This window comes from Mesorhizobium sp. BAC0120, assembly GCF_033542235.1.
In the GTDB taxonomy this organism is placed as follows: domain Bacteria; phylum Pseudomonadota; class Alphaproteobacteria; order Rhizobiales; family Rhizobiaceae; genus JAWRCU01.
In genome coordinates this window covers 57,672-115,342 of record NZ_JAWRCU010000014.1, presented here as the reverse complement: position 1 = coordinate 115,342, position 57,671 = coordinate 57,672, and the positions used below count along the sequence as shown (strand labels likewise).

Genomic DNA, 57,671 nt, shown 5'->3' with positions numbered 1-57,671 from the left:
TCGGCCTCCTCCGTGAAGTCCACAATCGTTGAACCGGCCGCGACCCGGAACAGCCCTTCCTTCGGCTGGCTGACCACGGCCTCCGCCGTCACCCGCACCTGGCCGACCACGGCGCCGAGAGCATTCGCCACTCCGGCGTGCTCGGGAACGATGCAGCGGTTGCCGACGAGCTCCGGCAGGCCAACATAATGCAGCGACGCCGAGGCGCCGAGCCCGATCACCGGCCGGTCAAGCGCCACGGTCAGCCGGGCGATGCCGGGATGCGCATCGACCGCGCGCTGGACGAGCGCATGCGCGACCGTCGCCGCGCCATCGAGCCCGTCCTCCGCAAAGGCGGTCTCGAGGATCACCTCGGCCGATTGCCGGGTGAGCGCCGCCAGCACCCTCTCCGCGAGCGCCTCCGGCGAGGCCGCCAGCACCTGGCCGCGGCCGTCGCGCTTTCGCGCGAAAAGCTCCGCGCCGAGCCGCGCGGCACCCGCGTTCCAGTTCGATTGCCGGCCGAGCACATGTGCGGCGTCAGACGGCGTGAAGCCGGAAACATGGACCAGCCCGCGCGAGACGAGGCGGGAGAGCGTCGCATTCTGCGCCGTTGAAGCCAGAATCTTGTCCAAAGGCTGCGGCAGCTCGTCGATCAGGAGATAGAGCCGCTCTTCGGCCGCGCTCAGCCCCGCGGCAAGCCGTTCCGGCACGCCGGTGCGGAAGGCGAAGCGGCCGTCCGTGCGGCTGGGATTGGGCGCACGCGCCTGCCGCTCCAGCTCGCCGAGCACGATCGCCTCATGCGCGACCGCCGCAAGCGACAAGGGCACGAGGCGGCGCGGTCCAAGCAGGATCCGAGGTATCAGCCCGCCATCTTCCAGCGCCACTTCGGAATCGCCGCCAAGCCCGAAGGTCCGCATCGCCACCGCCTCCACCATGGTGCGGAAGCCACCGACGGTCGCGCCTTCCGGATCGAGACGCGGGCGGCCGCGGTCGAGCACGGCAACGTCGGTGGTGGTGCCGCCGATGTCGGAGACGACGGCATCGTCGAGCCCGGTCATGTGGCGGGCGCCGACCAGGCTGGCGGCCGGCCCGGAAAGGATCGTCTCGATCGGCCGCTGGCGCGCGAATTCGGCCGAGACAAGGGCGCCGTCGCCGCGCACCACCATCAGCGGGGCGGAGATGCCGCGCTTTTCCAGGAAGCCTTCGGTCGCGGCGATCAGCCGGTCGATCATCGAGATCAGCCGCGCATTGAGCAGCGTGGTGAGCGCCCGGCGCGGGCCGCCGAGCTTGGCGGAGATTTCGTGGCTCGCCGTCACCGGCAGGCCGGTGCGGTCCCGGATCAAGTCGCGGGCGGCGATTTCGTGAGCCGGGTTGCGGACCGCGAAATAGGCGCAGACCGCGAAGCCGGAAACAGTGCCGGCAAGCCCGGGCAGCGCGGTCTCCAGCGCAGAGAGGTCGAGCGGCGCGGCGTTGCCATGGACGTCATGGCCGCCGCCGCAGAAGACGACGGGGTCGTGACCGAGCGCGGATTTGAGCCCGTCGCGATTGAGATCGGCCTCGCCAAAGCCGATCATGACGAGCGCCACGCGGCCGCCCTGCCCCTCGACAAGCGCGTTGGTGGCGAGCGTCGTCGACATGGAGACGAGCTTCACCGCCGTGGGCTCGACCGCCGCCTTCGTGAGCACCGCGTCGACCGCCCCGGAAATGCCGATGGCGAGGTCGTGGCGGGTGGTGAGCGACTTGGCCTTTGCGACCACGCCCGCTGCCTCCGACCAGAGCACGGCATCGGTATAGGTGCCGCCGGTATCGATGCCCAGGAAGAGAGGCCGCTCGGCGAGCACGCTGGAGTCTTTCCCGGATCGGACACTGGTCATGGCGTTCATTGCAGGTGAGGTCGCAAGAGCGTGGACGGAGCTTTCGTTCGTGCCCCTTATCCTATCCCGCCGAGGCATGAAAGGAGAGGCGGGTGGGCCAGGGGCGCTTAGTCCTTCTCCACGTTCACGGGGAGAAGGTGCCCGCAGGGCGGATGAGGGGCGGCGCCGGCTTTGCCGGAGTTGGCTCTGCGCGTCACCCTGCCTCAACAGCGGGACGATCGCATATGGAAGGCGCAACGCTGTTGCTCCCTCCCCCTTGTGGGGAGGGATTCAGGGTGGGGGTGCCTCGCGATTACCCTGCGAGGTTAGCTCAGGCAGACGGCACCTCCGGCCTGGCTTGGCGCGCGTCGGACCCCCACCCTGTATCCGACCCTGTATCCCTCCCCACAAGGGGGAGGGAGTCGTCGGCGTCGCGCCTTACAGATGCCTATCGCCCTGCCACGACCAGGCGGAGGGAAAAAGAGGTGCGTACCCGTCAGGGCACCAGATTGATTTCTTCGGTCTCGCCGCCCTGGCAGGTGTAGCAGCAATCGTCGCAGGTCTCCTCCCCGTCCGGCCCGACGCCCCAAAAGGTCGACTGGTCACCGGAGATCCAGGCGCCGTAGCAGATCGATTCCCCGTCCTGGCAAGAGAGCGACATGGTCTTGGTCTCGCCATCGTCGAGCATATAGACCTCATCCGACCCCGGCCAGACATGGTTGCGGCTCTGACTAAAGAGCTGCACTTCGACTGCGTTCGGATGGTGGTTGTTCATCACGAAAGTGACGTCGCCGGCAAAGGCGGGCGCCGCCAAGACAAGCGCGATGAGCGCCGGCGCGGCGCGCCGGACAATTTGATGGAAAGACATTTGTTGAAATCCCCCGAATGACGCGACGGAATCGCCGCGCCGCCGACATTGCATGAGGCTGCATGAATGCAAAGTCGGGTGGAGAGTTATTTTCGCATAGTGACGGCGTCCCATCCGGCCGGCTTTGCTGTCAGTTGCGCAGGGGGCGGCCTACTTTTCCGCTCTCGCCGCCGCTGAAACGCCACGGCGTTTCAGCGGAAAAAATAAACTCTCCCCGACATCTCTTCTTACGGCACCAGATCGATCTCCTCGGTCTTGCCGCCCTGGCAGACGTAGCAGCAATTGTCGCAGTGCCGCACTTTGCCGGGCCCGACGCCCCAGAAGGTAGTCCGGTCCCCCTGCAGCCAGGCGCCGTAGCAGATCGTCTCGCCCGTCTCGCAGGCCAGCGTCATCGTCCTCGTCTCGCCGTCCTCGAGCAGGAAGACGTCGCTCGGTCCCGGCCAAAGCGACTCGCGGTTCTGGCTGTAGAGCTGCACCTCGACAGGCTTGGGGTGCTGGTTGTTCATGACGAAGGTGAGCTCCTCGGCAAGAACAGGCGCCGAGAGCGCAACAAGGGCAAGGAGCGCGGCCGCGCCGCGCCGGGCGAGAAGGACGGCCATGTCGTTCCCCCAAAAGATTGCGGCGTGCTCCGCCGCAAAGTGAGATTGGCACGGCGCGGGGTGGAAGCACAGGGGGATTTGCGGAGGTTCGCACAACGTTGGTGTCCCCTCGCTCGCGTGACAAGGTTATCGCATTTGGGCGATGAGATGGAAAAGAACGGGGTGATGGGTTCGAGAGCGGAAATACGCCTTTCTTCAGACTCTACTAATATTAGAGATATCCTGGTGAATTCACCATATGATTTCTCTTATAATGCTTTTTAAATTTGCCTGCTCCAATATTGCGGCAGTTATGAATGGCCGAAGCGGAGGGGCTAATGAAACAACCCATTTTAGTCAAATTCACTGGCGCGATGGCTGAGGAACATCGCGTACCTGCCTATGAGGCCGCGGAAAGCCTACGTGGCATATCGCTGGCGGTTATGATTTCATCATACTATTTAGTGGAAGGTCGGGTTCGACATCGCAAATTTGAAAGCAGGAAATTCGAGCTAAATCTGGTTGCTCAGCGACCTGGTAGCTTTGAAAGCGTTCTTGAACTTGCTTCAGACCCGACGTTAATTTCGATCGCTCTTGGTCTATCAACGTCTATTGGAGGTACTTTTATTTATGAATTTATAAAGAGTATAATAAATCGCAGCATAGGTGGCAGCGGTGAAGCATCTATAGAAGCGCTTGAAGCTGAAGACAGATTGAAAACAGGGGATTTGACCGCGCTCGTTGAAGCAATAGAGCCCGCGATGAGGGGCGCCCACAAGTCAATAGGATACGGTGCCAGCAACATATTTATCATCACTGGAGATCACAACAATATAAATCTTAACGAAAGAACAAAAGATTATGTTCACACCTCAAAATTATCCAAATCTATTCAAATAAAGAGATTTAGTGTCGCTAGCTTTAACGCAAATTCTGGATACGGTAGAGCTTACGATTTTGAAGAACGACGCACGATCCCATTTGAAATTAGTTCAAGTATTGATCGAAAATCCCTTAGCGCATTATTGAAAAGCTTCGACTCCTATGCGCGTAGACGACGCTTCGGCGATGACTTGGCCTCGTCAGTCGCGCTCAAATATCAACCAGTACTCTCAGCTGATGGCAGGGTAAAGAAGTTAAGTATAATTGCGGCTCGTGACGAAATAAACGGCTTTTGATATTTGTATCAACAAACCGCGATTCACTACTTCAAAACCTGTCAACTGGGTCATCGCAAACTGGGGGCTTGGGGCTCGCGATCTCAGCTGAGTTGTGATTGGCGCGGCGATGCTTAGCCCTCATGGTGAGCCCTGTCGAACCACGAGGGCGCTTGGCACCGTCCCCCTCTCCGTCGCGCTTCGCGCGCCACCTCTCCCCCACTTTCATGGGGGAGAGGAATCCAAGCTGGAGGAGCGCCTCCGCCTCAATCACCCATCTTCAGCGCTTCGATGAACGCCTCCTGCGGGATTTCGACCTTGCCGAACTGGCGCATGCGCTTCTTGCCTTCCTTCTGCTTCTCCAGAAGCTTGCGCTTGCGGGTAACGTCGCCGCCGTAGCACTTGGCCGTCACGTCCTTGCGCAGCGCCGAGATCGTCTCGCGGGCGATGATACGACCGCCGATGGCGGCCTGGATCGGGATCTTGAACATGTGCTGCGGGATCAGATCCTTGAGCTTCTCGCACATGGCGCGGCCGCGCTTTTCGGCCGCCGAGCGGTGGACGAGCATGGAGAGAGCGTCGACCGGCTCGTCATTGACCAGGATCGACATCTTCACGAGGTCACCCTCGCGATAGTCGGTCAGGTGATAGTCGAAGGAGGCATAGCCCTTGGAGATCGACTTCAGCCGGTCGTAAAAATCGAACACCACTTCGTTGAGCGGCAGGTCGTAGGCGAGCATGGCGCGTTTGCCGACATAAGAGAGGTCGGCCTGGATGCCGCGGCGGTCCTGGCAAAGCTTCAATATGCCACCGAGATAATCGTCGGGCGTGAGGATGGTGGCGCGAATCCACGGCTCCTCGATATGGTCGATGCGCACCGGATCCGGCATGTCGGCCGGGTTGTGCAGCTCCTTCACCGTGCCGTCGGTCAAGTGCAAGCGGTAGACGACGCTGGGTGCGGTGGCGATGAGGTCGAGGTCGAACTCGCGGGTGAGCCGCTCCTGGATGATCTCGAGATGCAGCAGGCCGAGGAAGCCGCAGCGGAAGCCGAAGCCGAGCGCGGCTGATGTCTCCATCTCGTAGGAGAAGCTGGCGTCGTTGAGGCGCAGCTTGCCGACCGCGGCGCGCAGCGCCTCGAAATCCGCGGCATCGACCGGGAAAAGGCCACAGAACACGACCGGCTGCGCAGGCTTGAAGCCCGGCAGAGCGTTCGCGGTGGGGCGCCGGTCCTCGGTGATGGTGTCGCCGACGCGGGTGTCGGCCACCTCCTTGATGGACGCCGTGATGAAGCCGAACTCGCCGGGGCCGAGCTCGTCGACCTGCACCATCTTGGGCGTGAAGACGCCGGTGCGCTCGACCGGATATTTGGCGCCGGTGCCCATCATGCGGATCTGCTGGCCCTTCTTCAGCACGCCGTCGATGACGCGCACCAGCACGATGACGCCGAGATAGGCGTCGTACCAGCTGTCGACCAGCATGGCCTTGAGCGGGGCCGAGGCGTCGCCCTCGCGGGGCGGCGGCAGGCGATGCACGATCGCTTCCAGCACGTCCTCGATGCCGAGGCCGGTCTTGGCCGAGATGAGCACGGCGTCGGAGGCGTCGAGCCCGATCACCTCCTCGACCTGCTCCTTGACGCGGTCGGGCTCGGCGGCCGGCAGGTCGATCTTGTTCAGCACCACGACGATCTCGTGGTTGTTGTCGATCGCCTGGTAAACATTTGCGAGCGTCTGCGCCTCGACGCCCTGAGAGGCGTCGACCACGAGCAGCGAGCCTTCGCAGGCGGCGAGCGAACGCGAGACCTCGTAGCCGAAGTCGACATGGCCGGGCGTGTCGATGAGGTTCAGCACATAGTCCTCACCGTTCCTGGCACGGTACTGCAGGCGCACCGTCTGCGCCTTGATGGTGATGCCGCGCTCGCGCTCGATCTCCATATTGTCGAGCACCTGCTCCTTCATCTCGCGCGCCTCGAGGCCGCCCGTCATCTGGATGAGGCGGTCGGCAAGCGTCGACTTGCCGTGGTCGATATGCGCAACGATGGCGAAGTTGCGGATATGGGAAATGGGGGTGGTCATGGTGCGCGGCGTTTAGCAGAATGGGGGAATAAGGGAATAGGGCAGTCGACTACTGGAGTGGAGTGCACCCCTGTCGTGAGACAGGCAATAGGGCAATAAGGCAATAGGGCAATAGGGAATTGCTGGCGGCCGCCAGTGAAACAGCGAGCAGAAGCCGAGGCAGGTTGTCCGCAAGCTCTCGAGCGAGTGATGCCCTATTGCCTTATTGCCTTATTGCCTTATTGCCCTTGCTCCCCCCGCTCCGCGCATTGGCAGCGCCGACGCGGAAGAAAATCGACCGAGATGCCCCAACGTCATTGATTTCGATCAATTTACAATGCCGTCCTGTTCCAAAATGATGCAATCGACAACGGCCGAGAGGTTGGGGACGGTCGTCAATGGACGAACCTGCGGCTCTGATCGACGAGATATACGAGGCATCGTTCGTACCGGAACGATGGCCGGAGCTTCTCGATAAGTTTGCAAGGCTCGTCGATGCCTTGGGCGGTTACATTTTCACCGTCAGCCGTGGGGCCTCCGCGTGGACCGCGTCGGACAGCATGGCGCCGCATCTCAAGGCTTTCATGGAGGACGGCTGGGTACCGATCAACACGCGTGCCCCGCGTGCGGAAGCTCTGGGACATCCCGGCTTCATAAGCGATCTCGACGTCTACACGCTCGAAGAACTCGAAACAGAGCCGATTTATCGGGACTTCCTGCGCCCACGCGGCCTTGGCTGGGCATGCGGCACGCATATCCGCCTCCCGACGCAGGACGTTCTTTCCATCAATGTCGAGCGCCGCCTGGGACGCGGACCATTCGAACGCGAATGCGTACAGCTGCTCGACGGATTCAGGCCGCATCTGGCTCGCGCGGTCATGGTCGGGGCGCGGCTGGGGCTGGCGCAGGCTTGCGCCGTCGCCGACACGCTGGAAGCGCTCGGCCTGCCTGCCGTACTGCTCGGGGCGCACGGCCAGGCGCTGGCGCTGAACAAGCTGGTCCAGAGCATGATCCCCGATGTGGTTCAGGACCGCACGAACCGCCTGACGCTCGTCGAGCCCGCCGCCGACAAGTTGTTACAGACTTCCTTATCGGCCCTGGAGTTAGGGCAGCTGCACAGGGCCGCCATCCAGTCGATCCTGCTCAAGGGCGACCACAAGAATCCGCCTGCGATCGCGCATCTCGTTCCCATCACCGGCAGTGCGCGCGACATCTTCGCCCTCGTGCACAGCGCGCTCATCATCACGCCTGTAGCCAAGGCAGCGATGCCGGCCGGCGATGTGCTGCAGGCGCTGTTCGACCTGACACCGGCCGAACAACGTGTGTTCACCGGCATCGCGGCAGGCAGGACGTTGCGCCAGATAGCCGAGACGGGGGGCACCTCCTACGATACCGTGCGGGTGCAGCTGAAAAGCATCTTCGCCAAGGCGGGAGTAAGCCGCCAGGCCGAGCTCGTGGCACTTTCCGCCAGGCTCGGCTCGCTTGCCCGGTAACGCAAAACCAGCGAATGCGTCCGCTGCGCGACATCCCAGAAGATAAATCTGTGAACCCATTCGCACCGGCATTCTGAATAACCCAATCGGGGGATGCGCAGGTCAAAAGATCAGGCTTTTTCAAGAAGTGCTCCATGGCGGGCCTGGTTCTTATGCCTCCGTGGGACCTCGGGGAGGCATGACGGCAGCGACCGCATCATCGATGCGCAACGGCGGGGGCTTGCTATCAGGCGTGTCGACTACGGCCGCAAGGGGCATGGCGGCGCGGTTTGCTCCGGGACCGCGCCGCTTCCCTTCCCGAAAGCCCTTTTCTCTCGCACGATCCTCATCAGCTTTCGGGATCACGCCTTACGCGGCCACGAAATCGTAGAGCAGCTTGAGATTGAGCGCGGCGATGACCACGGCGATGACGCCGGCGATGATCGTCAGCCAGAGCGGCGAGGCCAGCGCGCCCATCTTCTTGCGGTCGGCGGTGAAGATCACGAGCGGGAAGACCGCAAAGGACAATTGCAGCGACAGTACGACCTGGGTGAGCACGAGAAGATGCGCCGTGCCGCTGTCGCCATACCAGATCGTTACGATCGCCGCGGGCACGATAGCGATCGCTCGGGTGATCAGGCGGCGCAGCCAGGGCCGCAACTTGATCTTGAGGAAGCCCTCCATGACGATCTGGCCGGCAAGGGTCGCCGTCACTGTCGAGTTGATCCCGCAGCAGAGCAGGGCAATACCGAACAAAGCAGGCGCGATGGCAAGGCCGAGCAGCGGCGACAATAGCGCATGCGCCTGCCCGAGCTCGGCGATGTCGTTCATGCCGGCTTTGTGGAATGTCGCGGCGGCCAGAATCAGGATCGAGGCGTTGATCAACAGTGCAAAGGTCAGCGCCACGGTGGAGTCGATCGTCGCGAATTTCAGCGCCTCGCGCTTCTCCGGCAGGGTGTCGCCATAGGCGCGGGTCTGCACGATCCCGGAATGAAGGTAGAGGTTGTGCGGCATCACGGTGGCGCCGAGGATGCCGAGCGCGAGGTAGAGCATCTCGGGATTGCTCACGATCTCGGTGGTCGGCGCAAACCCGCGGATCACCTCGCCCCAATTGGGATCGGCAAGCGCGATCTGGACCCCGAAGCACACCGCGATCACGGCGAGTAGCGCGATGATGAGCGCCTCGACCCAGCGGAAGCCGAGCTTTTGCAAATAGAGAATGAGGAAGACGTCGAGCGCGGTGACCACAACGCCGATCTCGAGCGGTATGCCGAAGATCAGGTTGAGGCCGATCGCCGTGCCGATTACCTCGGCGATGTCGGTCGCGATGATGGCCACCTCCGCGAGCAGCCAGAGCATATACGCAACCGGCCTCGGGAAGGCGTCGCGGCAGGCCTGAGCAAGATCCCGGCCGGAGCCGATGGCGAGCCGCGCGCAAAGCGACTGCAGCACGACCGCCATGATGTTGGAGACGAGGGCTACGACAAGCAGCGTGTAGCCGAATTTAGAGCCCCCGGCGAGCGAGGTCGCCCAATTGCCGGGGTCCATATAGCCGACCGCAACGAGATAGCCGGGCCCGAGGAAGGCGGCCGCACGGCGCCAGGCGCTGCCCGAGCGGCGCACCGCGATCGTGCGATGGACATCGGCAAGGGACGGATCGCCCCGGTCGCGGCTCCATCCCGCCGCCTGGTCTTCTACAAACATGGTTTCGACAGATTTCGCAGTTGCAACTCATTTGCAATAATGGGCGCGTCTGGCATGTTGTCAAGGGGCCGGTTACGGCCAATTGTCCGAATTCTTTCTTTGGATCGGCGAAAGGTCTGCGTCGCCCAGTCTCGTCGCAGCGCTATTGCTTGTGCGGCGGCAGGCGACCGGACCGCGAGAGATTGCAGCTCTACGGACGGGATCACGCTGCGAAAACAAAGGGCTAGTCTAAGTCTAATCGTAGTGCAGGTCGACGGCCTTGCCGCCGAAGACGCGGTAGACATAGGCCGATGTCAGGATGATCACCGGCAAGACGAAGAGCGCGCCGACCAGGATGAAGCCGAGGCTTTCTGGTGCGCTCGCGGCCTCCCAGATCGTCAGTTGCTCCGGCACCACGTAGGGATAGAAGGAATAGGCCAGGCCGGCGAAGCCGAGCGCGAAGATCAGCGCGAGCGTCAGGAATGGAAGCAGCGCATGGCGGTCCTTCTCCTTCGGCAGATGGAAGGTCTGTCGCCAGAGCCACAGAAACAGGACGCCGGAAAGGATGGGCAGCGGCGAGAGATAGACGAAGGTGGGGAAGACGAACCATTTCTCGAAAATGCGCGGGCTGGCGAGCGGCGTCGCGATCGAGATCTCGGCCATGCCGATGACGGTGAACACCAGCGCCCATCTCAGCCAGTGCACGGCTTTCTTCTGCAGTTCGCCCTCGGTCTTATAGATCAGCCAGGCTGCGCCCATCGCCGCATAGGCCGCCGCCAGGCTGACCGCCACCAGCGCGCCGAAGGCGATCGCGCCGAAGGACAGGTCGAGGCCAAGCACATAGACGCCGAGCATGTAGCCCTGGGCGAGCGAGGCTATGATCGAGCCGGCGAAAAACAGGCGATTCCAGCGGGCCTTATGGGCGGTGGGCACCTTGGCGCGGAAGTCGAATGCAACGCCGCGCAGGATGAGGCCGATGAGCAGCAGCGCGACCGGGAGGTAGAGTTCGGTGAGGATGATCCCATGCGCGTGCGGGAAAGCGACAAGCAACAGTCCCACCGCCAGAACCAACCAGGTTTCGTTGGCGTCCCAGAACGGACCGATGGCCGCGATCATCACATCTTTCTCGTGATCGTCGGCGGCGGCAAACAGGATGCCGATGCCGAGGTCGAAGCCATCGAGCACGACATAGATCAGGATCGCCAGGCCCATCAGGCCGGCGAAAATCAATGGGAGAAGGGTCGGCCAGTCGAGGGTCATGACTGCAGCTCACCAATCCGGCCGAAGAGGTAATCTTGAAGGGTCGGCGTTCTACGGCGCCCCCCTCTGTCCTGCCGGACATCTCCCCCACAAGGGGGGAGATTGGCTGGCATCAATGGTTTCGCCAATCGCCAACGCTGGCGATTGCAGAAACCAAAACGGCAGTCCGATCTCCCCCCTTGTGGGGGAGATGTCCGGCAGGACAGAGGGGGGCGCGAAGGGGCGCGACCTAAGTCAAGCATGACTATCTTTTTAAGCATGCTACTCCCCTGCCTGCACGGGCTGGGACAGCGAGCGGTCCAGCACTGCCGGTAGAGGCGAGTTGTCGCCTTCCTTGGCTGCCTTCAGCGAGAGACGGACCAGCACCGCAAGATAGGCTGTCATCAGCAGGACGTAGAGCACGAGGTAAACGGCAAGTGTGAGGGCGACATGGCCGCCTGGCACGGGCCCCAGCGCTTCGGCGGTGCGCAATATGCCGCTGACCAGCCAGGGCTGGCGGCCGATTTCGGTCGTGTACCAGCCGGCGAGCGAAGCGACCCAGCCGGAGATCGCCATGGGCACCAACAACAGGGCGATCGGCTTCGGCAGCACGCCTCTGCGCCAGACGTACCAGGCAGCGCCCCACGACAGGGCGAGCATCGCGAGCCCAGTGCCGACCATGATGCGAAAGCCCCAGAAGACGGGGAGGACCGGAGGGTGGTTGCCGGCAAAGTCGTTGAGGCCGGGCACGACCCCGTCGAGGCTGTGCCTCAGGATCAGGCTCGCAGCGCCGGGTATGGTCACCTCGTACAGATTTTCGCGCTTCTCCGCGTCGGGAATGGCGAAAAGCACCAGCGGCACGTTGGCCCGCGTCTCCCAGTTCGCCTCCATGGCCGCCACCTTTTGCGGCTGGTGCTCGAGCGTGTTCAGCCCGTGCTGGTCGCCTGCGAAGATCTGGATGGGGATCAGCACGGCCGCAGCGAATACGCCGGTGCGCAGCGCCACCCACATGGAATCGGAGCGGTCGCCGACGAGATAGCGCAGCGCCGAAAGGCCGGCGATCAGGAAGGAGACCGTCAGCCCCGAGGCAAGCAGCATGTGCACCAGGCGATAGGGGAAGGACGGGTTGAAGATCACCGCCCACCAGGAAACCACGTGAGCGACGCCGTCGCGCATCTCGTGACCGGTCGGGGTCTGCATCCAGGAGTTCAGCGCCAGGATCCAGAAGGCCGAGAGCGTGGTACCAAACGCGACGAGGAAAGTGGCGAAGGTGTGCACGCTGTTCGAAACCCGACGGAAGCCGAACAGCATGATGCCGAGGAAGACGGCTTCCAGGAAGAAGGCGGTGAGCACCTCATAGGCAAGCAGCGGACCGGCGATGTTGCCGACCCTCTGCATGAAGCCCGGCCAGTTGGTGCCGAACTGGAAACTCATGGTGACGCCGGAGACGACCCCAAGCGCGAAGGAGAGCGCAAATACTTTCACCCAGGTGAAGTATGCGCGCATCCAGGCGGTATCGCCGGTCGCGGAATACCGAAATTTGAAGAACAGCAGAACCCAACCAAGTGCAATGGTGATCAGCGGAAATAATATATGAAAGGATATATTAGCAGCGAACTGGACGCGCGACAGAATAAGTGGGTCCACAATGGGCGCTCCGGCTTCTTCTCGGACAAGAAGAAGTTAGAACGGACTACGTGGTCGGTCAAAGCGGCGTCATGGCGCGCGGGACATGTTGCCGCGGGATGCGGGTGCTGGAAGTTTACTTTTTCCGCAGAAGCTCGTGGCGCCTTTGGAGCCGGCGCAAGCGCGGAGCTAGCTGCACACGAACCGGACACGGCCGGCGGCACCTGTCTCGTTTCGGCAGGAGATCGGCTTGTCGGGATCGGACTGCTTGAATGGCGGGTTTTCGGTGAGGCTCATCGAAGGGATGGTGACGCTCGACTGGCGCTGGACAACGCGGCGCGGCGCCGTGCTCGCGGCCATCGGTGAAGCCGGCTCCGGGTCGAGCGTCTGGGAGGGCACGATGCGGGCCGCCTGCTCGTCGCCACCGAAGCCCATGCCGCCGAAGCCAAGAATGCGGCCAAAGGAAGGCTTCCTCATGACAATGGAGCCGTCGGAAGTCTTGGTGCAGCCGGAGGTGCCGATGAGCGCCGCTACGCTCAACGCGGTCACCGAAATACCTGCCATCCTCTTCATTCCGCTCAATTTTCCCCTCTCGCCAACAGCGAAGCAGCGTTCCAGCCCATGCCGCTCCCGGCGCGGACTACAGCGCTTTTCGACAGGCGATTCCAATTGGACCGAAATGTGGCGAGAGGGCCTGCCCGCCATTCACTCTATATGACGCAGCATTAACGGCGGCGCCTGTTGCCGTGAACATCCGGCCTCAGTCGCGGCAAAGTCCGGCCGGACATAAAGCGCATCGACCCCACCTCTTCGGCCAACGCCATGTTGCCAAACCGGCTTCAGCCACCCCAAAACCACAGCGGCCCGTCAGGCCGCAAATAAGCAGTCGATGACTGTTTCTTCCCACAACTCAGATCTGCGATGGGCTAAGCTGGAGTCCGCAAGAAATTCGGCGACTGTGGTGAGTTGGCCACAACCTCGGCGCGCTCACCACCGGACGAAGACCCTGCCCCCAAACGCCCCCGCGAGCGTAAGCATCGCGATCGCCAGCGTGTACCAGGTCACCACGAACAGCGGCGAATCGTCCGTGCAATGGGCGGCGTAGAGAGTGGCGGCGATGCCGCCGGCCGCCAGGCCGGCGACCGCGCCGGCCAGCGCGGGCCGGGTCGGCGCGGCGTTGCGCAACGCCAGGATGAAAAGCGCGAGCGGCCCGATGCCCATCAAGGGGATCAAGCTCAGGCAGTACCGGTTGTTCGTGCCGACGAGGCGAATGGCCCAGTCGGCAGAAGGAATGACGGCGAGCTCGAGCGCGACCGCCGCAACCAGAAGCAGCGGCGCCGCGGCAAGCGGCACGAGCCTGCCGCGACCGCTCGCTTCGGGGCGAGAGAGCGCGACGAGCGCGGCAAGTGCCGTCAGCGCAAGCAGCCCCGTCACCACGAACTTGAACGGGAAACGCATGGTTTGCGCAGCCGTGGCGATATCCGGCCGCGGCCCGATGAAGCCGAAGAAGATCGCAGCGGCAATGATGACCGCCAGCGCCAGGGCGAGAGACCAGGCGCGGCCAAACGAGGGTCCCTGTCGGCGTGCATCGGCCGCGAGCAGCTTGATCAGATCACCGGTTTCCATTTTCGCCCCGTCCGAACTTCCTGGCGATCGCGGTCAGCCCGCGATGCAGCGCAACCCTGACCGCCGCCTCGCTCATGCCGAGGCTCGCCGCCGTCTCGCCGATCGACCGGCCCTCGACGGAAATCGCCGACACGACCGAGCGCTGGCCGGGTGCAAGCGCGGCAAGCGCCTTGCTGATCTCGCGGCTGCTCGGACGATCCTCTTGCGGCGCCGCAACCGTCTCGGCGATCTCGTCGAGATCCACCTCGACGCGGCTACCGCGGCGGCGGAAAGCGTCGATCAGCTTGTAGCGGGCGATCGCATAGAGCCAAGGACCGACAGGCGCATCGGTCCGCCAGGTGTGGCGCTTCACATGGATCGCAAGCAGCGTCTCCTGCACGACGTCCTCCGGATCGAGGCCGCCCTGCCCGACCCTGCGCCGGACAAAGGAGCGGACCAGCGCGGCAGCGCCGGTCAGAAACGCCGAATAGGCCTTCTCGTCGCCGAGGAGCGCTGCCCTGAGTAAGCGGGCAAGCTCGGCGTCGTCCATGCCCTCCACTGCTCTCGTCCTTCGATGTTGTTCGACTGCAACTGCCGTCTTGTTACGCCGCTCCGGAAAAATTGTCGAAGCCCTGCAGCACAGTGCAGGCAATCGTTACGGCATCCTTGCCAGTGCCGGAAGCATGTCGGCGCGCTGAGACCATTGACCTGGTCAGCCGTTTGCCCGAAAGCTGCGACGACGCGCCGAAAGTGGCCGTTGCTTTTTGGAGGCAATCCTTGAGCCTGTTCGGCCTTGTCCAGCTCGGCATCTCGACCATCATCTTCCTGCTGGCAGCGAGCGTCGCCAAGGGCTGGGCTCTCGAGCCGACGATCGGCAAGCTCGTGCTGACCCTTGCGCTCTATTCGGCCGGCAATCTGATCATGCTGAGGCTGGTGCGCGAATTCGGCATGGCCTCGGCCTTCAGCCTGTCTGCAGTGATCCAGCTCGTGGCGGTGAACGTGATCGCGCTCGCCTGGTTCGGCGAGCGGCTCTCAATCATGCAGAGCAGCGGCGTCCTGCTTGCCATCTTCGCCGTCGGGCTGATCACGCTCGGACCGTATCTGGGGAAGTAGCGCTCCACCACGCGACGCGTGGTGGAGCAGGGCATTAGGGCAATAAGGCAATAGGGCAATAGGTGAGCGAGTTGGCGGCTGCGGATACCGTCGGCTCAAGCCATCGCCTAGTCCTGCTGCCTTATTGCCCTATTGCCCTATTGCCTTATTGCCCTCATTCCCTTCGGCTTCGGCCCGCCATAGGCCCAGTCGAGCAGCTCAACCGTGTGCACGATCGGCATGCCGGCATGGTCTGCGATCTGGGTGATGCAGCCAATATTGCCGGTCGCCACCACATCCGCCTTGGTCGCGGCGATGTTCTTCGCCTTGCGGTCGCGCAGCCTGGTCGCGATTTCGGAGTGCAGGATGTTGTAGGTGCCGGCCGACCCGCAGCAGAGATGCCCCTCGCGCGGCTCGCGCAGCTCGAAGCCGGCCTTGGCAAGCAGTTCCTTTGGCTGGCGCGTCACCTTCTGGCCATGCTGCATGGAGCAGGCGGAGTGATAGGCGACAGCGAGGCCGGGCCTTTCGGCCGGCTCCGGCAGCTCGAGGGTCGCAAGATATTCGGTCACGTCCTTGGCCAGCTCTGAGATTCGCGCGGCCTTTTCGGCATAGACGGGGTCAAGGCGCAGCATGAAGCCGTAGTCCTTGATCGTGGTGCCGCAGCCGGACGCGGTGATGACGATCGCGTCGAGGCCGCCGGCCTCGATCTCGCGCGTCCAGACGTCGACATTGCTGCGTGCCGATTCCAAGGCCGCCTCCTCGCGGCCCATGTGATGCACCAGCGAGCCGCAGCAGGTCTCGCCCCTGGGCACGACGACCTCGACGCCGAGCCTTGTCAGAAGCCTGATCGTCGCTTCGTTGATGGCGGGATCGAGCACCGACTGCGCGCAGCCCGTGAGGATCGCGACACGACCGCGCCGGGTTCCCGCGGCGGCATGGACGGCCGGGAGCGAGGACGGCGATTTCGGCGGCAGGCTCTTGGGGGCCAGAGCCAGCATGGCGGCGAAGGGCCTCAGCGGGCCCGCCTTCGCGAACAAGCCGGCGAATGGGCGGCCGAAGCTCGCCAGCGAAAGAGCAGCCCGGAAGCGGCCCGGGTTCGGCAGCACCCAGGCGAGCAGGGCCCGCGTGAGACGGTTTATCGCCGGGCGGCGGTAGGTCTTCTCGATATGGGCGCGCGCATGATCGACCAGATGCATATAGTTCACGCCCGACGGGCAGGTCGTCATGCAGGCGAGGCAGGAGAGGCAGCGGTCGATGTGCGTGACGATCTCCTCGTCCGCGGGCCGGCCGTTCTCCAGCATGTCCTTGATGAGATAGATGCGGCCGCGCGGACTGTCGAGTTCGTTGCCGAGCGTCACATAGGTCGGGCAGGTTGCCGTGCAGAAGCCGCAATGCACGCATTTGCGCAGGATCTTCTCGGATTCCGCGACATGCGGATCGGCAAGCTGGGAGGGAGAAAAGGTGGTTTGCATCAGGTCATCCGCCCCGGGTTGAGGATGCCTTTGGGATCGAACTGCTCCTTGAGCCGCGCGGAGAGGGCGGCGAGCGCGGGCGGCTGCGGCTCGAAGACGGGCAGTGCGGCGCGAACATCCGGTGCGGCGCGCACCAGCAGGGCGTGGCCGCCGCCATGAACGCGGACGAGCCGGCGCACGGTGTCGGCCTCGGCATCGGCATCCATCTTCAGCCAGACGAGCCCGCCCTGCCAGTCGTAAAAGGCTTCGCAGGCCGCCTCCATGCGTAGCGCATAGACCATTTTGTGGCCTTCGGAGGGCTGCATGGAGACGCGCCAGACCGACGTGTTCGTGCCATCGGCGAAGGGGATCGCGTCGCGCAGGTCGCGCCAGATAGCGCGCGAGACTTCGCGGTCGATCTCTTCAATCGGCCCCGCCGCACCGAGCAGCTGTCGAAGATGCGCAACCCGAGCCATGACCGAGGGACCGAACCCCTCGACGCGCAGCAGCGTCGCCGCCTCATTGCCGAGCACGCCGCCGGCAAGACGCGCGGCGATCATGTAGGGCAGATGCGCTGCGCCGGAGACTTCGGCGCTCGAACCCATGGCCAGTGCCATGGCGCGCACCGCGTCCTCGTCGGTGAGGCCGCGCACCGCGACGGTGGTCTCGGTCTCGGCGGCCGGCAGCACCTTGAAGGTGAGGTCGCTGACCACGGCGAGCGTGCCCCAGGAGCCGGCGAGCCCCTTGGAGAGGTCGTAGCCGGTGACGTTCTTCACCACGCGTCCGCCCGACTTGAAGGCCTCGCCGCGGCCGGAGACGGCATGCACGCCCAGAATATGGTCGCGCGCGGCGCCGGCCTTGATGCGTCGGGGGCCGGAGAGATTGGCGGCAAGCACGCCGCCGATCGTGCCGGTCTTGCCCTCTCGGCCGTGCTCGGAGCCGAGCAGCGGGCCGAAGTCGATCGGCTCGAAGGCAAGCTCCTGGTTCTTGTCGGCGAGCATCGCCTCGATCTCGGCAAGCGGCGTGCCGGCCCTCGCCGAAAGCACCAGCTCCTCCGGCTCGTAGAGCGTCACGCCGGTCAATCGCGACAGGTCGAGCGTATGCGCGGCCTGCACCGGCCGGCCGATCGCCCGCTTCGAGCCGCGGCCGAGGATCTCGAACGGCTGTTCCTCGGCGGCCGCCCATTCGACGGCGGAGAGAAGTTCGGCTGATGTGGAGGGGGTGAAGGTGGTCAATTTAGCCACCCTGTCCTGACTGACTCGACTGAAGCGTAGCGCCCTATGTTGCCCCCCTCTGTCCTGCCGGACATCTCCCCCACAAGGGGGGAGATTGGCTGTCTTAGATGATTTCGCCAATTTGCCTGGCTCGCGATTGGCGAAGCCAAAGCGGCCGTCCGATCTCCCCCCTTGCGGGGGAGATGTCCGGCAGGACAGAGGGGGGCGCGAACGAACGCCGACGTAACAAACATTATCACTTCAAAGCCCCTCAAAACCTCGGCAGATCCGGAAACGCCAGCTGTCCCCGATGCACATGCATGCGGCCGAGCTCCGCGCAGCGGCGCAGCTGCGGGAACACCTTGCCCGGGTTGAGCAGATGGTTCGGGTCGAAGGCGCATTTGACGCGCATCTGCTGGTCGAGGTCGGCCTCGTTGAACATTTCGCCCATCAGGTCGCGCTTCTCGACGCCGACCCCATGCTCACCGGTAAGCACGCCGCCGACCTCGACGCAGAGCCGCAGGATGTCGGCACCGAATTTTTCGGCGCGCTCCAGCTCGCCTTCCTTGTTGGCGTCGTAGAGGATCAGCGGGTGCAAATTGCCGTCGCCGGCGTGGAAGACATTGGCGACTGCAAGGCCGTATTTCTCGGAAAGCTGACGCATGCCCTGGAGCACGCGCGGCAGCTCCTTGCGCGGGATCGTACCATCCATGCAGTAATAGTCGGGCGAGATGCGACCGACCGCAGGAAAGGCCGCCTTGCGGCCTGCCCAGAAGGTGAGCCGCTCCTGCTCAGACTGAGAGATGCGACAGGTGGTCGAGCCGTTCTTCAGCGCGATGGCCTCGACGAGACCGATCAGATGGTCGACTTCCGTCGCCGGACCGTCGAGCTCGACGATCAGCAGCGCCTCGCAGTCGAGCGGATACCCGGCATGCACAAAATCCTCGGCGGCACGGATCGCCGGGCCGTCCATCATCTCCATGCCGCCCGGGATGATGCCGGCACCGATGATTTCCGCGACGCACTGGCCGGCCTGCTCGCTCGACGGGAAGCCGATCAGGAGCGCCCGCGCAGTCTCCGGCTTCTTGAGGATGCGTACGGTGACCTCGGTGACGACGCCGAGCAGGCCCTCCGAGCCGGTCATCAACCCGAGCAGGTCGTAACCCGGGCTGTCCAGGTGCTTGCCGCCAAGACGCATGACGGAGCCGTCCATCAGCACCATCTCGACGCCGAGCACATTATTGGCTGTAAGGCCGTATTTCAGGCAATGCACGCCGCCGGAATTCTCCGCCACATTGCCGCCGATCGAGCAGGCGATCTGCGAGGACGGGTCGGGCGCATAATAGAAGCCATCCGCCTCGACGGCCTGGGTTATCCCAAGATTGGTGACGCCGGGTTGCGCGACCACGCAGCGGTTCGGGAAGTCGACCTCCAGAATGTGGTTGAAGCGGCTCATGACAAGCAGCACCGCATCCTGGAGTGGCAGCGCGCCGCCGGAAAGAGACGTGCCGGAGCCGCGAGGCACGACGCGGATGCCCTGCTCACTGCAATATTTCAGGATACGCGAGACCTGTGCCACCGTCTCCGGCAGCACGACGACCAGCGGCAGCTGCCGATAGGCAGTGAGGCCGTCGGTCTCGAAGGCGCGCATCGCGGTGACGGCGTCGACGACGCCCTCGCCGGGCACGATGGTGCGCATATGGGCTACGATTTCCGCTCGCCGCGAGAGCGTGGCGGCATCGGGTGCCGGCATCAGCAGTCCGGTCATTTTGGCCTCCCTGCCGGTATTAGTGGTAAAAAAGCTTTACCAGTCAATGCCAACTTGTGCGCGCCAGAGCAAGATGAATCGAATGAAAGCCATTTCTCCTGCCCCGGCCCTTGAAGATCATGCAGCCTCTGCTGCACTGACCTTCGGTTCGAGACCATGCTCCAGTCTGCGGGCGTGCTATTTTGCACCATCGTCCCCATGCGAGCGGCGGATGCGGCGGACGAGCCACCAGACCGCGAGCACGACGAAGGGAACGGCAGCAGCGGTGACGGTCTCCGGTTTCACATATTGTTCGACGAAGCCGGAGCCCTTCGCCAGATATCCGATCAGGCCGACCACATAATAGGAGACGGCGGCGACCGAGAGGCCCTCGACAGTCTGCTGGAGCCGAAGCTGGAGGCGGGCGCGATTGTTCATGGAGGCGAGCAGGTCGCGGTTCTGATGCTCCACCTCGACATCGATCCAGGTGCGCAGAAGGTTTGTGGTCCGTGTCAGCTTGCGCGACAGGTTCTCCTGCCGCTCTTCGACCGAGCGGCAGGTGCGCATTGCCGGCGCCAGCCGCTTGCCGAGGAAGTCGGCCCAGGTCTCGTAGCCAGGAACCACGGCCTCAGCCAGCGCCTTCAGCCGCTCGCCGACGATGCCGTCATAGGCGCGGCTTGCGCCGAAGCGATAGAGGCTGGCTGCGGCCTCCGCCTCGAGCTCGGCCGCCAGCTCCGTCAGCTCGGCGAGCAATGCCTTGCTGTCGCGGCGCTCGCTGGCGCGCATCTCGCCGGTAATCTGCGCGAGCCTTTCCTCCATGCGGGCTACCCGGATGGAGAGCGACTGTGCGAGTGGCAGGCCGAGCATGGCGAGCGTCCGGTAGGTCTCGATCTCGATCAGGCGCTGCGACAGCGCGCCGGTACGCGAGGGCGACATGCCCTTGTCGAGCACCAGGATGCGTGTCATCCCGTCGCCATTCTGTCGGAAGTCGGTCACGACGGCGGCCTGGCCGCTTTCGACCACGGAATAGCAGAGGCTCGCCGCGTCGAAGGAGTCGATCAGCTTCTCGTTGGCCGGCGTCCAGGCGCGGATCTCCACCCTGATGCCTGAAATCACCGTTCCCGGCGGACTGAAGCCGTTGCCGAAGGGGGAATCGTCCGGCAACCGGCCGGGCTTCTCGGCAAGCGGGCCCTCCCAAAGATAGGTCGAGAACTCGGTGTGCCGCTCCCAGTGGAGCGTGCCCTTGCCCCATTTCATCGCGTAGTGGCGGGCCTGCCGGTCCGGCGCGGCAGCGCCCAGCCGCCGCGCCAGTTCTGCAAGCACGGCATGATCGACCGAGCTGTCGGCGGTCATGAAGGAGAGCTGGATGAGGACGCGCGGCTTCTCGACAAGCGGATGCGGCCGGGCATGCACCTCGCCGATGGCGCCAGGCCGACCTTCATGAGAAGGAAAGCCCAGCACAGTTCCGGCAGGAACGACGCTGAATCTCGTCTTGGGCGGTTCGATCGACAAATGTCTCTCCATACCTGCCGAGTTCCGCGTTCTATCATCCCCCTTCCGTGAAGTAACGTGCGCAACGGTGTCGCGGCTGTCGTTTGGGAGTCGGACGGTATCGGCATCGAACTTCTTCCATCCGGAAGCAACTGGATAATTTGTTTGACCACTTTGGCGCGTTGGTCCTAGTTTAGAGACAGCGGGAACGCGCGGAGACCGAATGGGCGAGATCTTTTCGCGGATAGAGCATGTGCGCACTGCCGACGAAGTGGTGCAACAGGTCGAGAGCCTGATCCTGGAAGGTGTGCTGAGCTCCGGCGACCGGCTGCCCGGCGAGCGCGAGCTTGCGCGCCAGTTCGAGGTGTCGCGGCCGATCCTGCGCGATGCGCTGAAGGCGCTCGAGCAGCGCGGCCTGCTGGTCACCCGCCATGGCGGTGGCACCTATGTCGCCGATGTCACCGGCGAGATCTTCGCCAGGCCGGTGATGGACCTCATCGCCAGCCACCGCAAGGCCACGGCCGACTATCTGGAATATCGCCGCGCGATGGAGAGCATCGCCGCCGAGTTCGCGGCGAGGCGCGCGACCGCGGACGACCGGGCGCTGCTTCACCGCATCATGGCACGGATGGAAGCCGCCCACGTCAAAGGCGATCTGGTCGAGGATGCGGCGATCGACGTCGAGTTCCATACCGCGATTGGAGAATGCGCGCACAATATCGTGCTTCTGCACACCCTGCGTTCCTGCTATCGGCTGCTCTCGGACGGTGTCTTCCACAATCGGCTGATGATCTTCACCTTGCCCGGCGCCCGCGACGAACTGCTCGCCCAGCACAGGGCGATCCACGACGCCGTGGTGAACGGGGACCCGGAAGCAGCACGCAGCGCCGCGGCAAGGCATATCGACTATGTCGAGCGCGCGATGGTCGAAGCAGATCGTTTCGACGACTGGCGGCGGGTGTCGCGGTTGAGGCTCAGCCAGAGGTCGGTGGGTGGAAGAAGGGTTACGGGCGATGCGGCCGAGTAGCGATTGCTCGATAGAGGCTGGCGTTCTGTCGCGCCCCCCTCTGTCCTGCCGGACATCTCCCCCGCAAGGGGGGAGATTGGCTGTCATGAAGGATTTCGCCAGTCTCAAAGGCTGGCGACTAGCGAAACCAATGCGGCCGTCCAATCTCCCCCCTTGCGGGGGAGATGTCCGGCAGGACAGAGGGGGGCAACGTAGAGCACAAACCTCCACCACGATTCGGAACGGAAGGCACGCATGAACGATGGCTCCTCTGCCCCCCGTGTCGGACTTTTCGTCACCTGCCTGGTCGACCTGTTCCGGCCGACGGTCGGCTTCGCGGCGGTCAAGCTGATCGAGGAGACCGGCTGCACGGTGGAAGTGCCGATGGCGCAGACCTGCTGTGGGCAGCCGGCCTATAATTCGGGCGATCGCGCGGACACGCGCGCCATCGCCGAGAACACGATCGAGGCCTTCGAAGGATACGACTATGTCGTCGCGCCGTCTGGCTCCTGCGCAAGCATGTTGAAGAAGCACTATCCCGGACTGTTCAAGGGCGATCCCACATGGGAGCCGCGTGCGGCGGCCTTTTCGGAGAAAGTGCACGAGCTTGTCAGCTTTCTGGTCGACGTGCGCGGCGCGACTCGCGTCTCGGCGAAGCTCGAGGACACGGTCACCTACCACGATTCCTGCTCGGGCCTGCGCGAGCTCGACATAAAGGCGCAGCCGCGCCGGTTGATCAACTCGATCGAAGGCGTGCAACTCGTCGAAATGCGCGATCCGGATGTCTGCTGCGGCTTTGGGGGTACGTTCTGCGTGAAATACCCGGATATCTCCAACGCAATCGTGGAGAAGAAGACCGAGAATATCGAGGCGTCTGGCGCCAGGACGTTGCTTGCCGGCGATCTCGGCTGTCTGATGAACATGGCAGGCAAGCTGAGGCGCCAAGGCTCCAAGGTCGAGGTGCGCCACGTCGCCGAAGTCCTCGCCGGGATGACCGACACGCCGCCGATCGCAGGGAGGGGCTGATGCAGATCACCTCTCCCGCCTTCAAGCAGAACGCCCGTGAGGCACTGCACGACGCGCAGCTGCAAAAGGCGCTCGGCAATGTCCGCTCGGGCTTCATCGAAAAGCGTCAAAAGGCCGCCGATGCGCTGCCCGAATTCGAAAGCCTGCGTGACAGCGCGCGCGACATCAAGGATCACGCGCTCAAGCATCTCGACCTCTACCTCGAAGCCTACGAGTCGAAGGTGACCGAATCCGGCGGGCGCGTGCACTGGGCCGAGACGGCCGAAGACGCGCGCAACATCGTGCTCGAGATCTGCCGCAGCGCGGATGCCCGGTCTGTGACCAAGGGCAAGTCGATGATCACCGAGGAAATCGGGCTCAACGAGTTCCTCAAGGTGAAAGGCATCCACCCGGTCGAAACGGATCTCGGCGAATACATTATCCAGCTCCGGAACGAGCACCCGAGCCACATCATCGCGCCGGCGGTTCACCTCAACAAGGACCAGGTCGAAGCCGACTTTCGCCGCGTGCACACCGACTTCCCCGCCTCGCGCGACCTCACCGAGCCGGAGGCGCTGCTCGGCGAGGCGCGCGCCGTGCTGCGCAAGGAATATTTCGCGGCAGATGTCGGCATCACCGGCGCCAATTTCCTGGTGGCCGAGACCGGCACCTCGATGATCGTCACCAACGAGGGCAATGGCGACCTCACGCAGATCTTGCCGCGCATCCACATCGTCGTCGCTTCGATCGAGAAGATCGTGCCGACGCTGGAGGACGCTGCGCAGATTCTGCGCGTACTCGCCCGCTCGGCGACCGGGCAGGAAATGAGCGTCTACACGACGCTGTCGACCGGCCCTCGCCGGCCGGGCGACCCCGACGGGCCGGATGAATATCACGTCATCCTGCTGGATAACGGCCGTTCGTCGATGCTCGGCACCGAGTTCCAGGACATGCTGCGCTGCATTCGCTGCGGCGCCTGCATGAACCACTGCCCGATCTATCACGCGATCGGTGGTCACGCTTATGGCTGGGTCTATCCCGGCCCGATGGGCGCGGTGCTGACGCCATCCCTGATCGGCGTCGACAAGGCCGGGCATCTGCCCAATGCTTCCACCTTCTGCGGGCGTTGCGAGAGCGTGTGCCCGATGCGGATCCCATTGCCGAAGATGATGCGGCACTGGCGCGAGCGCGAATTCGAGCGCGCGCTGAACCCTGCGACACAGCGCTACGGGCTGAAGTTCTGGGCCTTTTTCGCGAAACGCCCGGAGCTCTACCGCGCGGCAACCTCGCTCGCGATCCCGCTGCTTCGCATGATTAGCCCGCGCAGTGGCCGTTTCTCTTCGCTGCCGCTCGCCGGCGGCTGGACCAAATATCGCGACTTCCCGGCGCCGGAGCAGCGCACATTCATGCAGCAGGCGCGCGAGAGAGGTCTGACAAAGGAGCGTAATGTACAGGGATGAGCGCGCGCGAGGCGATTCTCAAGAAGGTGCGAGGCGCGCTGAATGCGAGCGCGGGTGACGCCGAACGGGCGGCTGCGGTCGGCGAGCGCCTCGCCAAGGCACCGAAGGGCATCATCCCTGCACGCGGGCAGTTGCCCCGGGCCGGGCGCATCGAGCTGTTCTGCACGATGGCGAAAAAGCTTTCGGCGACCGTCGAACGGGTGGACGGCAAGGATGCCGTACCCAAGGCGGTCGCTGCGTATCTGAGGCAGCGCAACCTGCCCGCGGCCTTGCGCATGGGCGAGGACGATCGGCTTACCGGCATGCCATGGGACAGCGAGCGGTCCCTCCAGGTGAAATATGGGCCCTCCGACGGCAATGACGAAGTGGGGCTCGCCCACGCCACTGCCGCAGTGGCAGAGACAGGGACGCTGGTGATGACCTCAGGCAACGGCAACCCGACCAGCATCAATTTCCTGCCGGAGCACCATCTCGTCGTTGTGGATGCCGACGACATCGACGGCGACCTCGAGGCTGCGCTCGGAAGAATCCGAACGGGCTATGGCAAGGGCAAGATGCCGCGCACGGTGAACCTGATCTCCGGTCCGTCCCGCTCGGCCGACATCGAGCAGAAGATCATCCTCGGTGCGCATGGGCCGCGGGCGCTGCATGTGATCGTCGTGGGTGAGTAGCAGCGTGATGCGGGCAAATTCCTCTTTTTCACGATTCGGCCGTCGTCTTTCATCCGCCACAGCTCTGACGTAAACCGAGAAGAAAGGAAGCCAGCGGCAACGTAGGTGCCCCTTTCCCGTTCTCATGGAAAGGCCAGGACAGCGACCTGCTTGGACAGCGGAAGGGCTTCAGATGACAGGCGTCCACATCAAAGACGCTAAAGGCCCGGATGGATTGCGCATCTACGCCGTCGGCGACATCCACGGCCGGCTGGATCTCTTGAAGGCGATGCACGGTGCGATCGCCAGCCATCTTGCCGAGCGACCGGCCCGCGACTGGCGCATCCTTCATCTCGGCGACTATGTCGACCGCGGCCCGGATTCCCGCGGCGTGCTGGATTTCCTGATCGAGAGGCAGATCGCCGAACCGCGCATCGCCTCGCTCGCCGGCAACCACGATGTGAGCTTCCTCGACTTCCTGGCCGAGCCGAACCCGGACGGGCTGTTTGCCCTGAACGGCGGCAGGCAGACCGCATTGTCATATGGCGTCGAGCTGGATTTCCTCGACCCGTCCGCCTTCCCTGCCCAGTATGAGGCTTTTCGCCAGGTGGTGCCGGAAGCCCATCGGACATTCATGCGGAACCTGGCTTTCTGCCAGACTTTCGGCGACTTCTTCTTCTGCCATGCCGGGATCGCTCCCGAAGTCCCGCTTGAGCAGCAGAGGCCGCGCGACCTGATCTGGATCCGGGAGAGGTTCCTCGACCACGAGGGGCTTCATCCCAAGGTCGTGGTGCATGGCCACACACCCTCTGCCGAACCTGAAGTGCGTCCGAACCGCGTCAGCGTGGACACCGGAGCGTTCGCATCCGGCGTGCTCACCGCCTTCCTGGTCGAAGGCGAGGAGAAGCAGATCATGCAGGTCGGGGTGTAGCGGGCGGCTTGAGGGCTGCGCCCTTCAGGGCAGCGCAGCTGCCTCAGTGCCTGATGGCGCCGACGCCGTAGCCGTCGACGACGGCGTGGCCGCTCGAAGCATCCGCGGCATAAATACCGATGCCGCCGATGGCGATCGCAGCAAGCATGGCGAGGGAAAGAAGAGCAGCCTTCACAGGGGTCATTTCCGGTTTTGATCTTCCCAAATCATGTGGCGGCACGATTAATGAAGTATTTCCGATGCGCGAGAAATTTTACGAAAGAAGACCGCACCGCCCGGGCGGGCCTTCTAGGAGGCAAATACGGCGAAGACCAGTGAAGGTTCCCGGCCCGACTGTGGAAATCGGCGCAAGTTGCAGATATGTCACGCTGGCGTCAGATCGCCTTGACCCAGGCGCGCGCGATGGCGAGACCGACTGTTTCGGCATCGGGCCCATGTCGCGCCGCCTCATCTTCGAAACGATCGGCCCAGTCGGGATGGCGCTCGGCGATCAGCGACCCATAGGCCGCGTTCCAGTCGCGCACCAGCGGCCGATCGGCCTCGAAGTGGAACTGGATGCCATAGGTTGCGCGGCCGATGCGGAAGGCCTGGTTCTCGGCGGCCGCGTTCTTCGCCAGCCGCTCGGCGCGGGCGGGCAATGTGAAGGTATCGTCGTGCCACTGGAAGATCGGGAAGCGCGGGGGCAACGCGCAGAGAACGGCATCGATGCGGGCAGCCTCCGTCAACTCCACCTCGCGCCAGCCGAACTCGCTCGCTGTGCCGATATGGTTTTCCCCACCGAAAGCGCGGGCGAGCATCTGGCTGCCCAGACAGATGCCAAGCACGGCGCGGTCCCCCGCCTCGAATTCGCGCAGCATGTCTAGAAGCTGCGGGAAATAAGGGTATTCGCCGTCCGCCAGCGCATTCTGTCCGCCGCCCAGCACCACAGTGGCGTCGTAGCCATTGACTTCCTTTGGCAAAGGATCGCCGCGATGGGCGCGGCGAAGGTCAATTTTCGCCCCGGCTTCGGCGAGGGCGGTCCCGACCTGCCCGAGGCCCGTATTGTCGTAGTTCTCGACGACCAGAACTTGCAACGGAACCCCTCTTGCTGACAGTTTTTGCGACGCTCGTCGCTTATCATGTGCAGGACGCTAGTGTCCCTGTGATTCTGAAATTCGCACGAGTTGGACACAGGGCTCGGAGCGAATTTCAGAATCACAGGGACACTAAATGAGGCGAACTTCGAAATCACGACACAAGTGAAGAGGAGCAAACCGTGCCGTTGCAGAACCGGGTCGACCCGTTTGGCGAAATCCATGCCGTGGCGGCGCGCGGCATGTTCACCGGAAACCGCGGCGTCATTCACGACCCGGGAACGAAGACGCTGACCACACGGCGGTGGACGACCAAGGCATGGCTGATCTGTCGATGCGAGTTCAAGGGAGTAAGACGCGAGCCGATGGGACGCAATGCGCGCACCGGCAATGCGGGCTGGACGGAGCTGTTCTTCCTCGACGAGGTGACGGCGCTTGCCGCCGGCCACCGCCCCTGCTTTTACTGCCGGCGGGAAAAGGCAAAGGAGTTCGCCGGCAGCTACGCCGATGCTTTCGCAATTGCGGAGCCGAAAGTGATGGATATCGACGCACAGCTGCATAGGGAACGGCTGGCCTCGGCGCCGAAGCCGGCTGCAACCGGCATGCTACTGGAACAGGAAGCCATCGCCGCCCTCCCCGACGGCGCGATGATTGCAGCAAACCGCGATGCCTTCGCCGTCAAGGGCGGCAGCCTGCTACCCTGGACATTCGAAGGCTATGGCGCTGCCGTCTCCAGACAGACCCTTGGCTATGCGAAGGTCACCCTGCTGACACCGCCGACGACGCTCGCCGTGCTGAGGGCCGGTTACCGGGTCGTCTGGCACCCGACGAACGGGCTTTGAATCCAGCTCGACGCGGCGATCGTCGCGTGCACGCATGCCGACGCCAAGCCGACCGTCAATTCGCTCACCGGTTGGTTGCGGCCGTTTAAATGATGTGATTTGTTGGGGTCACTTGCTTCGTGCGCTCGAAGCTAGTCGCGCCGGCTTCTCAAACCCCCAAGCCCCCCGCCCAGAGGAGCCGGCGCGCAAGCTGCTTCCTGTGAGATTCCATCAAGCAGAAGAAAACGCGGCGACGCACGCTAGTTCCAGCACCGCCCCAAGCCCCAGCTTAGCCCGCCCAAACAATCGTGCGTCGCTCGCGTCTGAGATTTACCGTGACGCAAATTCAGCGAAAGCGCTACAGCTTTTGTGCTGCTTCAGGGGAAATGGCGCCGTGTGTGGCGATTTTGTCACCGTATTCAGCGAAAAAAGCGCAAAAAGCTGCCCTTTTGCGCTCTTAAAGCCGGTGCAGACGGCATGCGGGTGCCGGCCGGGTATTGCTGAGAAGCCGATCCGGCCCCGGCCGACGCGCCGAGCTGGAGTAACTCGTTTGGTGGCGCGAGCTCGCCGCCCGGATCCTCGACAAGCATTTCGCAAGTCTCCGGGTCTTTTTGGCTGGATGAAAGCCACCAGTCGGAATTAGAACATCGGCCGGAAGGATGATGTACTACCCGCTATGTTCGCGATCTCTATCGGCCCATTTCGTCTTTAACATTAGACCAACGTCCATGCGAGCGAATTACAAATTGCAACGGCTTTATGTGGCCGGCGACCTCGACTCCGGCCTGCCAGTCAGGCCGGACGCCGCCCAGAGTCATTATCTGGCGAATGTGCTGCGCATGAGCGAGGGCGCCGAACTGCTCGTCTTCAACGGGCGTGACGGCGAATGGCTGGTCCGAGTGGCAGTGAAATCGAAGAAGGCGGTGGAGCTCACCGCAATCGAGCAGACGCGGCCGCAGCCGCCCCAGCCGGACCTCGTCCACTGCTTCGCACCGCTCAAGGCCGGTCGGCTCGACTATCTCATCCAGAAGGCGGTCGAGATGGGCGCCGGCGTGATGCAACCGGTCATCACACAGCACACCCAGGTCACAAAGATCGGCAGCGACCGCGTCAAAGCCAACGCGGTCGAGGCGGCCGAGCAATGCGGCATACTGGCGGTCCCCGAAGTGCGGGAGGCAGTGAAGCTCGATCGGTTGCTCGGCGCGTGGGAGAAGGACCGTCGGCTGATCTTCTGCGACGAAGATTCGTCGACGGACAATCCGCTTGCGGCGCTGCAATCGATCCGGGAAAAGAAGCTCGGGCTGATCGTCGGACCGGAGGGCGGCTTCTCGGACGAGGAACGCAGAGAGCTGCGCGCCCTGCCCTTCGTCACGGCAATTCCGCTCGGACCGCGCATCCTGCGCGCCGACACGGCGGCGGTCGCGGCCCTTGCCGTCATCCAGGCAACGATCGGGGATTGGTGAGCTGGCCCGCAGCGAACTATCTCGGACTGTTCGAGCCCGATCGCCGCCCTTGTCCAGGACTCGCAGCCGGAACGAGGCTCGGGCTCGCTTCGTTCCGCTCATCGCATCGTCAACATTTTTCGCTTGATCGCAGCGCTCGAATTCGGCGATCAAGCGCCGACATTTCGGCCCTAGAGCAGGATGAATTCGAGTGGAGCGTTCATCCTGCTCTAGCTTTTTGTTTCTGGAGCATGATCTTATCCGAAAAGCTGCAACTTTTCGGGATCATGCTTCGCGGGTCCGGAGGGGCAGAGTTTATGGCGCGCGACACCACAGACTTCCGGCCGATCGAATCGGCCGACGAGCTTAGTGCCTATCTGGCGGCCGGCTGCAGGCCGCGCGAGAAATGGCGGATCGGCACCGAGCACGAGAAATTTCCCTTCTATGTCGATGGCAATGCGCCCGTGCCCTATGGCGGTCCGCGCGGCATCCGCACGCTGCTCGAAGGCATGCGACATGCGCTCGGCTGGGAGCCGATCATGGACCAGGGCCACATCATCGGGCTCGTCGAACCGACCGGACAGGGTGCGATCTCGCTTGAGCCCGGCGGACAGTTCGAGCTGTCCGGCGCGCCTCTGGAGACGATCCATCAGACCTGCCGTGAGGGAAATGCGCATCTCGCGCAGCTTCGCGAAATCGCCGAGCCGCTCGGCATACGCTTCCTCGGCCTCGGCGGTAGTCCGAAATGGACGCTCGCCGAGACGCCCCAGATGCCGAAGTCGCGCTACGAGATCATGACGCGCTACATGCCCAAGGTCGGCACGCACGGCCTCGACATGATGTATCGCACCTGCACGATCCAGGTGAATCTCGACTTCGCCTCCGAAGCGGACATGCGACGCAAGATGCAGGTGTCGCTGAAGCTGCAGCCGCTTGCCACTGCGCTCTTCGCCAACTCGCCTTTCACCGAGGGCCGGCCGAACGGCTGGATGTCATGGCGCGGCGAGGTCTGGCGCGACACCGACAACCAGCGCTCGGGCCTGCTGGAATTCTGCTTCGCGCCGGATTTCGGCTTTGCCGACTATGCGAACTGGGCGCTCGACGTGCCGATGTATTTCGTCATCCGCGACGGCCGCTATCACGACATGACGCATCTGACCTTCCGCCAATTCATGGAGGGTGCGGCCCATAACTCGATCCCCGAAGGCGTGCCGACCATCGGCGACTGGGCGAACCATCTCTCCACCCTGTTTCCGGATGTAAGGCTTAAGCGCTTCCTTGAAATGCGCGGGGCAGACGGCGGACCATGGCGGCGCATCTGCGCGCTGCCGGCCTTCTGGGTGGGACTGCTCTATGACGACGAGGCGCTTGCCGCCGCCGAGACGCTCACAGCCGACTGGACCTATCGGGAGGTGCTCGCCATGCGCGACGCGGTACCTGCGCAAGGAATAGCCGCGCAATTCCGCAACTCGGATCTGCGCGGGATCGGGCGCGAGGTGCTCGCCATTTCGCGCATCGGGCTCACCAACCGCGCGCGCAAGAACCGCGACGGCTATGACGAGACGCATTTCCTCTCGACGCTCGACGAGGTGATTGCCCGCGGCACGACAAGCGCGGAGGAGATGCTTGCCGCCTATCACACGCGATGGGGCGGCTCGATCGAACCGGCTTTCCTGGAATATGCGTATTGAGCGCGGAACGGCACTCTGACACCCCGCATTCCTTCGCGCTCCCCTCTGGCCTGCCGGCCATCTCCCCCGCAAGGGGGGAGATCGGCTGTCATTGACGGTTTCACCAATCTCCAACGTTCGCGATTGGCGAAGACATAGCGGCCGTCCCATCTCCCCCCTTGCGGGGGAGATGTCCGGCAGGACAGAGGGGGGCGCGACAGGGCAAGAGCGCTGCAAGTTTCTTTCGAGCGCTTCTCGAGCTCGATCCCGGCATTCCCGCCTCGGCCGCTTTGAGCTAGGCTGTTCGACGACGGTGCGGCGCATTGCGGAGGTCCGATATGGCCACCCTGTTCGATATGCTTGCCAACGCCCAGAACGGCCAGGCCCTCGATCTGATGGCAAGGCAGTTCAATCTCAACCGGCAGCAGATGGAACTTGCGATCGAGGCACTGCTGCCGGCTTTCAGCCAGGGCCTGAAACGCACTATGTCGGACCCTTTCGGCATCGCCGCTTTCATGAACGCGCTCGCCTCCAACCAGTACGGCCAGTACTTCGACCAAGCGTCGCGTGCGTTCTCCCCGGCCGGAGTAGCCACCGGCAATGACATGCTCGGGCAGCTGTTCGGCACGAAAGAGCTGTCACGGGCGCTCGCCTCGCAAGCGGCGCAGGCGACCGGCATCAGCGCGGAGATATTCAAGCAGATGCTGCCCGTGATCGCCTCCGTGCTGATGGGCGGCATGTTCAAGCAGTGGACCGGCCAATTGCAGACAAGTCAGCAGGCTGGTGGCTTCGGCGCCGGCAATCCACTCGGCGAGATCATCGACCAGATGATGAAGCAAGGAGGCCTGATGCCCGGACAGCAGCCCCGCCAGCAGGACACGGTAGACCCGTTCGACAACCCGTTCGGGAAGGTGCTGAAGGACATGTTCGGGGGCGGGACAGCGGCGGGCGCACAGCAGCCGATGCCCAGCGACGTGGACAATCCGTTCGGCAAGATGCTGGAGGCAATGCTGGGGGCTCGCCGCAATGGGCCTGCCTCCGAACCCGATCGGGGCACCCAGCCGCAGCCGCGAGACAACCCGAGTGGGCGACCGCGCAACCCGTATGATGACATCTTCGGTGAGATGTTCGAGACCGGTCGCAAGACGCGCGACGAGTATCAAAAAGGCGTCGAGGATATTTTCGAGCAATTCCGCCGTGGCATGGACCAGCACATATAGAGACACCGCTGAAGGATGAACGATACCGCCCGCGATTTATTGAGCGGCGGTGATCTCTTTGCCGAGCTGGATGGAAGGGAAGTGCCGCTACGCCGGATCGCAGGAGCTACAGACGCCATGATCCCACTGTAGCACCTTGTTTTTTTTCACAGCATGGTTTTATCGGAAAAAGATCTGCAACTTTTCGGGATCATGCTGCAGGTGGTGCGATGCCGTTCAGACATGTTGCCGACCTGGAAGAGAGATCGATCCTTACCGATGCTCTCCATGAGTACTGCCGCGAGAACAAAATCGATTCGGCGAGCCCGGAATATGAGGACGCGCGGCGATTGATGTTGCTGCTGTACGAGCGGGGCGGCCATCGCACCACCAAGGATTTAAAGGCAGCACTTACCGCCGCGATACGGCGCGAGGAATAGAACAGCACGAGATCTCATAAAAATGCCCGGCCTTGGGAGGCCGGGCAGTGAGCAGGCGTCCGGTGGGAAGCCGGAGTGAAGCGGGAACGCCTGCGTAAACTCTCAGCACACCTTGCGGGCGCCAGCGATGTCGTCCTCGGCGCGGCGGCGGACAATGGCGCCGAGCGTTACGGTCGGATCCACGGCAAACGCGTTGCCTACCGCCACGTAGAGGTCCGCGCGAGTAAGGCCTATGTCGGCGAGCTGGGCGTCGGAAAATTCGCCGAGGCGGTAAAATTCGCGTCGGTTCCTGAATGCGCGATAGATGTTGGAGACGGCCCGGAGGGCGTGCACCAGCAGACTCGGACGCGCTGCGAAGCGCGAGGTGGACGAGACGTGTTCAAGTGCGGCCATGGGTCCCTCCTTGGGGCGAACAGCGCCGCCACCCCGCGCGATGCAGCCGGGAGGAAACGGCATCGCTCAAGGGCAGACGGCTGCTTGCGCTCGGACAATGGCAGGCGGCAATTGATTAATCTAACGAATGTTTTTAATCTTTAGCATCAACATTCATGATAGGAATTGCGATGGCCGCCCCGCTTGATCTGGACCAGTTGCAGACCTTCATTGCCATTTCCGATACGGGCAGCTTCACCCGTGCGGCGGAAGAGGTGAACCGGACCCAGTCTGCCGTCTCCATGCAGATGCGCAGGCTGGAGGAGCGCATCGGCAAGCCGCTATTCGAGAAGGACGGCCGCTCCAACAGGCTGACGGAAGAGGGAGAGCGCCTGCTCTCCTATGCACGGCGGCTCATCCACTTGAATCGCGAGACGCTTGCTGCCTTCGACGACATGCGTCTTGAGGGCACGATCCGCATCGGGACGCCCGACGACTATGCCGACCGCTTCCTGCCGGAGATCATGGCGCGCTTTGCCCGCTCCAATCCGCGCGTCGAACTCACCGTCGTATGCGAGCCGACACCCGGGCTCGTCGAACACATAAAGCGCGGCAATCTCGACCTCGCCATCGTCACGCACGACGACGTTAAGGGCCAGTCGGAAGTGGTGCGGCGCGAGCCGCTGCTCTGGGTGACTTCGGCCAACCACGCCACCCACGAGCAGGAGATGCTGCCGATGGCCTTCGGCCGGCCGACCTGCATCTGGCGGCGCGCGGCCTGCGAGGTTCTCGACCGCATGAACCGCGACTACCGCATCCTCTTCACCAGCTTTTCGGCGACGGTGATCACGGCGGCCGTGCTCTCCGGCCTCGCCATCTCGGTGCTGCCCGAATGCGCGCTGAGACCCGGCATGCGCGTGCTCGGCGACGCCGACGGCTTCGGCACACTGCCCGACTGCAAGATCGGCATCATGCGCGGCCATAGCAGCCGGCCGCAGCTTGTCGACGCGCTGGTCAGGCATATCTCCGAGAGCCTCGACAACATTTCAGTGCCTTCCGCCGAGGATAGCGGGACGCTCGATTTCGCGGCTATCGCGACCATGCGTGGCAAGCGGCCGAGGTCCGGGCAGGTCTTGCCCAGCTGGTGATCCACGCTGCGCGAGCTGTTTTTCCGACCTGAACTTGAGCGAAAATAGCGTAAACTGCAGTTTTTGCGCCAAAAAACCGCCTTTTGGGCCCGCTGAAGCGGGGTTCGGCCCCTTCTCCGCCACAATTCGCTTTCACGCTTCCTGCGGCTGGCGGCATTCTTTGCCGCCTGATCGGCTGCTGGAGCTGGCGAGGGCAATCGCTCCACAGGCCGATGGGGCGCTCGACTGTTGAAGTCTGGCGTGGAGAGTGAAAGTGAGTGGTCCCTTACCTGATGCGACCTCGAGGTCGCAAACCGCAGCTATTGTCCCCGAAACAACCAAGGCGGCCAGGCCCCGAGGCGGTCCGAGCCTTGTCTTCGCCATCGCTGTCATCGGCAGCGCTGCACTGCTTACCGCGGGCGGTGTCGTCGCATTCCATGCCGAGCCGACGCAAGGCGCGACCGAGCAAGGCCCCGTGGCGAGCGAGGAAAAACCCATTACGGTCGCCTCGCTCGACCCGACCGACCTCATCGTGCCGGTGCGCAAGGTCACGGTAAAGCCGATTTCGGCGAAGGTCGGGGCACCCCCGCCGGCCGCGCCGAAAGCGCCGCAGGAGGTGGCTGAAGCCGCTGAAACCGATCTGCTCGAGCAGCAGGACCCGCGCTGGGCGCGGACCGATGCCGAGAAAGGCAAGACCGCCTTCGCCTCGGTTCTGCAGCAGACTGCGGCACCGGACCAGAGCGCAATCGTGACGGCTGCAGCCCTCTCGCTCGCGGACCCATTGCCTGCCGAGGCGAAAGACCCGAGCGACGAGACCCGGACCGCCGCGGTTGACCCGGCGGATGTGAAGCCAAAAGACGTTGCGAAGAAAAAGCGCAGCGAGCCAGCCGCCTCCGCGACCCAGAATGACGATCTGGTTCCCGATCTCTCCAGCCCCGGCCGCGGCCGGACGGTGCAGATCATCAAGGGCGTCCATATGCGATCGCACGGGAAGAAAGGCTCGAAGGTGCTCGATACGGTGCCGCGAGGGGTCGATGTGAAGCTCCTCAACTGCAAGGACTGGTGCGAGATCGTCTATAACGGCCGGCGCGGCTTCATCTACAAGGATTTCATCGGAGACGCCCGAGGCGGCAGCGCCGAAGCTGCAAAGCCCGCTAAGGCGAAGACGGTATATACGGTCGACGCCGCCGAAGGGTCGGACCACAAGCCGGAAACGTCCGCCGCAAATGATGAAACGTCCGTCGCAAAGGATGACGGCTCCGCAAAGGACCGCTCGAAGCAGCCCTTCCGGGTCATCTCTTCCCGGTACCAATGACGAGCACGTTGCCGAGCCCGACCAGCGCCAGCCCGGCAACTGCATATGCCGTCCAGGAATAGCCCTCGAAGGCGGTCGAGATCAGTAGCGCGAAGATGGGGAACATCACCGTCGAGTAGCCGGCGCGCGCAGTGCCTATCCGCCCGAGCAGCGTGAGATAGGCGGCGAAGGCGATCACCGTGGAAACGACCGCAAGGAAGATCAGCGAGCCGAAATAGGAAACGGTCGGCTCGATCATGAAGGGCTTGCCGAGAACGAAGGCCAGGAAGCCCGACCAGATCGTGCCGTAGAGCATGCCCCATGCATTGACCGAGACAATCGGGAGGCCGCGCCGCTGATTATAGGCCGAAACCTGGTTGCCCAGGCAGAAGGACAGCGTGCCGCCGACACACAGCAGCAGGCCGGTCAGCGTATCGCCATTGAGACCATGCCTGGCCATTTCGGGGTAGAACATCAGCGCTATGCCGAGAAAGCCTGCAAGCCCGCCGACCAGCACCCGCAATGACGGGGGCTCGCGTGTTATCAACGCGGCAAGCAGCATGTTGACGACCGAAGCCAGCGAGAAGACGACCGAGAGCAGGCCGCTCACCAAATGCAGCGCGCCATAATAGAAGAGCAGGAAATTCGACGAGAACATCAGGACACCGAGCGTCACAAAGCGCAGATGGTCCGACAACGGAAAGGTGAGCCGCCGCCCCGAAACGAGCACCCAGGCGAACATCAGAATGGACGCGATCGCGAAGCGCCAGACGATGTTGACCTCGGGCGAGACGACATCGACCTGCAGCTTGATGGCGAACCAGGAGGCGCTCCAGGAAAGCACCGTGAGCGCATAGAGCCCATAATCGAGCGGCTCGAACGGGCGTGAAGTCATGGCTTTCGACGGGATCGCAGTGGCGGCTTCGGCAGACATCAGCGGGGTGTAGGCACGCGGCAGGCTGCAGTCCATCGCATAGTTCTGATCTTTCGATTGAATGAGGTGATGGGATAGGCTTCCTTCCGGCAGGTCGCATGTCGTCCGGACAAGCGGCTAGATATCGCCTGCGTTAGAGCTGGAGCGCCACGCCGCTCTGCCTCTTGTTTTGCGCATCGGATTCGTCCGAAAACCGTTGCGCACTTTTCGGTCCGATGCGCCAGGCGCCACTTGACCATGCGGTGCCATTGGGTCCCTATCCCTTCATGTCCGATACGCTTTTCACCGATTCGGGGCGCAGCAACGCGACCGAATACACGGTCTCGGAGATTTCCGGCGCGCTGAAGCGCGCGATCGAGGATCAGTTCGGCAATGTCCGCGTGCGCGGCGAGATTTCAGGCTATCGCGGGCCGCATTCGTCCGGCCATGCCTATTTCGCGCTGAAGGACGACCGCGCCCGGATTGAGGCCGTAATCTGGAAGACGACCATGGCGCGGCTGCGCTTCCGGCCCGAGGAAGGCATGGAAGTGATCGCGAGCGGCAGGCTCACCACCTATCCCGGCTCGTCGAAATACCAGATCGTCATCGACAATCTGGAGCCCGCCGGGGCCGGCGCGCTGATGGCGCTGCTCGAAGAGCGAAAGCGCAAGCTCGCGGCCGAGGGGCTGTTCGAGGCTTCGCGCAAGCGGCGGCTGCCCTTCATGCCCAAAGTGATCGGCGTCGTGACCTCGCCGACCGGCGCCGTGATCCGCGACATACTTCACCGCATCAAGGACCGCTTTCCCGTCCACATCATCGTCTGGCCGGTGCGCGTCCAGGGCGACACGGCCGGCCCCGAAGCAACCGCGGCCGTCGACGGCTTCAACGCGCTGGCCGCAAGCGGCGCCATCCCGAGGCCGGACGTTCTGATCGTGGCGCGCGGCGGCGGCAGCCTGGAGGATTTGTGGGGCTTCAACGACGAGGCGCTCGCCCGCGCCGTGGCGGCTTCCGGCATTCCCGTGATCTCGGCGGTCGGTCACGAGACGGACTGGACGCTGGTCGACTTCGTCGCCGACATGCGCGCGCCGACCCCGACTGGCGCGGCCGAGATGGCAGTGCCGGTAAAGGCGGAGCTGGAGGCCGGCCTTGCTTCGCTTGGCGCGCGGCTGAGGGCCTGCGCATCGCGCGGCATCGATCGCAGGCGGCAGGCGCTGCGGGCCGCTGCCCGCGCCCTGCCCTCGGCCGACCAGCTGCTTGCGTTGCCGCGCCGGCGCTTCGACGAGGCGACGAGCCGGCTTGCGCGCGGCCTGGTGGTCAACACGGAGCGGAAACGGGCGCGGCTCGGCGCGGTCCGGCTGTCGCCGGCGGTCCTCACGCGGCGCGTCACGCAAGGCCGCAAGGATGTGCGTGCCCTCTCCGACCGGCTGCTTGCGGCTTTGCGTGCCGAAGTGCGTGACCGGCGCTCGCGCTTCGAGCGCGACGCGCGGCGGTTCGACCCGGCCGTGCTCACCCGCCGCCACCAGGCTTTCCGGGAGCGCCTCGGCGTGCTGCAGAGCCGCGGCGACCGCTCGATCGAGGTTTCGCTGGAGCGCCGCTTTTCGCGCCTGGTCCAAGCCGACCGGCTGCTCTCCACGCTTTCCTATCAGGCGGTGCTGGAGCGCGGCTTCGCAGTTGTGTCCAACGCGGACGGGACGATCGTGAAGAGCGCCGCTTCGATCTTTGCCGGCGAGCGACTGACGCTGACGCTCGCCGACGGCAAGGCCAATGCGATCGCCACCGGCGAAGCCGCAAGCCGGACGCAGCGCACGAAACTTTCCAGGAAAGGCGCTGATCCGGACAGGCAAGGGAGCCTCTTTTGATCGGCATTCCGCAGCACCACGCCGCCACCCCTTCCGGAAAGCCGCGCGCCCGCGGCTACGGCATCCCCTTCGACGGCGTGCCGGGCGCCCTCAATGCGATCACCGACGTGCCCGGCGTCGCGGTCGGCTACACCACGCTGATTTCAGGGTCGGGGCCGCTCGTGGTCGCCAAGGGCCCCGTGCGCACCGGCGTGACGGCGATCCTGCCGCGGCCAAAGGCGGAGCTCGCTCAGCCGGTCTTTGCCGGCATCTATTCGATGAACGGCAATGGCGAGATGACCGGCTCGCATCTCATCGAGGAAGTCGGCACGTTCAACTTCCCGATCACCATCACCAACACGCATTCCTGCGGCGTCGCGCATGACGGCACGCTGCGCTGGATGCACCGCCTGCTGCCGGGCGCGCTCGACGCCTGGGGCCTGCCGGTCGCGGCCGAGACCTATGACGGGTTCCTGAACGACATCAACGGCCATCACCTGACCTTCGACCACGTGGCCGCAGCACTCGACGGCGCAGCAGCGGGGCCGATCGAGGAAGGCAGCGTCGGTGGCGGCACCGGCATGACGGCTTTCGGCTTCAAGGCCGGCTCGGGAACCGCCTCGCGTGTCGTCGAATGGCAGGGCAAGAGCTTCACGCTCGGCGTTTTCGTGCAGGCAAACTACGGCCGCAGGCACAATCTCACCATCCGGGGAGCCCGTGTGGGGCCGGAACTCGTCGAGCCAGCAGTGATCGACAACACGCCGCAAAAGGAGAAAAGCTCGATCATCGGCATCGCCGCGACCGACGCGCCATTCCTGCCGCACCAGTTGAAGCGCATCGCGCGGCGCATGCCGCTCGGCGTGGCGGCGACGGGCGGCTACGGCTATCACAGCTCCGGCGACATCTTCCTCGCCTTCTCCACGGCCAATGCGGAGGCGGCCGGCGCAACGCAATCAGAACTCGCCACCGCATCGTACATCCCCGACCCGGAGATCAATATCTTCTTCGACGCCGTCATTCAGGCAACCGAAGAAGCCATCCTCAACGCCCTCACCGCCAACGAGGACATGACCGGCCGCGACGGGAATTTCGTACCGGCGCTGCCGCGCCCGTGGCTGGAGCGGAGGTTTTCGGCAGGTTAGGAACGATTTCCAATCGCCTGTGCCGCCGGTCGACGCCTTCGCCTTACAAGACTTAACTGAGGCGGACGAGTTGCCAATCACCTCCCTTTCCGCCCAGAGCAGTCGTCTATGAGGTCGACCCCCGCTCCGGTTCGCTTCGCGAACCACCTCTCCCCCGATCGACGCCCGATCGACGGGGGAGAGGAAGCGCCGGTCGCAATGCCAGGCGCCCTTCCTCTCCCCTTTTGAGGACTTTTGAGGGGGAGAGGTGCCGAGCGAAGCGAGGCGGAGCGGGGGTCTTCGGCACCTACCCGATTGCCTTGTCCGTCCGCCCGACATGAAACCGAAACGTCCTCCGTTCGTTGGAACCTCCTGAAGGAGGACCACAAATGCGCAGTCTATTGATTAAAGCGGCTTTTTCGCTGGCGGTCGGCGCCGCGGGTTTACCAGGGCTTGCAGCCCCGGCATCTGCACAGGATTTGGAGCTTCGGCTCGACCGCCACGGCCCACAGCTCAGGATGCGCCAGGCCTGCGACCCGGACGTCGAGGATTGCAACGACGACGGCTACCGTTACGCTCAGCGGCGCGGATGCACGGAGGACCGGGCGCTCAACAAGGCGGAAGACATGGGGATCCGGCGCGCCCGCGTCGCCTACGCCGGCGAGCGCACGATTCGGATCCGCGGCCGGTCATATGACGGCGATCGGGTCGCTGTGACCTTCGGCCGGGAACGGGGTTGCCCGGTGCTCGAACCCTGAAGCTGGGGCTTAATGGTAAAGCGTCTATCTATCCAGACGAGATAGTGCCTCATTGACGAGGTTCGGTCGGCCCCGCCGCGTCGGTGCAAATCGTCATATGCGAGAATGGTACGGTTGGGTGGGTTCGAACCACCGACCTCAGGAGCCACAATCCTGCGCTCTAACCAGCTGAGCTACAACCGCACGGGCCTTTATCGGCGAGCCGTGAGATACGGGTAATTCTAGGATATTTCAAGCGGGATGGAAGCCTGTCGACCATTTCGCCAGTTCTTAGGCAAAGAAAAAGGCCGGGGGAGGAGGTCCGGCCTTTTCCTATTAGAGGCCAGCGGGAGGAGGATGCTGGCCTGGCCCGCAAGACGGAGGGAGGAGGATCCGCCTCGCGGGTGTCTGGTGACCCTAACTCGTCAGGCGACCTTGAGTTCCTTGATCGCCTTCTCGAAAACGTCTTTCATCGGTTTGGAGACGTCTTCGGCGGCCTTGCTGGTGACGGCCTGCAACTCCTTGGCCTGCTCGACGGCCTTATCGACGCTCTGGCGCATGAAGGCCGTCTGCAACTCGATCACCTCGGCAAGCGACTTCGCGCCGACCAGCGCCTCAATATGGGCGAAGCTCGCTTCGGAATTGGCGCGCAGCGCCGCGATTGTCTTCAGCGTGATGTCGTTGCCGACCGACTTGACGGTCTCGTAAGTCGATTCCAGCGCTTTCTGCGCCTCCTCGGCGCCGGTCTTCAGCTTCGCGTAAGCTTCCTTCGACTGCTCGATGCCCTTCTCGGCGAAGGCGCGAACCTGATCGGCGGCCTTGGAGGTGTCGAAGGAGGGAAATTCAACGTTGGCGACGGTATCGTTCTCGATGCTCTTGGTGGTCCTGGGCATTTTCCTATCCTGTAAATGACGGCGTTGATTTCGGTCGCCGTTCGTTGATGATGGGATGAAGAATAGCAAATCTCTTTGTGCAGTGCAACATTTTTGTTGCGCTGCAAAATCAACGACTTCGAATTAACCACGTGCCGAGAGATTCCGGTGGGCTCGGCAGCGGCGTTGTGGACGCCGGCAGGCTGGAGTTTTATTAATAAAGTCTTAATTTCGGGGGCTTCCGAGCATTCATTCCCACCGGTCAGAAATGCCGTCAGGTCAATATTCCTACATCGATATCGCTGCGCTCGACCCGATCCGCACACGCTTTGCCGAAGGCGAGGCGATGGCGATCCTTACACCCGCGCTGGATGAGGTGATCTGGGCGAATGGACCGGGCGCCGTGCTGTTCGGCTATTCCGACATCGGCGCCATCATCGGCATGGAGCCACAGATCGGGCTCGCGGCCAAGCGCCAGATCATGGCGGCGCCCGGTTATCCACGGATCGGCAAAGACAGGGCAGTCACCGTCCGGCTGGCGAGCGGTCTGATGAGCCGCGCCATCTCCTTCAGCGCGAGCGAAATCGAGCTGCCGGGCGGCGAGCAGGCGATCCTGCTCGCCGTGCCCGCAGCTTCAGCGGCCTGGCGCAGCCCGGCCGAGACGGCAAGCTGCGCCATTGCCGGGCTCGACCAGGACGGGCACTATGCTGCCATCGTCGATGGCGGGGGCAAGCTGGTCGCGGCTTCGAGCGGCTTCGAGCGGCTCGGCATAGCGGCTCATGTGCTCGGCGCACTGGCAAGCGAGGCGAGAAGCGAACGGCTGGTCAAGCGCATGCTGGAGGCCGGAGACGGCTTCCTGCCGGCGGGTTTCGTGAGACTCACCGACGAGCCTGCGACTTTTCTGCTCGTGGTGGTCGACGAGGCGCTGGAGGGCGAGGCGTACGAGTCGGAGCCTGTTGCCGACAAGGACGGAGCCTGGCTGCAACGAAGCACCAGCAGCGAAGCTGCCGACCTGACCTCCCCTGCCGATGATCCCGAACGAGCCTATTCGGAGCCGGCCGGAGCAGGAGCGACAAGCGCCGAAGGCACGCCGCGCGACGGCACCGATCTGACACCTGCAGCCGAGGGCCCCGACGCGTCACAAGACAGCGGAGAGGGTACCGGGCGCCAGAAGGGTGCGGCGGACGAGCTTGCCGCCAGGGAAACGGCAATCGCTTCCGACCAGCCGCGCGAGAGTGCGGACGAGGCGCCGGCGCTTGCTGAGGATCGACCGCAAGCGGCCGAACAAGTCCGGCCGGCGGCAAGCCAACCCGAGATGAATGGCCTGGGTGTCCCGGAATCGGCCTCGGCGAGCGCTTTCGATCGCTCCGCGGCACCCGTGCGCTTTGTGTGGAAGACGGATGCCGCGGGCCGCTTTAGCGAGATTTCGCAGGAATTCGCGTCGGCGGTGCGTCTCGCGCCCGGCGATCTCGTGGGGCTCAGCTTTCGCGAGGCTGCAGAAAGGCTCGGCATCGACCCGAGCGGCGAAATAGCGGGGCTGCTCGAACGGCACGACACATGGTCCGGCCGTTCGGTGCTTTGGCCTGTCGCCGGCACGGAGCTGCGCATCCCGGTCGATCTTGCGGCATTGCCGACCTACGACCGCGATCGCAACTTCGCAGGCTTCCGGGGCTTCGGCGTGGCGCGCCCCACCGATGCGATCGTCGATCAGCAGGCGAGCGGCTTCTCTCTCGCCAAGCGGGTCCCGGACGAGCAGGACATGGCGGCGAGCACGGCCGCCGCCGCAGGTGAGAGCGGAGCCACATCCGACGAGGGCGCGACGCCTGGCGAGCAGCAGGCGCCCCGCGCGCCCGCCGAGCACCCAGCTTCGAACGACCCGTTTCAAGGTGAAGTGCCGGCCATTTCGATCGCCGCGAAGCAGGAGCGCCGGCAATCCGACAAAGTGATCCGGCTTGCCGAGCACCGTCCGACGATCGACAAGGCGTTGTCGCCCGGTGAACGTAATGCTTTCCGCGAGATCGGGGATAGGCTGAGAAAGGATAGCGGCGTCGCGGCTCCGGTCGATCCGACCCTGCGGGCCGACAATGATCGCGAGCCACGCCCTGACGCAGCGCCGGAACGGCAGACGTCGCCAGAGGACGAGACCGCACGCATTGGCAGCGGGGCGGAAGGGACATTGCCGGGCCCAGACCTGGATCAAGTAGGCTCGGCAGGGGCGCCGCAAGCGGCCGACGCCGAGGCCGAAAGCGCTGCCACCGAGCTTTCAGAGACCGGGGCCCCGGAAGATGAGGCCGTCGCTGAGCCGGGGAAGACCGGAGATGAGGCCGCGCTGCAGTCAGCGACCGAACGGGAGCTCACTGGTGAAGCTTCCGCCGCGACGGCCGCCGTGGAGGTCGCGCGCGAGGCCGGAACCGCATCCTCCCCCGAGGCTGCAGAGGCACCGCCGGCCGACAGGGTGCCGCCGCGCTATCTTCCCTCGGCCTTCGCGTCGGGAGAGCAGTCAGCCGCGCGCGCACCGCTCGATACCTCGATCCTCGACAAGCTGCCGGTGCCCGTGCTGATTCATTCCGGCGATGTGCTCCATTACGCCAATCGCGAGTTCCTCGACTTCACCGCCTATGCTTCGGTCGAAGAGCTCGATGCGGCAGGCGGGCTCGGCGAACTGTTCGGCGAGCCTTATCCCGCGGAGGACGACGGGGACGAGCCCGGCCGCAAGCTGAGGCTCCGGACCAGTCAGGGCCTCGAACATCCGGTCGAAGCGTTCCTGCAGTCGGTGCCGTGGGGCCAGGGCAAGGCGCTGCTGCTTTCGCTCAGGCGAAGCTGGCGCCAGCCGGTAACCTATCCGGCAATGCAGGCCACCGCCATGCCGGACGGCGATGCCGATCTCGAAGCTCGCATCGCCGAGATGAGAGCCATCATGGATACGGCGACCGACGGCGTGGTGCTGATCAAGCCGGACGGCATGATTCGCTCGATCAGCCGTCCCGCGGAGGCGCTGTTCGGCTTCGACAGCAAGGACGTCGCCGGCAAGCCGTTCACCTCGCTTTTCGCGATCGAGAGCCAGCGGGCGGCACATGACTATCTCAACGGGCTCTCCGACCACGGGGTGGCCAGCGTCCTCAACGATGGCCGCGAGGTGATCGGCCGCGAGTCGCAGGGCCGCTTCATCCCGCTCTTCATGACGATCGGCAAACTGCCGAGCGACAGCGGCTATTGCGCCGTGATGCGCGACATCACGCAATGGAAGCGCGCCGAGGAAGAACTCACCCAGGCGCGCGCGCAGGCCGAACGCGCTTCCTCGCAGAAGACGGAATTCCTTGCCCGCGTCAGCCACGAGATCCGCACGCCGCTCAACGCCATCATCGGCTTCTCCGAACTGATGCTGGACGGGAAGTTCGGGCCGATCGGCAACGATCGCTACAAGGACTATCTGCGCGACATCAACCGCTCGGGCAATCATGTGCTCGACCTCGTCAACGACCTGCTCGACATCTCCAAGATCGAGGCCGGCCAGCAGGAGATGAGCTACGAGGCAGTGTCGCTCAACGACACGCTGGCCGAAACGGTGGCTCTGATGCAGCCTCAGGCGAACCGCGAGCGCGTGATCATCCGGTCGAGCTTCGCCTCGCGCCTGCCGGAGGTTGTCGCCGATCTCAGAAGCGTGCGGCAGATCGCGCTCAACCTGCTGTCCAACGCAATCCGCTACACGCCGGCCGGCGGCCAGGTGATCGTTTCGACGGCCTACGAAGCCTCCGGCGACGTCGTCATGCGCGTGCGCGACACCGGGATCGGCATGAGCCAGCCCGAGATCGAGCAAGCGCTGAAGCCTTTCAAGCAGATCAACGCTCTGAAGCGGGCACGCGGCGACGGTACCGGCCTCGGCCTGCCGCTCACCAAGGCCATGGTCGAGGCCAACCGAGCGCGCTTCATCATCAATTCGACCCCCGGCGAGGGCACGCTGGTCGAGATCACTTTTCCGTCAACGCGCGTGCTGGCCGACTAAGTTTGAAGAAAAGTCCACGATTTCAAAAAGCTGCGTCAAAACCTCCAGTTTAGAATAGTTCTAAACTATTGAATTCATTGGGCTTTGTCTTGACGCTCCTGGCAAGTTCCAGCATTAGCACGACGGCCGCCTAAACAAGCTGCCGATCAGCTATTCCGCGGGACCTTGAATCCCGACGCGAGGAGACGACCAATGAACCGTTCGACGTCGCGCGTGCCGACCATCCTGGCGAGCGCCGCAGCACTTGCTCTCGCCGGCTTTTTCTCAGCCCCTGCTTCGGCCGAAGGCACGGTCAACATCTACACCTACCGGCAGCCGGATCTCATCAAGCCGGTGCTCGACGAATTCACCAAAGAGACTGGGATCAAGACCCAGGTGCTGTTTCTCGACAAAGGCCTCGAGGAGCGCATCGCTGCGGAGGGACAGAACTCGCCGGCGGACGTCATCATGACGGTCGACATCAGCCGGCTCACGGCCACCAAGGCAAAGGGCGTCACCCAGCCACTCGATGACGAGATCATCAACAAGAACATTTCGGCCCAGTATCGCGACCCGGACGGCGAATGGTTCGGCGTCACCAAGCGCGCCCGCGTGGTCTACGCTTCCAAGGATCGGGTGAAGGAGGATCACCTTTCCTATGCCGATCTCGCCGATCCGAAATGGAAGGGCCGCATCTGCATCCGCTCCGGCCAGCACGACTATAATATCGCGCTGTTCGCCGCGATGATCGCGCATTGGGGCGAGGAGAAAACCGAGCGATGGATGCGCGCCTTCAAGGAGAACCTCGCGCGCAAGCCGGACGGTAGCGACCGCAGCCAGGCAAAGTCGATCTATACGGGCGAATGCGACATCGCGCTCGGCAACACCTATTATGTCGGCCTGATGCTCACCAACGAGAAGGACCCGCAGGAGCAGGAATATGCGAGATCGCTCAAAGTGATCTTCCCCGATTTCGGCGCCGACGGCGGCACCCATGTCAACATTTCCGGCATGGCGCTCGCAAAATATGCGCCGAACAAGGACAACGCCATCAAGCTCTTGGAATTCCTTTCGCAGCACGAAGCGCAGAAGATCTATGCCGAGAAGAATTTCGAATATCCGGTCGAGCCGGGGCTGGCGCCATCCGAGATCGTCAGTGGCTTCGGCGAACTGAAGGCCGATATGCTGCCGCTGGTCGACATCGGCAACAACCGCAAGGCCGCTTCCGAAATGGTGGACCGGGTCGGGCTGAATGACGGGCCGAGCAGTTGAACAGAATGGGGTTGTCTCCGATTGAAACGCCGAGCCGGGCTTCGCGCCCGGCTTTTCGCGTTGGTGCGGTCTTCAAGGTAGCTCTTAGGCCAAAGCACTCTACGTTGCCCCCCTCTGTCCTGCCGGACATCTCCCCCTCAAGGGGGGAGATTGGCTGTCGCAAGTGGTTTCGCCAACCGTCCACGTCGCAGGAGATGCGCAGGGGGAGCGGCCGTCCGATCTCCCCCCTTGAGGGGGAGATGTCCGGCAGGACAGAGGGGGGTGCGAAGGGGCGCAAGCTCCTATCGCAATCGTAATGGCCGATTCGCCTTTCCAGTATTCGGCAGAACGCGGCATCATCGGACCGGGCGCCTCACGGTCCACCCGCGTCCGGCGCCCACGCCACCCGATCGCCAGCGCAGTCGCCTTTGCTGTCTCGGCGATCGTGCTCCTGCCCATCGCGAGCCTGGTGCTCATCGCGTTCAGCGGCGGCGCAGAAGAGTGGGGCTACCTGTTTCGGTCGATCCTGCCGAAAGCCAGCTTCACGACGATCTCGCTGCTTTTCGCGGTCGCCGCCTCGACCACAGTGCTCGGCGTCGCTACGGCCTGGCTGGTGGTCGCCTTCGAATTCCCGGCGCGGCGTTTCTTCTCCTGGGCGCTGGTACTGCCGCTTGCCGTGCCGCCCTATCTTGCGGCCTATGCCTTTGCCGAGTTTTTTCTCTACACCGGACCGGTGCAGAGCCTGTTGCGAGCGGCGTTCGGCTTCCGGAGCATGCGCGACTACTGGTTCCCCGACATTCGCTCGACCGGCGGCGCGGCTTTCGTGATGGCCTCGGTGCTCTACCCCTATGTCTACCTCACCGCGCGCATCGTCTTCCTGATGCAGGGCCGCAATATCGCGGACGTCGCGCGCACACTGGGCGCTGCGCCGTGGAAGGTGTTCTGGCGCGTGCTGCTCCCGGTCGCGCGGCCGGCAATCGCCGCAGGCGTGGCGCTCGTGCTAATGGAGACGATCAACGACATCGGCGCCTCGGAATATCTGGGTGTGCAGACGCTGACGGTCTCGGTCTATTCGACTTGGCTCAACCGCGGCAGCCTGGAGGGCGGCGCGCAGGTCGCGCTCGTCATGCTTTTTCTGGTGCTCGTCCTGCTTTTCGCGGAGGACCGGGCTCGGCAGCGGCAGCGCTTCCACACCACTCGCGGCACGCATCTCAAGGTACGACCGCAGCGCATACCGCTCAAAGGCTGGCGGAAGCTGCTCGCGCTTGCCGTCGCTACAGTGCCGGTGCTGTGCGGGTTCGGCATCCCGCTTTACGTATTCGGCAGCTATGCGCTGCGCCGGCTCGACCAGATTGCATCTCCCGACCTGGCTTCCTCCTTCCTCAGCAGCCTGCTCACCGCCTCGACGGCTTCGCTGCTCACAGTGATGCTGGCGCTGTTCCTCATCAATGCCGTGCGGCTGTCGCGCTCGCATTCGATGCGCGTCGCCGTCCGGCTTGCCTCGATCGGCTACGCGTTGCCGGGCGGCATCATCGGACTTGGCCTGCTGTTCGTGCTGGCGCGCTTCGACAATGCCGTCGACGCGCTGTTGCGAAGCTCGCTCGGCATCTCGACCGGGTTGCTGATCTCCGGAACCGCTGCAGCCGTAGTGCTCGCCTGCACCATCCGCTTCCTGGCGCTCGCGGAAGGCGCAGTGCGCTCCGGCATCGAGAAGCTGCCGCCCAATCTGGACGAAGCGGCGCGCAGCCTGGGGCGTTCACCTCTAGGAAGCGCGGCCTCGGTGCTTCTGCCGCTGCTCAGCCCCGCGATCCTGACGGCGCTGGTGCTGGTCTTCGTCGATACGATCAAGGAATTGTCGGCGACGATCCTGCTCAGACCGTTCGGCTTCAACACGCTCGCCACCTTCGTCTACGAGAATGCCTCGCGCGGCGTGCCGGAGGACGGGGCGATTGCAGCGCTCGCCATCATCGTAACGGCGCTCGTGCCGGTCGTGCTGCTTTCCGGCGCTCTGATGCGCGACAAGGAAGCAGCTATGTGAGAGGCTTCGGCCGAACATCGCGTCCGCCAGGGCGGGATAAATGAATTCGTATCGAGTGATTCATCCCCCCTGGCTGCTTGTTTTTGCGGCATGATCTCATCCGAAAAGTCGGCAACTTTTCGCGATAATGCCATTTTCCGCGCGATGCCCAAAAAAAGAGAGGCGCCGAAGGGCGCCTCAGTCCAAAAAATGCTGTGACTACGGGAGCTTGAGGGGCCGACGACCTCCGGGAGTGAAAGTCGGGAGTTCTCTCTCAAGTTGTCGTCGACTATCCGGGGCGGCGATTAACAACTTCTTACCAGGCAGCCGCAGAATTTACCGAAGTGTACCAACCCTGAAATCGAGGTAAATTTCGCGGGAAGGTTTGGTTAACCATGATGGCTGCCCACACTGCTCAGCCGGCACCCCTTCGACCGCCCCCAAAGTCCAAGCCTCAGCTCTTCAGCTCCGCAAGGTCACGGTAGAGCTCCAGCGCCTGCGGATTGGCGAGCGCCTCCTTGTTCTTCACCGCGCGGCCGTGCACGACGTCGCGCACGGCAAGCTCGGTGATCTTGCCGGACTTCGTGCGCGGGATGTCAGCGACTTCTATGATCCTGCCAGGCACATGGCGCGGGCTGGCACCGGTGCGGATCTGGGTTCTGATCTTCTGTTCGAGGGCGGCATCGAGCGAGACGCCGGGCTGAAGACGCACGAACAGCACCACGCGCACGTCACCATCCCAGTCCTGACCTATGCAGAGCGCCTCGGCGATCTCCGGCAGCTTCTCGACCTGGTTGTAAATTTCCGCCGTGCCGATGCGCACGCCGCCGGGATTGAGCGTGGCATCGGAACGGCCGTGAATGATTATGCCGCCATGCTCGGTCCATTCGGCGAAGTCGCCATGGCACCATACATTGTCGAAGCGCTCGAAATAGGCGCCGCGATACTTCCGGCCCTCGGGATCGTTCCAGAAGGCGATGGGCATGGAGGGGAATGCTTTGGTGCAGACGAGCTCGCCTTTTTCGCCGACCACCGGCTTGCCGTCGTCGTTCCAGACATCGACGGCCATACCGAGGCCCGCCCCCTGGATTTCCCCGACATAGACGGGTTCGGTCGGCACTCCGAGCACGAAGCAGGAGACGATGTCTGTGCCGCCCGAGATGGAGGCGAGGTGCACGTCCCTCTTCACGCTCTCGTAGATATAGCTGAATCCCTCGGGCGAGAGCGGTGAGCCGGTCGAGGAGATGGTGCGCACCGTGGAAAGATCGTGCGTCTCGACCGGCTTCAGCCCGGCCTTGCGGGCGGCGTCGATGAATTTTGCCGAGGTGCCGAAATGCGTCATCCTCTCCGCGTCGGCGTAATCGAACAGCACGTTGCCGTCCGGATGGAAGGGCGAGCCGTCATAGAGCAGCAGCGTCGCGCCGGAGGCCAGGGCCGAGGCCAGCCAGTTCCACATCATCCAGCCGCAGGTCGTGAAATAGAAGACGCGATCGCCGTCGCGGATGCCGGCATGCAGGCGGTGTTCCTTGACGTGCTGGAGCAAGGTGCCGCCCGCCGAATGCACGATGCATTTCGGCACGCCGGTCGTGCCCGACGAGAACAATATGTAAAGGGGATGGGAGAAAGGCAGGCGCTCGAAGGCGAGTTCCTTCGCTTCGAAGGGCGCGAGCGGATCCTCCAGGGCAGCCGCGCCGGGAATTGCAGTCGCAGCCTGGCGGGCGGTACCGAGATAGTCGACGATGAGCGTGCGCTTCAGCGACGGCAGCCGCGCCGCCACGTCCTTCACCTTGGCGGAAACGTCGTTCTGCTTGCCATTGTACCAGTAGCCGTCGCAAGCGATGAATATGACGGGCTCGATCTGACCGAAGCGGTCGAACACGCCCTCGACACCGAAATCCGGCGAGCAGGATGACCAGATCGCGCCGAGCGAAGCTGCCGCGAGCATGCCGGCAATGGCCTCCGGCATGTTGGGGAGCATGGCCGCTACGCGGTCACCCTGTTTCACGCCGAGCTCGGCGAAGAGCTGTTGCAGCTTGGAGACGAGCGCTCTGAGCTCGTCCCAGGAAAGCCGGCGGTCGACCTTGTCCTCGCCCTTGAAGACGATAGCGTCCGACGGCCCGGATTTGCGAAGCAGGTTTTCGGCGAAGTTCAGCCTTGCATCGGGGAAGAAGGAAGCGCCCGGCATCCTGTCGCCGTCGACCAGCGCGCGTTCGCCGCGTTCACCCGAGATGTCACAGAAATCCCATATCAGGTTCCAGAAGCCGGCACGGTCGTCGATCGACCAGCGGTGCAGTTCGCGATAGCCGGCAAAGGAGCGCCCCGCCCGCTTTGCAGCTTCACGCGAGAAGGCAGTCAACGCGGCCGATTCGACCGCTTCCGCCGAAGGCGCCCAGAGCTTGCCCGAACTGTCCATTGGTCCTCCTGAGCACGTTCCGCAAAATTGCCCTACCGGCTTTGTGATAACAATCTGCGGTCAATTGGAAATCCAAGCGAGCCATCGTGGGACATCCGCGATGCCTGCTTAGTCATTGGGGGAGCTACTGTTATCGCACGGCAGCAAAAGACACTATCGCCTGAAAATTGCGAGTACATCCAAAAAACGCCATTGACCGGCCATAATAGCTTGAAATGAGTTGAAATGATTCGTGAACGGTCTAAATCGCACAAGGCAGGGCTTGGCCGCGGCGCCATACCGTTCAGCGCAGCGCTCGGAGCATCATGCCGGCATCGATGATCAGAAAAAGCATATGGGGCCTGATCGCGGCCGCGATTGTTGCTGCGATGATCGTTGCAGTGCTGCCCCTCATCGCTTCCACGCGCATCGTCCAGGATCGTATCGCGCTGGAGATGAGCGCCTGGAGCGGCTATCGCGTCGAGCTTGGCGCCGCCCCTGACATCCAGATCTGGCCAAGTTTCAAGGCGGTTCTCAACGACGTAAGCCTGTCCGACTGGGAGGACTCGAGCCGCCGGCCCGTGCTCGATGCCGAAACCGTCGAGCTTGAGTTGTCGCCGATCGCGGCTCTGCGCGGCAACATCGTTTTCTCCAGGGCCAGCCTCGTCAGGCCGGTGCTCTATGTGACCCAGGTCGCGCCAAACCGCTACGCGCCCACCGCGCCGAAGATCGGCCGCATCTGGCACGCGATCGAAAAGGCGCGCGAAGTGCTCGCCAAGAATCCGACGAACCCGAACCTTTCAGCCCTGTCCGACGAATCTTTCGGCACGGTGGAGTTCAGCGACGGTCAGGTGATGGACCGCAACGGCGGCAACAACGCCGCGTTGATCACCGGTCTTGCCGGCGCAGTCGAATGGAGCGCTCTCAACAGCAAGGCCAGGCTGAGGGCGAACGGCGTCTGGCGGGGCGAGAATTTCTCGGTCGAGGCTGCGTCCGCGCAGCCGCTCATCCTTTTTGCGGGCGGCTCGGCGCCCGTCTCCGTCAATGTCAAGGCGGCCCCGGCCGCGGGACACTTCGACGGGGTCGCCAATCTTTCACAGAACTCCTTCTTCAACGGCCAGGTGGCCTTCAACTCGCCATCGCTGAGGCGCATGCTCGAATGGTCTCGCAACGACCTGCCGCCGGGGGCGGCTTCGGGGCCTGTCGCCCTGTCGGGCAAGATCACCGGCGACCGCAGGCGCCTTAGGCTCGAAGACGCCCAGATCACGCTCGACGGTAATCCGGCCTCCGGCGTGCTCGAACTGTCGCTGGCTGACGCGGTGCCCGGCTTCGTCGGCACGCTCGCTTTCGATCAGTTCGACCTGCGTGCCTTCCTGTCGGCTTTCACGCCTTTCGTGCCCGGCAGCGACGGCAGCCCCTCGACGATCGACGTCGCGTTCGCCGAGAAATACAATCTCGACCTGCGCCTCTCGGCGAATAGGGCTACTGCAGGCGACCTGGTCTTCACGGGTTTCGCCGCAACGGCGCAGGTCAGGGGCGACCTCGCTGCTTTCGACATCTCCGACTCCACCATATTCGGCGGCACGGTGCAGGCCGGCTTGCGCTACGACCGCAAGGGCGACAACGGCAACCTGGATGTCAGGCTGCTCGCCAGCGATGTCGACACCGCGGCTGCGGCCACGCTCGCCAAGTCGCTGCGCACCACGCCGTCAGGAAAGGCAACGGTGTCGCTCATGCTCAAAGGCCCCGCCCCCGATTGGAACAGATTCCTGCAAACGGCAGCCGGCTCGTTCTCGATGACCTTCGGGCCGGGCACGGTGAATGGCTTCGATATCGGCGACTTCATCAACCGCTTCAAGCAGGGCGGGTTCTTCCCGCTCGCAGATGTTGCCCCGAGTACGCTCAATGTCGACCGTGCCGAGGTCAGGGCAACGCTCGCCGACGGGACGGCGAGGCTCGAGAAAGCCGAAGCGACGCTTGGCCCGCGCCGGCTCACCTTGACCGGCGTAGTGCCTTACTCGGTCGGCGGGATCGCGCTCTCCGGTGCGCTCATTCCCGTGAAGGCGGCGGCCGACGATCCCAATGCGGCCGAGGCGTCGTTCTTCGTCGGCGGCTCATGGGCCGCGCCCTTCGTCTCGCCGATTTTCAGCGACACCTATTTCGACCGGCCGCGGATAGGGCAGAACGACTAGCCTGTTTTGCAGCATGATCTTATCCGAAAAGTCTGCAACTTTTCGGGATCATGCTGACGCCTCACGCGCCTCTCAGCGCCGCCTGCTCGTCTCTGATGCGCTGCGCCTCGCGCCGCTTGTTGGCGATCGAGGCGATGATGACGCCGATCGCCACAATGGCGACGAGGAGGGTGGAGACGGCGTTGATCTCCGGCGTCACGCCGAGGCGGACCTGGCTGTAGATTTTCATGGGCAGCGTCGTGGCACCGGGGCCGGAGGTGAAGCTTGCGATCACCAGATCGTCGAGCGAGAGGGTGAAGGCCAGCATCCAGCCGGACACCACGGCGGGCAGGATGACTGGCAGCGTGACCTGGAAGAAGGTCCGCAAAGGCGTCGCGCCAAGATCCATGGCCGCCTCTTCGAGCGAGCGGTCGAAGCTGAGCAGGCGCGACTGCACCACCACCGCGACGAAGCACATGGTGAAGGTGATGTGGGCAAGCGTCACAGTGAGGAAGCCGCGGTCGAGGCCCATGGCCACGAAGAGCAGGAGGAGCGACAGGCCAGTGATCACTTCGGGCATGACCAGCGGCGCGAAGACCATGCCTGAGAACAGCACCCGCCCGCGGAAGCGCGTGTAGCGGGTGAGCGTTATGGCGGCCATCGTGCCGAGAATGGTGGCGAAAGTCGCCGAGATCAGGCCGATTCTTGCCGTCACCCACGCAGCGTCCATGAGGCCCTTGTTGGAGAACATGGAGACGTACCATCGGGTGGAGAAGCCGCCCCACACCGTCACCAGCTTCGACGCGTTGAAGGAAAAGACGACGAGGATCACGATCGGCAAATAGAGGAACGCGAAGCCGAGCGTGACGGAGACGATATTGAAGCGGCTCCACTTTCCCATCATGGCTACTTGCCTCAGCCCTCCTGCGCTTTCGCCTGTGCCTGCTGATAGATGATGATCGGTACGGTGAGCACGAGCAGCAGGATGACGGCGACTGCCGAGGAGACCGGCCAGTCACGATTGGCGAAGAACTCGTTCCACAGTGTCCGGCCGATCATCAGCGTCTGGGAGCCGCCAAGCAGATCCGGAATGACGAATTCGCCGACCACCGGGATGAACACGAGCAGGCAGCCGGCGACCACGCCCGGCAGCGAGAGCGGGAAGGTGATCTTCCAGAAGGCAGAGGCCGGCGCGCAGCCGAGGTCCTGGGCGGCCTCGATCAGCGAATAATCCATCTTCTCCAGCGTCGAATAGAGCGGCAGCACCATGAACGGCAGGTAGGAATAGACGATGCCGATGAAGATCGCCGAGTAGGTGTTCATGATGATGAGGGGCTGGTCGATAATGTGCAGCGCCATCAGGAACTGGTTGAGCAGGCCCTCCGGCTTCAGGATTCCGATCCAGGCATAGACGCGGATCAGGAAGCTCGTCCAGAACGGCAGGATAACCAGCATCAGCAGGACGGGCCTGACCGCGGTGGGCGCGCGCGCCATGCCATAGGCAATGGGATAGCCGACGATGAGAGTGAGCACGGTCGAGATCGCAGCGATGACGAGGCTCGACACATAGGCTTTGAAATAGAGAGCGTCCTGGGTCAGCCAGACATAGTTGTCGAAAGACAGTTCGCTGAAGCTGTCCTTCAGCGCCTGCCAGCCTCCGGTCAGGTCGAACACCGGCGAGTAGGGCGGCATCGAGATCGCCGTCTGGGACAGCGATATCTTGAAGACGATGATGAAGGGAACGAGGAAGAAGACCAGCAGCCAGAGATAGGGAACGATGATCACCAATCGCCCAACGACGGCTGAGAGCGCCCTCGCGGCGAGTGGTTTCTCGCCCTGCCCCGCCGCTGCTTTGGTTTCCGCGATGGCCGCACCCGACATGAAACAGCCCTATCTCGTCAGGACCACGCCGGCATCCGACCGGAACGATATCCACGCCCGATCGTGCCAGGTCAGCGGGTCCTCGGTGACGCGCTGGCTGTTGACGACGCTGGTGCGGACCATGCGCCCGTCGTCCAGCCGCACGTGATAGAGGGTCATGTCGCCAAGATAGGCGATGTCCCAGATCTCGCCTTCGACGGCGTTGGCCGTGGCATCCTGCGGCCGCTTGGACGAGACCTTGATCTTCTCCGGCCGCACCGCGAACCAGACCGTGTTGCCGTTCCTGGCCTCGCCGACATTGTCTGCGCGAATGGTGAAGCCGTTGCCGCCGTCGATCGTGGCGCTGCCGTTCTCGCGCGCCATGAGCTTGCCTTCGAACATGTTCACGGAGCCGACGAAATCGGCGATGAAACGCGAAGCCGGCGCCTCGTAGATCTCGGCGGGCGTCGCCACCTGCATCACCATGCCCTTGTCCATGATGGCGATGCGGTCGGCCATGGTCATCGCCTCTTCCTGGTCGTGAGTGACGATGATGAAGGTCAGGCCGAGTTCCTGCTGCAGGTCCATGAGCTCGAACTGCGTCTGCTCGCGCAGCTTCTTGTCGAGCGCGCCGAGCGGCTCGTCGAGGAGCAGCACCTTGGGGCGCTTGGCGACGGAACGCGCCAGCGCAACACGCTGGCGCTGGCCACCCGAAAGCTGATGCGGCTTGCGCTTGGCGAAAGGCTCGAGCTTCACGAGCTCCAGCATCTCCTTGACGCGCTTCTCGATGTCAGGCTTCGGCATGCCTTCCTGCTTCAGGCCGAAGGCGATATTGGCTTCCACGGTCATATGCGGAAACAGTGCGTAGGACTGGAACATCATGTTGACCGGCCGCCTGTAGGGCGGGATGCCCTTCAGGTCCTGTCCGTCGAGCAGAATGCGGCCGGCAGTCGGCTCGTCGAAGCCGGCGAGCATCCTGAGAAGGGTGGACTTGCCGCAGCCCGACGCACCGAGGAGGGCAAAGAACTCGCGCTCATAGATCCCGAGCGAGAGGTCGTTGACGGCAGTGAAGTCACCGAACTTCTTCGTGACTTTATCGAAGGAGATGTAAGGCTTCGCCGCCGAATCGGTCCACGGCGCGAAGCTCCTGCGGATGCTGCCAAGCGATTGCATGTCCCTCGCCGCCTTTCCCCAAAGGACGAAGCCCGGGCGAATAATCGCCCAGGCCCTGGATCACTGGCCGGTGACGATCTTCGTCCAGGTCCGCGTGACGAGGCGCTGCGTCTTCGGGTCCAAGGGGGACACGGTGAACAGCTTCTGGAGCGTCGCCTCGTCCGGATAGATGGCCGGGTCGTCGAGGATCTCCTTGTCGATGAACTGCTGCGAGGCCTTGTTGCCGTTGGAGTAGAAGACGTAGTTGGTCGCCTTGGCCGCCACTTCGGGCTTCATCATATAGTTGATGAAAGCATGCGCCTCGTCGACATGCTTGGCATCGGCCGGGATCGCCATCTGGTCGAACCACATTTCCGCGCCCTCTTTCGGGATCGCGAAATCTATGGTCACGCCCTGATCGGCTTCGGCGGCACGGTCACGTGCCTGGAATACGTCGCCGGACCAGCCTATCGCGAGGCAGATGTCGCCGTTGGCCAGTGCGTTGATGTATTCCGACGAATGGAATTTGCGGATGTAGGGCCGCACCTTCATCAGCGCCTCTTCGGCCTTGGCGAGATCGTCCGGCGACTTGCTCTCGGGATCGAGCCCAAGATACTTCAGCGTGATCGGCAGGATGTCGGTCGGCGAATCCAGCACGTAGACGCCGCAGTCGGCGAGCTTCTTCAGCTTCTCGGGATCGAAGAAGACATCCCAGCTGTCGATCACTTCGACGCCGAGCGCGTCGGACACCTTCTTGGTGTTGTAGCCGAGGCCGACCGTGCCCCACATGTAATTGACGGAGTATTCGTTGCCCGGGTCGTACTTGGCGGTCCGCTCGGTAATGACGTCCCACATGTTGGAAAGGTTGGGAAGCTTCGACTTGTCGAGCTTCTGGTAGACGCCTGCCTCGATCTGCCGGGCCATGAAGGGGCTCGCCGTCGGCACGACCACATCATAACCGCTGCCGCCTGCCAGAAGCTTCGTTTCGAGGATTTCATTAGAGTCGTAGACGTCATAGGTGACCTTGATGCCGGTCTCCTTGGTGAAGTCCTCGATGATCGAGGGGTCGATATAATCCGACCAGTTGTAGACGTTGACGACCTTTTCCTGGGCATGGGCGGAAAAGGCGACAGTCGCAGCCAGCAGCGGCGCGGCCGAGAGCAAAAGCGCCTTACGAATCATGGAGTTCTCCTCTGTTTGTTGCACGTCCCGACTCGCACAGCGGTCCTTCGCGCAGCGGTCCTTCGCGGCCGGGTTTGACGCCAGCCTATTGGCCTTTTTTTGAAGCGACAAGCTCGAATTCCGCAGTGCGGCATTGCGCGCTGAAGGGCGTGATCGCGGGGGCTGACGCCAATCGGAAACAATGTCCCGCAACAGTCTAGTTCGGAGTGGGAATGCCGGTGGTCCCCGGCCGCGCGGGCCGCTGCTGGCGGCGGAACTCCAGCGCAAGGTGAACGATCAGGGCGACAAACACTACCGTGCCGCCCAGGATCGTGCGGCCCGAAGGAATCTCGTCATGGACCAGCCAAACCCAGATAGGCCCGAGCACCGGCTCCAGCGTGCCGAGCAGCGCGGCAAGTGCGGCCGGTATCAGCCGCGCGCCGGAGGCAAAGCATGCGAGCCCCAGCCCGAGATTGACCGCGCCGAAGACGAACAGGAAACCCGTATCGGGCGCTGAAACCCAGAGCGTCCCCGCCTGAGAGAGAGCGAAGAGAGCGGCGATGATTGTGCCGAGGCAGGTCGCCGGTGTCATGCGGACGTGAGAGTAG

At 63.6% G+C, this 57,671-nt stretch carries 48 protein-coding genes and 1 tRNA gene (2 of these 49 cut by a window edge); 22 read left to right on the top strand and 27 right to left on the bottom strand.

The annotated features are described in order from the left end of the window. The 3 genes from SAZ10_RS25800 to SAZ10_RS25790 form a co-directional block, all read right to left on the bottom strand. Positions 1–1,853: the 5' portion of a hydantoinase/oxoprolinase family protein gene (locus SAZ10_RS25800; RefSeq protein WP_318612274.1), read on the bottom strand. 187 nt of this gene lie to the left of the window's left edge; the window shows 1,853 of its 2,040 coding nt (coding positions 1–1,853); it begins with the start codon at positions 1,851–1,853; its stop codon lies beyond the left edge, outside the window. Between the two features lie 475 nt (positions 1,854–2,328). Continuing rightward, positions 2,329–2,700 carry a hypothetical protein gene (locus SAZ10_RS25795; protein ID WP_318612273.1) on the bottom strand — a complete coding sequence of 124 codons (372 nt, stop codon included), beginning with the start codon at positions 2,698–2,700 and terminating at the stop codon, positions 2,329–2,331. Positions 2,701–2,927: 227 nt separating this feature from the next. Beyond that, positions 2,928–3,299 carry a hypothetical protein gene (locus SAZ10_RS25790; RefSeq protein WP_318612272.1) on the bottom strand — a complete coding sequence of 124 codons (372 nt, stop codon included), beginning with the start codon at positions 3,297–3,299 and terminating at the stop codon, positions 2,928–2,930. Positions 3,300–3,595: 296 nt separating this feature from the next. Between SAZ10_RS25790 and SAZ10_RS25785 the strand changes: the two genes are divergently transcribed. Next, complete coding sequence (locus tag SAZ10_RS25785) at positions 3,596–4,456, top strand: hypothetical protein (protein WP_318612271.1); 861 nt, start codon at positions 3,596–3,598, stop codon at positions 4,454–4,456. Between the two features lie 245 nt (positions 4,457–4,701). On the opposite strand, the gene lepA is transcribed toward SAZ10_RS25785, so the two are convergent. Further along, positions 4,702–6,507, bottom strand: coding sequence for a translation elongation factor 4 (gene lepA / locus SAZ10_RS25780; protein ID WP_318612270.1), 1,806 nt, complete (start codon positions 6,505–6,507; stop codon positions 4,702–4,704). 377 nt (positions 6,508–6,884) lie between these two features. On the opposite strand from lepA, the gene SAZ10_RS25775 reads away from it, so the two are divergent. Continuing rightward, positions 6,885–7,979, top strand: a complete 1,095-nt coding sequence (locus tag SAZ10_RS25775; protein ID WP_318612269.1) for a helix-turn-helix transcriptional regulator — start codon at positions 6,885–6,887, stop codon at positions 7,977–7,979. Positions 7,980–8,327: 348 nt separating this feature from the next. Here SAZ10_RS25775 and SAZ10_RS25770 read toward each other — a convergent pair whose 3' ends face one another. The 6 genes from SAZ10_RS25770 to SAZ10_RS25745 form a co-directional block, all read right to left on the bottom strand. Next, positions 8,328–9,662, bottom strand: a complete 1,335-nt coding sequence (locus SAZ10_RS25770) for an Nramp family divalent metal transporter (RefSeq protein WP_318612268.1) — start codon at positions 9,660–9,662, stop codon at positions 8,328–8,330. Between the two features lie 234 nt (positions 9,663–9,896). After that, positions 9,897–10,901 carry a cytochrome d ubiquinol oxidase subunit II gene (locus tag SAZ10_RS25765; RefSeq protein ID WP_318612267.1) on the bottom strand — a complete coding sequence of 335 codons (1,005 nt, stop codon included), beginning with the start codon at positions 10,899–10,901 and terminating at the stop codon, positions 9,897–9,899. 261 nt (positions 10,902–11,162) lie between these two features. Next, positions 11,163–12,527 (bottom strand): cytochrome ubiquinol oxidase subunit I, encoded by a 1,365-nt coding sequence (locus SAZ10_RS25760; protein ID WP_318612266.1) that lies wholly within the window; start codon positions 12,525–12,527, stop codon positions 11,163–11,165. 168 nt (positions 12,528–12,695) lie between these two features. Next, positions 12,696–13,079, bottom strand: coding sequence for a hypothetical protein (locus tag SAZ10_RS25755; protein WP_318612265.1), 384 nt, complete (start codon positions 13,077–13,079; stop codon positions 12,696–12,698). 414 nt (positions 13,080–13,493) lie between these two features. Beyond that, positions 13,494–14,132, bottom strand: coding sequence for an NrsF family protein (locus SAZ10_RS25750; protein WP_318612264.1), 639 nt, complete (start codon positions 14,130–14,132; stop codon positions 13,494–13,496). Next, complete coding sequence (locus SAZ10_RS25745; RefSeq protein WP_318612263.1) at positions 14,119–14,670, bottom strand: sigma-70 family RNA polymerase sigma factor; 552 nt, start codon at positions 14,668–14,670, stop codon at positions 14,119–14,121. Before SAZ10_RS25745 ends, SAZ10_RS25750 begins: the two co-directional genes overlap by 14 nt. A gap of 218 nt (positions 14,671–14,888) precedes the next feature. On the opposite strand from SAZ10_RS25745, the gene SAZ10_RS25740 reads away from it, so the two are divergent. After that, positions 14,889–15,224 carry a hypothetical protein gene (locus SAZ10_RS25740; RefSeq protein WP_318612262.1) on the top strand — a complete coding sequence of 112 codons (336 nt, stop codon included), beginning with the start codon at positions 14,889–14,891 and terminating at the stop codon, positions 15,222–15,224. A 137-nt stretch (positions 15,225–15,361) separates the two neighbouring features. Here the strand turns inward: SAZ10_RS25740 and glcF are convergent, their stop codons facing one another. From glcF to SAZ10_RS25720, 4 genes are all read right to left on the bottom strand, one after another. Next, a complete protein-coding gene (gene glcF, locus SAZ10_RS25735; protein WP_318612261.1) occupies positions 15,362–16,675 on the bottom strand; it encodes a glycolate oxidase subunit GlcF in 1,314 nt (437 codons plus the stop codon). Beyond that, the gene (gene glcE, locus SAZ10_RS25730) at positions 16,675–17,889 is read right to left on the bottom strand and encodes a glycolate oxidase subunit GlcE (protein ID WP_318612260.1); all 1,215 of its coding nucleotides are present in this window, start codon (positions 17,887–17,889) and stop codon (positions 16,675–16,677) included. The genes glcF and glcE overlap by 1 nt, the downstream gene beginning before the upstream one ends. A gap of 250 nt (positions 17,890–18,139) precedes the next feature. Further along, positions 18,140–19,636 (bottom strand): FAD-linked oxidase C-terminal domain-containing protein, encoded by a 1,497-nt coding sequence (locus SAZ10_RS25725; RefSeq protein WP_318612259.1) that lies wholly within the window; start codon positions 19,634–19,636, stop codon positions 18,140–18,142. Positions 19,637–19,813: 177 nt separating this feature from the next. Further along, the gene (locus tag SAZ10_RS25720) at positions 19,814–21,127 is read right to left on the bottom strand and encodes a DUF3422 family protein (RefSeq protein WP_318612258.1); all 1,314 of its coding nucleotides are present in this window, start codon (positions 21,125–21,127) and stop codon (positions 19,814–19,816) included. A 202-nt stretch (positions 21,128–21,329) separates the two neighbouring features. Here SAZ10_RS25720 and SAZ10_RS25715 point away from each other — a divergent pair, with 202 nt between their 5' ends. The 5 genes from SAZ10_RS25715 to SAZ10_RS25695 all read left to right on the top strand — a co-directional run bounded on the left by SAZ10_RS25715 (position 21,330) and on the right by SAZ10_RS25695 (position 26,158). Further along, the gene (locus SAZ10_RS25715) at positions 21,330–22,133 is read left to right on the top strand and encodes an FCD domain-containing protein (RefSeq protein WP_318612257.1); all 804 of its coding nucleotides are present in this window, start codon (positions 21,330–21,332) and stop codon (positions 22,131–22,133) included. Positions 22,134–22,367: 234 nt separating this feature from the next. Further along, complete coding sequence (locus SAZ10_RS25710; protein ID WP_318612256.1) at positions 22,368–23,138, top strand: (Fe-S)-binding protein; 771 nt, start codon at positions 22,368–22,370, stop codon at positions 23,136–23,138. Continuing rightward, positions 23,138–24,577 (top strand): LutB/LldF family L-lactate oxidation iron-sulfur protein, encoded by a 1,440-nt coding sequence (locus SAZ10_RS25705; RefSeq protein ID WP_318612255.1) that lies wholly within the window; start codon positions 23,138–23,140, stop codon positions 24,575–24,577. The genes SAZ10_RS25710 and SAZ10_RS25705 overlap by 1 nt, the downstream gene beginning before the upstream one ends. Then, positions 24,574–25,248: a lactate utilization protein gene (locus tag SAZ10_RS25700; RefSeq protein WP_318612254.1), complete on the top strand. Its 675-nt coding sequence runs from the start codon at positions 24,574–24,576 to the stop codon at positions 25,246–25,248. The genes SAZ10_RS25705 and SAZ10_RS25700 overlap by 4 nt, the downstream gene beginning before the upstream one ends. A 172-nt stretch (positions 25,249–25,420) precedes the next feature. Further along, positions 25,421–26,158, top strand: coding sequence for a metallophosphoesterase family protein (locus SAZ10_RS25695; RefSeq protein ID WP_318612253.1), 738 nt, complete (start codon positions 25,421–25,423; stop codon positions 26,156–26,158). Positions 26,159–26,201: 43 nt separating this feature from the next. Here the strand turns inward: SAZ10_RS25695 and SAZ10_RS25690 are convergent, their stop codons facing one another. Continuing rightward, on the bottom strand, positions 26,202–26,333 hold the full coding sequence (locus SAZ10_RS25690) for a hypothetical protein (protein ID WP_318612329.1): 132 nt from the start codon (positions 26,331–26,333) through the stop codon (positions 26,202–26,204). 199 nt (positions 26,334–26,532) lie between these two features. Next, on the bottom strand, positions 26,533–27,231 hold the full coding sequence (locus SAZ10_RS25685) for a type 1 glutamine amidotransferase (RefSeq protein WP_318612252.1): 699 nt from the start codon (positions 27,229–27,231) through the stop codon (positions 26,533–26,535). A gap of 182 nt (positions 27,232–27,413) precedes the next feature. Between SAZ10_RS25685 and SAZ10_RS25680 the strand changes: the two genes are divergently transcribed. Further along, on the top strand, positions 27,414–28,073 hold the full coding sequence (locus tag SAZ10_RS25680) for a hypothetical protein (RefSeq protein WP_318612251.1): 660 nt from the start codon (positions 27,414–27,416) through the stop codon (positions 28,071–28,073). A gap of 398 nt (positions 28,074–28,471) precedes the next feature. On the opposite strand, the gene SAZ10_RS25675 is transcribed toward SAZ10_RS25680, so the two are convergent. Then, positions 28,472–28,642, bottom strand: coding sequence for a hypothetical protein (locus SAZ10_RS25675; RefSeq protein WP_318612250.1), 171 nt, complete (start codon positions 28,640–28,642; stop codon positions 28,472–28,474). 138 nt (positions 28,643–28,780) lie between these two features. Here SAZ10_RS25675 and SAZ10_RS25670 point away from each other — a divergent pair, with 138 nt between their 5' ends. The 4 genes from SAZ10_RS25670 to SAZ10_RS25655 all read left to right on the top strand — a co-directional run bounded on the left by SAZ10_RS25670 (position 28,781) and on the right by SAZ10_RS25655 (position 32,803). Next, positions 28,781–29,515 carry a 16S rRNA (uracil(1498)-N(3))-methyltransferase gene (locus SAZ10_RS25670; protein ID WP_318612249.1) on the top strand — a complete coding sequence of 245 codons (735 nt, stop codon included), beginning with the start codon at positions 28,781–28,783 and terminating at the stop codon, positions 29,513–29,515. A 296-nt stretch (positions 29,516–29,811) separates the two neighbouring features. Further along, on the top strand, positions 29,812–31,185 hold the full coding sequence (locus tag SAZ10_RS25665) for a glutamate--cysteine ligase (protein WP_318612248.1): 1,374 nt from the start codon (positions 29,812–29,814) through the stop codon (positions 31,183–31,185). A 317-nt stretch (positions 31,186–31,502) separates the two neighbouring features. Then, positions 31,503–32,384: a DUF937 domain-containing protein gene (locus SAZ10_RS25660; protein WP_318612247.1), complete on the top strand. Its 882-nt coding sequence runs from the start codon at positions 31,503–31,505 to the stop codon at positions 32,382–32,384. 209 nt (positions 32,385–32,593) lie between these two features. After that, complete coding sequence (locus SAZ10_RS25655; protein ID WP_318612246.1) at positions 32,594–32,803, top strand: hypothetical protein; 210 nt, start codon at positions 32,594–32,596, stop codon at positions 32,801–32,803. A gap of 102 nt (positions 32,804–32,905) precedes the next feature. On the opposite strand, the gene SAZ10_RS25650 is transcribed toward SAZ10_RS25655, so the two are convergent. Further along, positions 32,906–33,196 carry a DUF1127 domain-containing protein gene (locus SAZ10_RS25650; protein ID WP_318612245.1) on the bottom strand — a complete coding sequence of 97 codons (291 nt, stop codon included), beginning with the start codon at positions 33,194–33,196 and terminating at the stop codon, positions 32,906–32,908. A gap of 170 nt (positions 33,197–33,366) precedes the next feature. Between SAZ10_RS25650 and SAZ10_RS25645 the strand changes: the two genes are divergently transcribed. Both SAZ10_RS25645 and SAZ10_RS25640 read left to right on the top strand, forming a co-directional pair. Next, complete coding sequence (locus tag SAZ10_RS25645) at positions 33,367–34,323, top strand: LysR substrate-binding domain-containing protein (RefSeq protein WP_318612244.1); 957 nt, start codon at positions 33,367–33,369, stop codon at positions 34,321–34,323. Between the two features lie 253 nt (positions 34,324–34,576). Next, positions 34,577–35,617 (top strand): SH3 domain-containing protein, encoded by a 1,041-nt coding sequence (locus SAZ10_RS25640; RefSeq protein WP_318612243.1) that lies wholly within the window; start codon positions 34,577–34,579, stop codon positions 35,615–35,617. On the opposite strand, the gene SAZ10_RS25635 is transcribed toward SAZ10_RS25640, so the two are convergent. Next, the gene (locus SAZ10_RS25635) at positions 35,595–36,566 is read right to left on the bottom strand and encodes a DMT family transporter (protein ID WP_318612242.1); all 972 of its coding nucleotides are present in this window, start codon (positions 36,564–36,566) and stop codon (positions 35,595–35,597) included. The genes SAZ10_RS25640 and SAZ10_RS25635 overlap by 23 nt on opposite strands. Positions 36,567–36,796: 230 nt before the next feature. On the opposite strand from SAZ10_RS25635, the gene xseA reads away from it, so the two are divergent. The 3 genes from xseA to SAZ10_RS25620 all read left to right on the top strand — a co-directional run bounded on the left by xseA (position 36,797) and on the right by SAZ10_RS25620 (position 40,226). Beyond that, a complete protein-coding gene (gene xseA / locus SAZ10_RS25630; protein WP_318612241.1) occupies positions 36,797–38,368 on the top strand; it encodes an exodeoxyribonuclease VII large subunit in 1,572 nt (523 codons plus the stop codon). Further along, entirely contained in the window at positions 38,365–39,489 is a 1,125-nt protein-coding gene (locus tag SAZ10_RS25625) for a P1 family peptidase (RefSeq protein ID WP_318612240.1), read from the top strand. Before xseA ends, SAZ10_RS25625 begins: the two co-directional genes overlap by 4 nt. 368 nt (positions 39,490–39,857) lie before the next feature. After that, positions 39,858–40,226: a hypothetical protein gene (locus tag SAZ10_RS25620; RefSeq protein ID WP_318612239.1), complete on the top strand. Its 369-nt coding sequence runs from the start codon at positions 39,858–39,860 to the stop codon at positions 40,224–40,226. A 106-nt stretch (positions 40,227–40,332) separates the two neighbouring features. Here the strand turns inward: SAZ10_RS25620 and SAZ10_RS25615 are convergent. Then, positions 40,333–40,409 (bottom strand) — tRNA-His (locus SAZ10_RS25615). Between the two features lie 221 nt (positions 40,410–40,630). Then, positions 40,631–41,098 (bottom strand): phasin, encoded by a 468-nt coding sequence (locus SAZ10_RS25610; protein WP_318612238.1) that lies wholly within the window; start codon positions 41,096–41,098, stop codon positions 40,631–40,633. Positions 41,099–41,345: 247 nt separating this feature from the next. Here SAZ10_RS25610 and SAZ10_RS25605 point away from each other — a divergent pair, with 247 nt between their 5' ends. The 3 genes from SAZ10_RS25605 to SAZ10_RS25595 all read left to right on the top strand — a co-directional run bounded on the left by SAZ10_RS25605 (position 41,346) and on the right by SAZ10_RS25595 (position 48,348). Further along, positions 41,346–45,080 carry a histidine kinase dimerization/phospho-acceptor domain-containing protein gene (locus SAZ10_RS25605; RefSeq protein WP_318612237.1) on the top strand — a complete coding sequence of 1,245 codons (3,735 nt, stop codon included), beginning with the start codon at positions 41,346–41,348 and terminating at the stop codon, positions 45,078–45,080. Between the two features lie 192 nt (positions 45,081–45,272). Further along, a complete protein-coding gene (locus SAZ10_RS25600; RefSeq protein WP_318612236.1) occupies positions 45,273–46,331 on the top strand; it encodes a Fe(3+) ABC transporter substrate-binding protein in 1,059 nt (352 codons plus the stop codon). A 295-nt stretch (positions 46,332–46,626) separates the two neighbouring features. Further along, complete coding sequence (locus SAZ10_RS25595; protein ID WP_318612235.1) at positions 46,627–48,348, top strand: iron ABC transporter permease; 1,722 nt, start codon at positions 46,627–46,629, stop codon at positions 48,346–48,348. A 433-nt stretch (positions 48,349–48,781) separates the two neighbouring features. Here the strand turns inward: SAZ10_RS25595 and SAZ10_RS25590 are convergent, their stop codons facing one another. Continuing rightward, positions 48,782–50,740 (bottom strand): acetoacetate--CoA ligase, encoded by a 1,959-nt coding sequence (locus SAZ10_RS25590; RefSeq protein WP_318612234.1) that lies wholly within the window; start codon positions 50,738–50,740, stop codon positions 48,782–48,784. A gap of 317 nt (positions 50,741–51,057) precedes the next feature. On the opposite strand from SAZ10_RS25590, the gene SAZ10_RS25585 reads away from it, so the two are divergent. Further along, positions 51,058–52,911 carry an AsmA-like C-terminal region-containing protein gene (locus tag SAZ10_RS25585; protein WP_318612233.1) on the top strand — a complete coding sequence of 618 codons (1,854 nt, stop codon included), beginning with the start codon at positions 51,058–51,060 and terminating at the stop codon, positions 52,909–52,911. 61 nt (positions 52,912–52,972) lie between these two features. Here the strand turns inward: SAZ10_RS25585 and SAZ10_RS25580 are convergent, their stop codons facing one another. From SAZ10_RS25580 to SAZ10_RS25560, 5 genes are all read right to left on the bottom strand, one after another. Further along, positions 52,973–53,794: an ABC transporter permease gene (locus SAZ10_RS25580; protein WP_318612232.1), complete on the bottom strand. Its 822-nt coding sequence runs from the start codon at positions 53,792–53,794 to the stop codon at positions 52,973–52,975. 11 nt (positions 53,795–53,805) lie between these two features. Then, positions 53,806–54,771 carry an ABC transporter permease subunit gene (locus SAZ10_RS25575; RefSeq protein WP_318612230.1) on the bottom strand — a complete coding sequence of 322 codons (966 nt, stop codon included), beginning with the start codon at positions 54,769–54,771 and terminating at the stop codon, positions 53,806–53,808. A 9-nt stretch (positions 54,772–54,780) separates the two neighbouring features. After that, a complete protein-coding gene (locus SAZ10_RS25570) occupies positions 54,781–55,923 on the bottom strand; it encodes an ABC transporter ATP-binding protein (protein WP_318612229.1) in 1,143 nt (380 codons plus the stop codon). 60 nt (positions 55,924–55,983) lie between these two features. Then, positions 55,984–57,084, bottom strand: a complete 1,101-nt coding sequence (locus tag SAZ10_RS25565) for a polyamine ABC transporter substrate-binding protein (protein WP_318612228.1) — start codon at positions 57,082–57,084, stop codon at positions 55,984–55,986. A 196-nt stretch (positions 57,085–57,280) separates the two neighbouring features. Next, positions 57,281–57,671, bottom strand: partial view of a DMT family transporter gene (locus SAZ10_RS25560; RefSeq protein ID WP_318612227.1) — the 3' portion only. 569 nt of this gene lie beyond the right edge of the window; the window shows 391 of its 960 coding nt (coding positions 570–960); its start codon lies off the right edge, out of view; its stop codon occupies positions 57,281–57,283.

Bases quoted from the DNA above. Each gene is read 5' to 3' on its own strand.
- SAZ10_RS25570 (WP_318612229.1), bottom strand. From the start codon at position 55,923: ATGCAATCGCTTGGCAGCATCCGCAGGAGCTTCGCGCCGTGGACCGAT.
- SAZ10_RS25710 (WP_318612256.1), top strand. From the start codon at position 22,368: ATGAACGATGGCTCCTCTGCCCCCCGTGTCGGACTTTTCGTCACCTGC.
- SAZ10_RS25770 (WP_318612268.1), bottom strand. From the start codon at position 9,662: ATGTTTGTAGAAGACCAGGCGGCGGGATGGAGCCGCGACCGGGGCGAT.
- SAZ10_RS25725 (WP_318612259.1), bottom strand. From the start codon at position 19,636: ATGACCGGACTGCTGATGCCGGCACCCGATGCCGCCACGCTCTCGCGG.
- SAZ10_RS25650 (WP_318612245.1), bottom strand. From the start codon at position 33,196: ATGGCCGCACTTGAACACGTCTCGTCCACCTCGCGCTTCGCAGCGCGT.
- SAZ10_RS25790 (WP_318612272.1), bottom strand. From the start codon at position 3,299: ATGGCCGTCCTTCTCGCCCGGCGCGGCGCGGCCGCGCTCCTTGCCCTT.
- SAZ10_RS25605 (WP_318612237.1), top strand. From the start codon at position 41,346: ATGCCGTCAGGTCAATATTCCTACATCGATATCGCTGCGCTCGACCCG.
- SAZ10_RS25665 (WP_318612248.1), top strand. From the start codon at position 29,812: ATGGCGCGCGACACCACAGACTTCCGGCCGATCGAATCGGCCGACGAG.
- xseA (WP_318612241.1), top strand. From the start codon at position 36,797: ATGTCCGATACGCTTTTCACCGATTCGGGGCGCAGCAACGCGACCGAA.
- SAZ10_RS25575 (WP_318612230.1), bottom strand. From the start codon at position 54,771: ATGTCGGGTGCGGCCATCGCGGAAACCAAAGCAGCGGCGGGGCAGGGC.
- SAZ10_RS25715 (WP_318612257.1), top strand. From the start codon at position 21,330: ATGGGCGAGATCTTTTCGCGGATAGAGCATGTGCGCACTGCCGACGAA.
- SAZ10_RS25660 (WP_318612247.1), top strand. From the start codon at position 31,503: ATGGCCACCCTGTTCGATATGCTTGCCAACGCCCAGAACGGCCAGGCC.
- SAZ10_RS25705 (WP_318612255.1), top strand. From the start codon at position 23,138: ATGCAGATCACCTCTCCCGCCTTCAAGCAGAACGCCCGTGAGGCACTG.
- SAZ10_RS25590 (WP_318612234.1), bottom strand. From the start codon at position 50,740: ATGGACAGTTCGGGCAAGCTCTGGGCGCCTTCGGCGGAAGCGGTCGAA.
- SAZ10_RS25755 (WP_318612265.1), bottom strand. From the start codon at position 13,079: ATGAAGAGGATGGCAGGTATTTCGGTGACCGCGTTGAGCGTAGCGGCG.
- SAZ10_RS25795 (WP_318612273.1), bottom strand. From the start codon at position 2,700: ATGTCTTTCCATCAAATTGTCCGGCGCGCCGCGCCGGCGCTCATCGCG.
- SAZ10_RS25765 (WP_318612267.1), bottom strand. From the start codon at position 10,901: ATGACCCTCGACTGGCCGACCCTTCTCCCATTGATTTTCGCCGGCCTG.
- SAZ10_RS25565 (WP_318612228.1), bottom strand. From the start codon at position 57,084: ATGATTCGTAAGGCGCTTTTGCTCTCGGCCGCGCCGCTGCTGGCTGCG.
- SAZ10_RS25655 (WP_318612246.1), top strand. From the start codon at position 32,594: ATGCCGTTCAGACATGTTGCCGACCTGGAAGAGAGATCGATCCTTACC.
- SAZ10_RS25585 (WP_318612233.1), top strand. From the start codon at position 51,058: ATGATCAGAAAAAGCATATGGGGCCTGATCGCGGCCGCGATTGTTGCT.
- glcF (WP_318612261.1), bottom strand. From the start codon at position 16,675: ATGCAAACCACCTTTTCTCCCTCCCAGCTTGCCGATCCGCATGTCGCG.
- SAZ10_RS25580 (WP_318612232.1), bottom strand. From the start codon at position 53,794: ATGATGGGAAAGTGGAGCCGCTTCAATATCGTCTCCGTCACGCTCGGC.
- SAZ10_RS25610 (WP_318612238.1), bottom strand. From the start codon at position 41,098: ATGCCCAGGACCACCAAGAGCATCGAGAACGATACCGTCGCCAACGTT.
- SAZ10_RS25700 (WP_318612254.1), top strand. From the start codon at position 24,574: ATGAGCGCGCGCGAGGCGATTCTCAAGAAGGTGCGAGGCGCGCTGAAT.
- SAZ10_RS25645 (WP_318612244.1), top strand. From the start codon at position 33,367: ATGGCCGCCCCGCTTGATCTGGACCAGTTGCAGACCTTCATTGCCATT.
- SAZ10_RS25595 (WP_318612235.1), top strand. From the start codon at position 46,627: ATGGCCGATTCGCCTTTCCAGTATTCGGCAGAACGCGGCATCATCGGA.
- SAZ10_RS25775 (WP_318612269.1), top strand. From the start codon at position 6,885: ATGGACGAACCTGCGGCTCTGATCGACGAGATATACGAGGCATCGTTC.
- SAZ10_RS25675 (WP_318612250.1), bottom strand. From the start codon at position 28,642: ATGCTTGTCGAGGATCCGGGCGGCGAGCTCGCGCCACCAAACGAGTTA.
- SAZ10_RS25695 (WP_318612253.1), top strand. From the start codon at position 25,421: ATGACAGGCGTCCACATCAAAGACGCTAAAGGCCCGGATGGATTGCGC.
- SAZ10_RS25600 (WP_318612236.1), top strand. From the start codon at position 45,273: ATGAACCGTTCGACGTCGCGCGTGCCGACCATCCTGGCGAGCGCCGCA.
- SAZ10_RS25750 (WP_318612264.1), bottom strand. From the start codon at position 14,132: ATGGAAACCGGTGATCTGATCAAGCTGCTCGCGGCCGATGCACGCCGA.
- SAZ10_RS25670 (WP_318612249.1), top strand. From the start codon at position 28,781: ATGCGAGCGAATTACAAATTGCAACGGCTTTATGTGGCCGGCGACCTC.
- SAZ10_RS25785 (WP_318612271.1), top strand. From the start codon at position 3,596: ATGGCCGAAGCGGAGGGGCTAATGAAACAACCCATTTTAGTCAAATTC.
- SAZ10_RS25620 (WP_318612239.1), top strand. From the start codon at position 39,858: ATGCGCAGTCTATTGATTAAAGCGGCTTTTTCGCTGGCGGTCGGCGCC.
- lepA (WP_318612270.1), bottom strand. From the start codon at position 6,507: ATGACCACCCCCATTTCCCATATCCGCAACTTCGCCATCGTTGCGCAT.
- SAZ10_RS25635 (WP_318612242.1), bottom strand. From the start codon at position 36,566: ATGGACTGCAGCCTGCCGCGTGCCTACACCCCGCTGATGTCTGCCGAA.